57 protein-coding genes, 1 pseudogene and 1 riboswitch (1 of these 59 running past the window's edge) are annotated in these 57,671 nt (G+C 40.3%); of the genes and pseudogenes, 44 read left to right on the forward strand and 14 right to left on the reverse strand.

What is annotated here, in order from left to right; all coding sequences use genetic code 11:
- Window positions 1-345: 345 nt before the first annotated feature.
- From HNR53_RS19330 to HNR53_RS19355, 6 genes are all read left to right on the forward strand, one after another.
- Complete coding sequence (locus tag HNR53_RS19330) at window positions 346-726, forward strand: hypothetical protein (protein WP_184529141.1); 381 nt, start codon at window positions 346-348, stop codon at window positions 724-726.
- 107 nt (window positions 727-833) lie between these two features.
- A complete protein-coding gene (locus HNR53_RS19335) occupies window positions 834-1,244 on the forward strand; it encodes an HTH domain-containing protein (protein WP_184529143.1) in 411 nt (136 codons plus the stop codon).
- A gap of 192 nt (window positions 1,245-1,436) precedes the next feature.
- A complete protein-coding gene (locus tag HNR53_RS19340) occupies window positions 1,437-2,372 on the forward strand; it encodes a dipeptidase (protein WP_184529145.1) in 936 nt (311 codons plus the stop codon).
- 238 nt (window positions 2,373-2,610) lie between these two features.
- A complete protein-coding gene (locus HNR53_RS19345; RefSeq protein ID WP_184529147.1) occupies window positions 2,611-3,975 on the forward strand; it encodes an aspartate kinase in 1,365 nt (454 codons plus the stop codon).
- A 32-nt stretch (window positions 3,976-4,007) separates the two neighbouring features.
- Window positions 4,008-4,111, forward strand: a riboswitch (SAM riboswitch).
- Window positions 4,112-4,120: 9 nt separating this feature from the next.
- Entirely contained in the window at window positions 4,121-4,267 is a 147-nt protein-coding gene (locus HNR53_RS19350) for a hypothetical protein (protein WP_184529149.1), read from the forward strand.
- 25 nt (window positions 4,268-4,292) lie between these two features.
- The gene (locus HNR53_RS19355; protein WP_246439697.1) at window positions 4,293-5,513 is read left to right on the forward strand and encodes a homoserine dehydrogenase; all 1,221 of its coding nucleotides are present in this window, start codon (window positions 4,293-4,295) and stop codon (window positions 5,511-5,513) included.
- Window positions 5,514-5,567: 54 nt separating this feature from the next.
- On the opposite strand, the gene HNR53_RS19360 is transcribed toward HNR53_RS19355, so the two are convergent.
- From HNR53_RS19360 to HNR53_RS19370, 3 genes are all read right to left on the reverse strand, one after another.
- Window positions 5,568-6,923 carry an alanine/glycine:cation symporter family protein gene (locus tag HNR53_RS19360; protein ID WP_184529151.1) on the reverse strand — a complete coding sequence of 452 codons (1,356 nt, stop codon included), beginning with the start codon at window positions 6,921-6,923 and terminating at the stop codon, window positions 5,568-5,570.
- Between the two features lie 335 nt (window positions 6,924-7,258).
- On the reverse strand, window positions 7,259-8,548 hold the full coding sequence (locus tag HNR53_RS19365) for a dicarboxylate/amino acid:cation symporter (protein WP_184529251.1): 1,290 nt from the start codon (window positions 8,546-8,548) through the stop codon (window positions 7,259-7,261).
- A gap of 260 nt (window positions 8,549-8,808) precedes the next feature.
- Window positions 8,809-9,870 carry a TRAP transporter substrate-binding protein gene (locus HNR53_RS19370; protein ID WP_184529153.1) on the reverse strand — a complete coding sequence of 354 codons (1,062 nt, stop codon included), beginning with the start codon at window positions 9,868-9,870 and terminating at the stop codon, window positions 8,809-8,811.
- 185 nt (window positions 9,871-10,055) lie between these two features.
- On the opposite strand from HNR53_RS19370, the gene HNR53_RS19375 reads away from it, so the two are divergent.
- The 5 genes and pseudogenes from HNR53_RS19375 (at window position 10,056) to HNR53_RS23525 (ending at window position 14,375) form a co-directional block, all read left to right on the forward strand.
- Entirely contained in the window at window positions 10,056-11,675 is a 1,620-nt protein-coding gene (locus HNR53_RS19375; protein ID WP_184529155.1) for an ATP-binding protein, read from the forward strand.
- Window positions 11,647-12,321: a response regulator gene (locus tag HNR53_RS19380; RefSeq protein WP_343065362.1), complete on the forward strand. Its 675-nt coding sequence runs from the start codon at window positions 11,647-11,649 to the stop codon at window positions 12,319-12,321. The genes HNR53_RS19375 and HNR53_RS19380 overlap by 29 nt, the downstream gene beginning before the upstream one ends.
- A gap of 36 nt (window positions 12,322-12,357) precedes the next feature.
- Window positions 12,358-12,774 (forward strand): annotated as a pseudogene (locus HNR53_RS19385) (alkaline phosphatase PhoX); the annotation flags it as partial.
- Between the two features lie 140 nt (window positions 12,775-12,914).
- Window positions 12,915-14,066, forward strand: a complete 1,152-nt coding sequence (locus HNR53_RS19390) for a DEAD/DEAH box helicase (protein ID WP_184529159.1) — start codon at window positions 12,915-12,917, stop codon at window positions 14,064-14,066.
- A gap of 174 nt (window positions 14,067-14,240) precedes the next feature.
- Window positions 14,241-14,375, forward strand: coding sequence for a hypothetical protein (locus HNR53_RS23525; protein ID WP_281391861.1), 135 nt, complete (start codon window positions 14,241-14,243; stop codon window positions 14,373-14,375).
- A 122-nt stretch (window positions 14,376-14,497) separates the two neighbouring features.
- Here the strand turns inward: HNR53_RS23525 and HNR53_RS19395 are convergent, their stop codons facing one another.
- Both HNR53_RS19395 and HNR53_RS19400 read right to left on the reverse strand, forming a co-directional pair.
- The gene (locus HNR53_RS19395) at window positions 14,498-14,983 is read right to left on the reverse strand and encodes a DUF3920 family protein (protein ID WP_184529161.1); all 486 of its coding nucleotides are present in this window, start codon (window positions 14,981-14,983) and stop codon (window positions 14,498-14,500) included.
- Between the two features lie 249 nt (window positions 14,984-15,232).
- Complete coding sequence (locus HNR53_RS19400) at window positions 15,233-16,762, reverse strand: FAD-dependent oxidoreductase (protein WP_184529163.1); 1,530 nt, start codon at window positions 16,760-16,762, stop codon at window positions 15,233-15,235.
- Window positions 16,763-16,975: 213 nt separating this feature from the next.
- Between HNR53_RS19400 and HNR53_RS19405 the strand changes: the two genes are divergently transcribed.
- The 18 genes from HNR53_RS19405 to HNR53_RS19490 all read left to right on the forward strand — a co-directional run bounded on the left by HNR53_RS19405 (window position 16,976) and on the right by HNR53_RS19490 (window position 34,308).
- Complete coding sequence (locus HNR53_RS19405; RefSeq protein WP_184529165.1) at window positions 16,976-18,100, forward strand: GerAB/ArcD/ProY family transporter; 1,125 nt, start codon at window positions 16,976-16,978, stop codon at window positions 18,098-18,100.
- A 51-nt stretch (window positions 18,101-18,151) separates the two neighbouring features.
- Window positions 18,152-18,382 carry a hypothetical protein gene (locus HNR53_RS19410; protein WP_184529167.1) on the forward strand — a complete coding sequence of 77 codons (231 nt, stop codon included), beginning with the start codon at window positions 18,152-18,154 and terminating at the stop codon, window positions 18,380-18,382.
- A gap of 83 nt (window positions 18,383-18,465) precedes the next feature.
- A complete protein-coding gene (locus tag HNR53_RS19415; protein ID WP_184529169.1) occupies window positions 18,466-19,587 on the forward strand; it encodes a GerAB/ArcD/ProY family transporter in 1,122 nt (373 codons plus the stop codon).
- 76 nt (window positions 19,588-19,663) lie between these two features.
- Window positions 19,664-21,262 carry a spore germination protein gene (locus HNR53_RS19420; protein WP_246439698.1) on the forward strand — a complete coding sequence of 533 codons (1,599 nt, stop codon included), beginning with the start codon at window positions 19,664-19,666 and terminating at the stop codon, window positions 21,260-21,262.
- A complete protein-coding gene (locus HNR53_RS19425; protein WP_184529171.1) occupies window positions 21,259-22,446 on the forward strand; it encodes a Ger(x)C family spore germination protein in 1,188 nt (395 codons plus the stop codon). The genes HNR53_RS19420 and HNR53_RS19425 overlap by 4 nt, the downstream gene beginning before the upstream one ends.
- Before the next feature lie 258 nt (window positions 22,447-22,704).
- On the forward strand, window positions 22,705-23,841 hold the full coding sequence (locus tag HNR53_RS19430) for a trans-sulfuration enzyme family protein (RefSeq protein WP_184529173.1): 1,137 nt from the start codon (window positions 22,705-22,707) through the stop codon (window positions 23,839-23,841).
- 326 nt (window positions 23,842-24,167) lie between these two features.
- A complete protein-coding gene (locus HNR53_RS19435; RefSeq protein WP_184529175.1) occupies window positions 24,168-24,512 on the forward strand; it encodes a lmo0954 family membrane protein in 345 nt (114 codons plus the stop codon).
- A 48-nt stretch (window positions 24,513-24,560) separates the two neighbouring features.
- Entirely contained in the window at window positions 24,561-25,223 is a 663-nt protein-coding gene (locus HNR53_RS19440) for a PspA/IM30 family protein (protein WP_184529177.1), read from the forward strand.
- Window positions 25,224-25,501: 278 nt separating this feature from the next.
- Complete coding sequence (liaF, locus tag HNR53_RS19445; RefSeq protein WP_184529179.1) at window positions 25,502-26,230, forward strand: cell wall-active antibiotics response protein LiaF; 729 nt, start codon at window positions 25,502-25,504, stop codon at window positions 26,228-26,230.
- Window positions 26,227-27,258: a sensor histidine kinase gene (locus HNR53_RS19450; protein ID WP_184529181.1), complete on the forward strand. Its 1,032-nt coding sequence runs from the start codon at window positions 26,227-26,229 to the stop codon at window positions 27,256-27,258. The genes liaF and HNR53_RS19450 overlap by 4 nt, the downstream gene beginning before the upstream one ends.
- Window position 27,259: 1 nt before the next feature.
- A complete protein-coding gene (locus tag HNR53_RS19455; RefSeq protein ID WP_184529183.1) occupies window positions 27,260-27,892 on the forward strand; it encodes a response regulator transcription factor in 633 nt (210 codons plus the stop codon).
- A gap of 26 nt (window positions 27,893-27,918) precedes the next feature.
- The gene (locus HNR53_RS19460) at window positions 27,919-28,542 is read left to right on the forward strand and encodes a precorrin-2 dehydrogenase/sirohydrochlorin ferrochelatase family protein (RefSeq protein ID WP_184529184.1); all 624 of its coding nucleotides are present in this window, start codon (window positions 27,919-27,921) and stop codon (window positions 28,540-28,542) included.
- Window positions 28,543-28,737: 195 nt separating this feature from the next.
- The gene (locus tag HNR53_RS19465) at window positions 28,738-30,021 is read left to right on the forward strand and encodes a right-handed parallel beta-helix repeat-containing protein (RefSeq protein WP_184529186.1); all 1,284 of its coding nucleotides are present in this window, start codon (window positions 28,738-28,740) and stop codon (window positions 30,019-30,021) included.
- On the forward strand, window positions 30,018-30,503 hold the full coding sequence (locus HNR53_RS19470) for a nitrous oxide reductase accessory protein NosL (RefSeq protein WP_246439699.1): 486 nt from the start codon (window positions 30,018-30,020) through the stop codon (window positions 30,501-30,503). Before HNR53_RS19465 ends, HNR53_RS19470 begins: the two co-directional genes overlap by 4 nt.
- Before the next feature lie 53 nt (window positions 30,504-30,556).
- Entirely contained in the window at window positions 30,557-31,369 is an 813-nt protein-coding gene (locus tag HNR53_RS19475; protein ID WP_184529188.1) for an ABC transporter permease, read from the forward strand.
- Window positions 31,366-32,064, forward strand: coding sequence for an ATP-binding cassette domain-containing protein (locus HNR53_RS19480; RefSeq protein WP_184529190.1), 699 nt, complete (start codon window positions 31,366-31,368; stop codon window positions 32,062-32,064). Before HNR53_RS19475 ends, HNR53_RS19480 begins: the two co-directional genes overlap by 4 nt.
- Window positions 32,065-32,277: 213 nt before the next feature.
- Complete coding sequence (locus HNR53_RS19485; RefSeq protein WP_184529192.1) at window positions 32,278-33,612, forward strand: oligosaccharide flippase family protein; 1,335 nt, start codon at window positions 32,278-32,280, stop codon at window positions 33,610-33,612.
- A gap of 183 nt (window positions 33,613-33,795) precedes the next feature.
- Window positions 33,796-34,308 carry an acyl-CoA thioesterase gene (locus HNR53_RS19490; RefSeq protein ID WP_184529194.1) on the forward strand — a complete coding sequence of 171 codons (513 nt, stop codon included), beginning with the start codon at window positions 33,796-33,798 and terminating at the stop codon, window positions 34,306-34,308.
- A gap of 45 nt (window positions 34,309-34,353) precedes the next feature.
- Here the strand turns inward: HNR53_RS19490 and mscL are convergent, their stop codons facing one another.
- The 3 genes from mscL to HNR53_RS19505 all read right to left on the reverse strand — a co-directional run bounded on the left by mscL (window position 34,354) and on the right by HNR53_RS19505 (window position 36,379).
- Window positions 34,354-34,737: a large conductance mechanosensitive channel protein MscL gene (gene mscL, locus HNR53_RS19495; RefSeq protein WP_184529196.1), complete on the reverse strand. Its 384-nt coding sequence runs from the start codon at window positions 34,735-34,737 to the stop codon at window positions 34,354-34,356.
- 48 nt (window positions 34,738-34,785) lie between these two features.
- Window positions 34,786-35,058: an acylphosphatase gene (locus tag HNR53_RS19500; RefSeq protein ID WP_184529198.1), complete on the reverse strand. Its 273-nt coding sequence runs from the start codon at window positions 35,056-35,058 to the stop codon at window positions 34,786-34,788.
- A gap of 88 nt (window positions 35,059-35,146) precedes the next feature.
- Entirely contained in the window at window positions 35,147-36,379 is a 1,233-nt protein-coding gene (locus HNR53_RS19505; RefSeq protein WP_184529200.1) for an aminopeptidase, read from the reverse strand.
- Between the two features lie 222 nt (window positions 36,380-36,601).
- Between HNR53_RS19505 and HNR53_RS19510 the strand changes: the two genes are divergently transcribed.
- Entirely contained in the window at window positions 36,602-38,791 is a 2,190-nt protein-coding gene (locus HNR53_RS19510; RefSeq protein WP_184529202.1) for a DNA topoisomerase III, read from the forward strand.
- Between the two features lie 58 nt (window positions 38,792-38,849).
- Here HNR53_RS19510 and HNR53_RS19515 read toward each other — a convergent pair whose 3' ends face one another.
- The gene (locus HNR53_RS19515) at window positions 38,850-39,014 is read right to left on the reverse strand and encodes a hypothetical protein (RefSeq protein ID WP_184529265.1); all 165 of its coding nucleotides are present in this window, start codon (window positions 39,012-39,014) and stop codon (window positions 38,850-38,852) included.
- Window positions 39,015-39,463: 449 nt separating this feature from the next.
- Here HNR53_RS19515 and motA point away from each other — a divergent pair, with 449 nt between their 5' ends.
- The 3 genes from motA (at window position 39,464) to HNR53_RS19530 (ending at window position 41,486) form a co-directional block, all read left to right on the forward strand.
- Window positions 39,464-40,264, forward strand: a complete 801-nt coding sequence (gene motA / locus HNR53_RS19520; RefSeq protein ID WP_184529204.1) for a flagellar motor stator protein MotA — start codon at window positions 39,464-39,466, stop codon at window positions 40,262-40,264.
- Window positions 40,251-41,039, forward strand: a complete 789-nt coding sequence (gene motB / locus HNR53_RS19525) for a flagellar motor protein MotB (protein WP_184529206.1) — start codon at window positions 40,251-40,253, stop codon at window positions 41,037-41,039. Before motA ends, motB begins: the two co-directional genes overlap by 14 nt.
- A gap of 300 nt (window positions 41,040-41,339) precedes the next feature.
- Window positions 41,340-41,486, forward strand: coding sequence for an anti-repressor SinI family protein (locus tag HNR53_RS19530; RefSeq protein WP_343065363.1), 147 nt, complete (start codon window positions 41,340-41,342; stop codon window positions 41,484-41,486).
- Between the two features lie 226 nt (window positions 41,487-41,712).
- Here HNR53_RS19530 and HNR53_RS19535 read toward each other — a convergent pair whose 3' ends face one another.
- Window positions 41,713-42,036 (reverse strand): helix-turn-helix domain-containing protein, encoded by a 324-nt coding sequence (locus tag HNR53_RS19535; RefSeq protein WP_184529208.1) that lies wholly within the window; start codon window positions 42,034-42,036, stop codon window positions 41,713-41,715.
- A gap of 375 nt (window positions 42,037-42,411) precedes the next feature.
- On the opposite strand from HNR53_RS19535, the gene map reads away from it, so the two are divergent.
- On the forward strand, window positions 42,412-43,167 hold the full coding sequence (gene map, locus HNR53_RS19540) for a type I methionyl aminopeptidase (RefSeq protein WP_184529210.1): 756 nt from the start codon (window positions 42,412-42,414) through the stop codon (window positions 43,165-43,167).
- Between the two features lie 59 nt (window positions 43,168-43,226).
- Here the strand turns inward: map and HNR53_RS19545 are convergent, their stop codons facing one another.
- Entirely contained in the window at window positions 43,227-43,451 is a 225-nt protein-coding gene (locus HNR53_RS19545) for a DUF1128 domain-containing protein (RefSeq protein WP_184529212.1), read from the reverse strand.
- An 81-nt stretch (window positions 43,452-43,532) separates the two neighbouring features.
- Here HNR53_RS19545 and HNR53_RS19550 point away from each other — a divergent pair, with 81 nt between their 5' ends.
- From HNR53_RS19550 to HNR53_RS19560, 3 genes are read left to right on the forward strand one after another with little or no spacing between them, the layout of a single operon-like run.
- A complete protein-coding gene (locus HNR53_RS19550; RefSeq protein WP_184529214.1) occupies window positions 43,533-44,018 on the forward strand; it encodes a low molecular weight protein-tyrosine-phosphatase in 486 nt (161 codons plus the stop codon).
- Window positions 44,015-44,359, forward strand: a complete 345-nt coding sequence (locus HNR53_RS19555) for a YtxH domain-containing protein (RefSeq protein WP_184529216.1) — start codon at window positions 44,015-44,017, stop codon at window positions 44,357-44,359. The genes HNR53_RS19550 and HNR53_RS19555 overlap by 4 nt, the downstream gene beginning before the upstream one ends.
- A gap of 38 nt (window positions 44,360-44,397) precedes the next feature.
- A complete protein-coding gene (locus tag HNR53_RS19560; protein ID WP_246439702.1) occupies window positions 44,398-45,207 on the forward strand; it encodes a YihY/virulence factor BrkB family protein in 810 nt (269 codons plus the stop codon).
- A 270-nt stretch (window positions 45,208-45,477) separates the two neighbouring features.
- Here HNR53_RS19560 and HNR53_RS19565 read toward each other — a convergent pair whose 3' ends face one another.
- Window positions 45,478-47,391: a heavy metal translocating P-type ATPase gene (locus HNR53_RS19565; RefSeq protein WP_281391862.1), complete on the reverse strand. Its 1,914-nt coding sequence runs from the start codon at window positions 47,389-47,391 to the stop codon at window positions 45,478-45,480.
- A gap of 378 nt (window positions 47,392-47,769) precedes the next feature.
- On the opposite strand from HNR53_RS19565, the gene cax reads away from it, so the two are divergent.
- From cax to HNR53_RS19580, 3 genes are all read left to right on the forward strand, one after another.
- A complete protein-coding gene (cax, locus tag HNR53_RS19570; RefSeq protein ID WP_184529220.1) occupies window positions 47,770-48,828 on the forward strand; it encodes a calcium/proton exchanger in 1,059 nt (352 codons plus the stop codon).
- Window positions 48,829-48,972: 144 nt separating this feature from the next.
- Window positions 48,973-49,791: a YfkD famly protein gene (locus tag HNR53_RS19575; protein WP_184529222.1), complete on the forward strand. Its 819-nt coding sequence runs from the start codon at window positions 48,973-48,975 to the stop codon at window positions 49,789-49,791.
- A gap of 172 nt (window positions 49,792-49,963) precedes the next feature.
- Window positions 49,964-51,373 (forward strand): IS110 family RNA-guided transposase, encoded by a 1,410-nt coding sequence (locus HNR53_RS19580; protein ID WP_184529261.1) that lies wholly within the window; start codon window positions 49,964-49,966, stop codon window positions 51,371-51,373.
- A 479-nt stretch (window positions 51,374-51,852) separates the two neighbouring features.
- Here the strand turns inward: HNR53_RS19580 and yfkAB are convergent, their stop codons facing one another.
- Window positions 51,853-52,980 carry a radical SAM/CxCxxxxC motif protein YfkAB gene (yfkAB, locus tag HNR53_RS19585; RefSeq protein ID WP_184529224.1) on the reverse strand — a complete coding sequence of 376 codons (1,128 nt, stop codon included), beginning with the start codon at window positions 52,978-52,980 and terminating at the stop codon, window positions 51,853-51,855.
- A 209-nt stretch (window positions 52,981-53,189) separates the two neighbouring features.
- Between yfkAB and HNR53_RS19590 the strand changes: the two genes are divergently transcribed.
- The 3 genes from HNR53_RS19590 to pdaA all read left to right on the forward strand — a co-directional run bounded on the left by HNR53_RS19590 (window position 53,190) and on the right by pdaA (window position 56,004).
- Window positions 53,190-53,375, forward strand: a complete 186-nt coding sequence (locus HNR53_RS19590; protein ID WP_184529226.1) for an SE1561 family protein — start codon at window positions 53,190-53,192, stop codon at window positions 53,373-53,375.
- 140 nt (window positions 53,376-53,515) lie between these two features.
- On the forward strand, window positions 53,516-55,063 hold the full coding sequence (locus HNR53_RS19595) for a fumarate hydratase (RefSeq protein ID WP_184529228.1): 1,548 nt from the start codon (window positions 53,516-53,518) through the stop codon (window positions 55,061-55,063).
- A 155-nt stretch (window positions 55,064-55,218) separates the two neighbouring features.
- The gene (gene pdaA, locus HNR53_RS19600; protein ID WP_343065364.1) at window positions 55,219-56,004 is read left to right on the forward strand and encodes a delta-lactam-biosynthetic de-N-acetylase; all 786 of its coding nucleotides are present in this window, start codon (window positions 55,219-55,221) and stop codon (window positions 56,002-56,004) included.
- Window positions 56,005-56,098: 94 nt separating this feature from the next.
- Here the strand turns inward: pdaA and HNR53_RS19605 are convergent, their stop codons facing one another.
- Entirely contained in the window at window positions 56,099-57,268 is a 1,170-nt protein-coding gene (locus tag HNR53_RS19605; protein WP_184529232.1) for an MFS transporter, read from the reverse strand.
- A gap of 271 nt (window positions 57,269-57,539) precedes the next feature.
- On the opposite strand from HNR53_RS19605, the gene rlmD reads away from it, so the two are divergent.
- Window positions 57,540-57,671 carry the 5' portion of a 23S rRNA (uracil(1939)-C(5))-methyltransferase RlmD gene (gene rlmD / locus HNR53_RS19610; protein WP_184529235.1) on the forward strand. The gene runs 1,254 nt beyond the window's last position, so the window shows 132 of its 1,386 coding nt (coding positions 1-132); the start codon lies at window positions 57,540-57,542; the stop codon falls past the right edge of the window.

The raw sequence follows: 57,671 nt of genomic DNA on the forward strand, positions 1-57,671 counted from the left end.
ATCAAAATATTGTTAGAGGCCGTGTCGAAAAATATTTTTTTGACACCCCACCAACGGCTTAAACCGTTGATAAATCAGCATTTATAGAGGGAGGTTAATAAATGAAAGATTGAAAATTAGCGTTAGTAGAGTGAGTCTGTGAAGTTCCTAGTTTTTACAAAAAAATATTTTTAATAAAATTCATTCAAAATTATGGGGGAGATAAAAATGAGAAACATAAAAAGAATCATCAGTTGCATATTAACAGTTATTTTGATTATGACAATATCTTCAACAGCTTTTGCAAGGGAAGATATAAAAAATCCTAACACGTTTCCTAACTAAACTAATACAATTGAAGTGGAGTTGAAACAAGGGGAAACCGTTGATGTTCCTATCTTATTAAATTCCACTAATAATGAAATAAAAACAGAGAATACAGTTCAACCGTTGGTGGACTTCCCAGGACCTGCAGGAATGTTGAGTTTAACAGCTGTAGGAAATAGGGTTGAATATAAAATATCTATGTCTACACCAGCTGATAGTTTTGTAGGTATATTGTCAATAACGAACGTTACATCAGGATTCAGTCAGGGAAGGTATGATATAACTAAATTTAGTGGTTCTGTAACATATAATGGATATTATAATAATAGATATGGAGCTTCATTAAATGGAATAGCCTATCTTTCAGGAAAACCTGTTGCAAAAACCGTGACTAATTATATAACATGGGTTTATAAATAAGATTGCCGACTTGAGGGTAAGTTGTTTTATGAGTAGAAATATATAATATATTTTCTACTCAATATAATAAATATATATCGGATCATACGGGGAGAAGGTATTATAATATGCTTGATAATAATGATCCAAGAGAGTTATTAAAAATACTTTTTGAAAAATACAAATTCCCATTAAATTCTTTGAGTAAGATTACTGGTATTAAAGACGAGCTAATTTTAAATTATGCAAATGGCGAAGATGCTCTGTCTTCTTTATCTCTAGAAAAGCAACTGGATTTAATTGATTTAATTATGTTGCTTACATTAGGAATGAATTCAATTGAAGAGGATGAAAGAGTTCGTTCTATCATAGAAACCCTAGAAACGGAATTTGGGATATCAACGGAAACATTGGCCTTATATGCTAACCTCGATCGTGAAGAAATAACTAATTTTCTTAACGATTATACTTCTATTCCTATCGAAAAGAAATATAGGCTAGGTATTACGGTGCTCTTCTTGCATTATATTTGTAAATAAGCAAAAACCACTTCATAGCTTAAATCAAAAGTGGTTTTTACTCTGCTTCAAGTAGACAGTTGAATTAATAATACTCTAACCAACTTTAGTTGAGGGACAAGAACTAAATAAATGGAATAAAAGGTTTTTAGGGGAATTTGTCCAATTATTACAGGCACAATACTTGAATACCTATAGAAGGGAGTTCTGCCCATGAATATTATTGATCTCCATTGTGATGCTTTGCTAAAGCTTTGGGAGGCAAAGGGAAAATTATCATTTGCTGATGGAGCAGAGTTGAACACGAATAAAGTCAATTTACAAAAAGGGAAGATTAAAGTACAGTGTTTTGCTGTTTTTCTCGAACCTGATATTCCTTCAGATCATAAATTTCAGGCTGCGTTGGAGCAAATAGATTACTTTTACAGCGAAGTGCTGGGAAAAAATCCTGAAATGAAGCAAATCACCAAATGGTCAGATTTTGAACGGCTGCAGGACGGGGAAATCGGTGCGATGCTGACCCTTGAAGGGGTTGACGCCATTGGTAATGATTTAACCAAGCTGAATATTCTCTACCAGCTTGGAGTCCGTTCTATTGGGCTAACATGGAATCATGCCAATCTTGCTGCAGATGGCGCCGGGGAACCCCGCGGCGGCGGTCTGACATTATTCGGAAAAGAGATTGTCCGCTGGAATAATGAGCACCATGTATTAACGGATGTTTCTCATTTATGTGAACGTGCTTTTTGGGACGCCATCGAGATAGCCCGTTTCCCGATAGCCAGCCATTCTAATGCCAAAAGGATTTGCAATCACCCGCGTAATTTAACCGATGAACAGGCAAGGGCCATGTTTAAAGCGGACGCAATGGTGCATGTTGTTTATTATCCGGAGTTCATTCGAGATGGAGGAGAGTCGGCAGCCATTGATGATTTGATTGCCCATATTGATCATTTTTGTTCCCTTGGCGGCAAAAAGCATATTGGACTGGGATCTGACTTTGACGGAATCTCTGCCTTCGTACAGGGACTGGAGGATGCTTCAAAAACCCAGAATTTAATCGAAAAACTGCTGCAATATTTTAAAGAGGATGATGTGAAAGGATTTGCCTACAGGAACTTCCTCGAGCATCGGCCGGAGGATCTGTGATCATAGAACAGTCGATAGAGAATCTACTTGTCAGCAGTGTCTAATATGGTAAAATAAACGAAAATCCGGGCTTGAAAAAACTCGGATTTTCTATTTATTTGTCAATCTTTTGTATTTTGTTCGCCTGGAAAATACAATTGTCTTTATATAAGAGAAATAGTTATTGCTTTTTTTTACAAAAGAGCGGATAATAAAAAAATACAATTTTACTGAAATTTATAATGTAGGGGTTGTAAAAATGAAGGTCGTAAAGTTTGGCGGAAGTTCTTTAGCGAACGGAACTCAATTAGAAAAAGTCTATAATATTGTAATGGCAGAACCAGAACGTAAGGTTGTCGTTGTTTCCGCACCGGGAAAACGATATAGTGATGATATAAAAGTAACGGATCTATTAATTTTATTAGGTGAAAAGTGTCTTGCAGAGCAGGATACAACTGAAGAGTTTAATACGATTGTAAATCGATATGCAAGTATTGCGGAAGAATTAAATATCCCGGAAACGGTGATTGAACAAATTAAAAATGATTTATCGTCTATTATGAAACAGGAGAAACAAGACTCTGTTCTTTTCATAGAAGCGATGAAAGCTGCTGGCGAAGATAATAATGCAAAGCTTGTTGCCGCCTATTTTCAATCAAAGGGTGTTGAAGCCCATTATGTAAATCCAAAAGATGCTGGCATTTTTGTAACAAATGAACCGGGGAGCGCCCAAGTATTACCTGAATCTTATGATTTAATTTATAAATTACGCGACCGTTCAGGTATTTTAATTGTCCCTGGATTTTTTGGATACAGCAAAGAGGGAGATGTATTAACCTTCTCACGCAGCGGATCTGATATTACCGGCTCAATTTTAGCAAATGGAGTTAAAGCAGATTTGTATGAGAACTTTACTGACGTTGATGCGGTCTATACCGTTAATCCATCTATTGTAAAAAATCCAAAGGAAATCCGCGAATTAACTTATCGTGAAATGCGTGAGCTTTCCTATGCAGGTTTCTCTGTTTTCCATGATGAGGCATTAATTCCTGCTTTCCGTGCCGGTATTCCGGTAAAAGTGAAAAATACAAATAATCCAGCTGCTCCTGGAACAAAAATTGTCAATACTCGTGAAAATACGAATGGACCAGTAGTTGGAATTGCCAGTGATGACGGCTTCTGCAGCATTTATATCGGTAAATATTTAATGAACAGGGAAGTGGGCTTCGGTCGCCGTCTGCTGCAAATTCTTGAGGATTTCCATTTAAGCTATGAGCATGTTCCATCAGGAATTGATGATATTACGGTAATTTTGCGTGAAGACCAATTAAATGAAGAAACGAAAAAGGCTGTTATTGACCGAATTAAAGAAGAACTTCATGCGGATGAAGTGAAAATCGCGCATCACCTTGCTTTAATTATGGTGGTAGGAGAAGGAATGCGCCGCAGTGTCGGTACAACGGCAAGAGCAGCTAAAGCTTTGGCAGAGGCTGGGATCAATATCGACATGATTAATCAAGGGTCATCTGAAGTAAGTATGATGTTCGGTGTGAAAGAAGAAGATGAGAAAAAAGCTGTACAAGCGCTGTATAATGAATTTTTTGCTAATGTACTAGTGGGTTAAGAAATTTATATAGATAACAATGAAATAGTAATCTCTTATCCAGAGTGGCGGAGGGACAGACCCTATGAAGCCCGGCAACCTTCAAGATACTTGAAAAGGTGCTAATTTCTGCAGAATGTTTTCTGGCAGATAAGAGGAGGAATCGATGAAAGGCCTCTTCTTATTTATATTTGAAGGGGTCTTTTTATATAGAAAATTAGTTGTATCAGGGGAAAATACAACAACTTGGCGGGCTGTCTGTGAAATTTCGGCTGGGAGTCATGCAAAAGTGAATGAAGACTTTAAGGATTAGGATTAGAATTTGAAAGGGATGAGGCATGATGACAGCAATTAATGTTGCGTTATTAGGATTTGGAACGGTTGGGCAGGGAGTATATGAAATTATTCAAACGTCACAGGAGCGGCTGCAGTTTTTCTTGAAAAAGCCTGTAAAGATTGCAGCTGTACTGGTAAACAATAAAGAGAAGCATAAGGCAATTGAAAAGGAAGTCCTGTTAACAGACAACTTTGAAGAAATCTTGGGGCTGCCGCAATTAGATATTGTCATAGATGCGATTGTAGGGAATGCCAGCTTTCCTTACTTGAAGCGTTCTATCGAGAGAGGTTGTCACATTGTGACGGCTAATAAAGAAATGTTTGCCAGCCATGGTGAAGAACTGTTATCATTGGCCGCACGTTATCAAACAGCCGCCGGCTTTGAAGCGACTGTTGGAGGCGGTATACCGGTCATTCAAACCTTGAGAAAATTACTAAATATCAACAGAGTAACAAAGGTGGAAGGTATCATTAACGGTACTTCGAACTTTATTCTAACTTCGATGAGGGAGGAGGACCAGCCTTTCGCAGATACATTAAAGATTGCTCAGGAAAAGGGCTATGCTGAGGCTGATCCAACCAACGATATCGAAGGCTTCGATGCCTATTATAAGGCATTGGTTCTCAGCCAAGTTGTCTATGGCGAGCTTCCGCAAGAGGAACATGTTTATCGTAAGGGAATCACCTCCATTACGCAAAATGAAATCCAGCAGGCGGAAGCACTGGGGTTGAAATTTAAACATGTTGCTAAAATAGAAAAATATGAAAATGCCATTCAATGCAGGGTTCAGCCTGTTCTTGTATCTGCCAGCCATTCATTCTATGGAGTAGAAGGGGTGCAAAATGCCGTTTCGATAGATGCGGATATCGTTGGAAATATTACCTTGACAGGTGCTGGTGCAGGTAAATATCCAACAGCAAGTGCTGTGATTGAAGATCTTCTTCATTTGTATCAGGAGCCAGTACCTGTTTATACAGAAAAGGAGCAGGAAGCAAGTGAACAGGTGAGGTCAAGCAAAGGAAAATGGCTGATTTTTAATAACTCTATCGATGCTTCCCGATTACCGCAGGAATTTACCGGCGTTGATCGATTAAATGAACAGACGCTATATTTTGAAGCGGTGGAGAAGGATGTCAGAGCTTTTGAAAAGCAGAGCCCGGAAATAGCTGTTTACCCTGTTGAAGGGGAATTCTTCTTTGCAGGAAAAACATTAAGATTATAATGTGAAAAAGGAAGAGGCTGACTCTAAATTTAGAGCCAGCCTCTTCCTTTTGGGTTAAGCCTTTAACGTCGTTTGGTCTTTTGCTGCTAGTTTTTCCCGGGATCTAATTTGCTTGAATTCCCTTGTTTCTGCTACGACCACACCGGAAAGGAATAGAAGACCGATTAAGTTAGGGATGGCCATAAGGGCATTAAAGATATCGGCAATGGTCCAAACCAATCCCAGATTCATTCCTGCACCAAGTAACACTGTTGCTGTGTAAATCACTCGGTAAATCGTAAAGGACTGATTGCCAAATAAGTAGGCAAAACACTTTTCGCCGTAATAGGCCCAGCCTATTACGGTTGAATAGGCAAAAAGGATAATCCCGATTGTTACAATCCAGCCTCCCCCCGGAAGCAGAGCATCAAAAGTTTCTGTCGTCAGCGCTGCACCTGTCAAACCATCCGTATACATACCGCCCATTACAAGAGTAATACCGGTGATAGAGCAGACAACAATTGTATCCAGGAAAGTACCTGTCATTGATATCAGTGCCTGACGCCCAGGGTGATCCGTTTTGGCAGCTGCTGCTGCAATTGGAGCTGAACCCATACCTGCTTCATTGGAGAAGACACCTCTGGCAACTCCATAACGGATAACAGCACCAATCGCACCGCCAGCTATTGCCTGTCCTGTAAAGGCATCTGAAAAAATAAGACCTAGAGCGTTAGGAAGCAAATCAAGATTCATCATAATAATCACGAGACCGCCAAGGACATAAAAAATGGCCATTATCGGAACGAAAAAGGCAGAAACTCGTCCAATACTTTTAATCCCGCCTAATATAACCAGTGCTGTAAAGATAGTAAGAATAATACCAGTAATCCATGGATTGACACCAAAGCTGTTTTCTACAGCAGCGGCAACGGAATTAGATTGTACGGAGCTGCCGATACCGAATGCGGCAATCGAACCGAAGAGAGCAAAAAGAATGGCGAGCCATTTCCAGCCTAATCCTTTTTCGATGTAATACATAGGACCGCCAGACATTAAGCCGTCTTTTCCTACTATTCTGTATTTAACAGCTAAAAGGGCTTCAGCGTATTTAGTCGCCATCCCAACAAGTGCGGTGATCCACATCCAGAATACTGCACCCGGTCCGCCTAATACAACAGCGGTAGCAACACCGGCAATATTTCCTGTACCGATGGTAGCAGATAATGCCGTCATTAAGGATTGAAAGTGTGAAATGTCCCCTTCAGAGGTTTTGTCTTGATTTTTAGAGAAAGCAAGCTTAAGAGCATAGGGCAAACTGCTGAACTGATAAAGGCCAAGCTTTAATGTTAAAAAAAGTCCAGTACCGACGATGAGGATGAGTGTGGGCGGTCCCCAAACAAAATTGCTAATCTTGCCTAATAGTTCTTCCATTTTACACCAGCCTTTCTTATTTCATTATTAAATAGAAGGGAATTTGCGTAAACATATACGTAATGGAAGATTACGTATATGTAATATTATTATGATAATATTAAATAGCAAGGAAATCTATCTAAATTTTAAAAAAATACAGAATATATTTGCTGTATAACAGTTTAATATTACTGATGTAAATTGTAACAGATGATGGTGAATAATCAATACGGAAAGTAAGAGGTCTGTTTAATAAGTAAAGGAGCCGGACTCCTTTATACGATATTCAATTTTAACAAAAGCTGAATATCGTATAATCGGGAGTCAGACCCCTTAATAGTTAGCGCTTGATTTTATATCATTTGTTCCTGAGTAGATGTCTGCAATTGCGGCTGTACTTCCATTTCCGGTTCAACTGCACCACCAGGATGGAACTCATCTTCCATTTTAGCAACAACTACCGTTGCTACGCCATTACCGATTAAGTTTGTAATTGCCCTTGCTTCAGACATGAAGCGGTCTACACCCAGTAAAAGGGCAATTCCTTCAACAGGAATCATCGGGAATGCAGCGAGTGTTGCAGCCAGGGTGATAAATCCGGAGCCTGTAACGCCTGCAGCTCCTTTAGAAGTAATCATTAAGATCCCCATTAACGTCAGCATTTGAATGATAGAAAGATCTACACCGTACGCCTGTGCGATAAACATAGCTGCCATAGACAGATAGATGGCAGTTCCATCTAGATTAAAGGAATATCCTGTCGGAACAACTAATCCAACAACTGATTTAGAACAGCCATAACGCTCAAGTCTGTCCATCATCTTTGGCAGTGCGGATTCTGATGAAGAGGTTCCTAACACGAGCAGGATTTCTTCTTTAATATAGGCAAGAAATTTAAAGATATTGAATTTATAGAATTTTGCAATGGTACCAATAACAAAAACGATGAATATGAACATGGTAATGTATACAGAGCCCATTAATTTGCCGAGTAAGGCGAGTGAGCCAAGACCGAATTTTCCAATTGTGTAGGCCATTGCCCCTGATGCAGCAATAGGTGAAAATTTCATAATCATGTTAACGATTCCAAAGAATACATCGGCAAGTTTTTCGAATAAAGAAACAATCGGCTTTCCTTTTTCCCCCAGGTGAGCCAATGCGAATCCGAATAATACGGCAAAGAATAGTATTGGCAGCAAATCGCCCCCAGCAAGTGCTGCAACAGCATTATCTGGAATGATATTGAGAATAAAAGCCATAGCTCCATGCTCTGATTCAGCGGCTTGTGTCGTATACTGGGATATATCCCCGCCTTCTACAGCATTAATATTGAAGCCAACCCCAGGTTTAATAATATTTACAACGATTAATCCGATCGCAAGTGCAAAGGTCGTAACGATTTCGAAATAGATAAGCGCTTTTCCCCCGATGCGGCCTACCTTTTTCATGTCCCCCATACCGCCAATTCCAATTACAACTGTAAAGAAGATAATCGGCGCGATCACCATCTTGATCATTTTGATAAAAATATCAGCTAAAACTTTTAGTTTTGCGCCGAATTCCGGGAACGTAAATCCAATAATGATACCGATGATAATACCGATGACCACTCGGACAGTTAAATTGTTGAGAATTTTTTTCATGTTCATGCTATCCCCCCTATTTATAAAACGGTTTTCATTTCGTGTTTTTATATTAACAAACAATTTTCACAATGTGTTTTTATGGTGATATTGTTCTTTTTGGTCTTTTTGGTCGTATTTTGTTGTATAACAGATATAAAATGTCTATAAATCAATGTTATTGCCTAATAAGGTTAATTTATTGCACATCATTTATATGAATAAATGGGTGCTGATGTATAACAAGGGACTTCTGTAAGCCAGAAGTCCCTTGTGAATCCTTAATTTTGCGAATTTTGCGCCGCCTTTTCTTTGATCGCTGTAATGAGTTCAGGGTCAGTTTCTTGTTCTACTTCACGGTACAGTGGTTTAAATCGCTCCATCCACCTTGCTTTTGCATCAGCAGGAAGTTTATATATATGAAGGTTTTCCATTTTCCGCAATTCCTCAAGCTGAGTTTTGTTCATTTGGACGGACATTTCCATATTCCACAGGGTTGATTCCTTCATCGCATCCTCGATCTGCGGCCTGATATCCTGCGGGAGGCTGTTCCAAAATTCCTGGTTTACAATGACCGCATAACCCAAAACCCCATGGTTGCTTAACGTCAGATAGGGCTGATATTGATACAGTCCTTTTGAATAAATATTCGATATCGTATTTTCCTGTCCGTCCACCACCTGTTTTTCTAATGAGCTGAAAACTTCCGTGAAGGCGGTGGAAATCGGTTTAGCACCGAGGACATAGAACTGTCTTTTTAATACATGACCAGGCATGATGCGGAATGTCTCTCCTGCAAAATCCTCCGGTTCAATGAGCGGATGGCTGTTGCTTGTCATTTGTTTAAAACCGTTACTCCAAAATGCCAGCCCTTTCATTTCCCTTTCATTTAAATATCCAAGAAGCTGTTCCCCTGTTTCACCGGTAAAAACTCTTTTGATATGATCATCATCCTGAAACAGGAAGGGCAGGTCTAATACCTTCCATTGAGGTACGATATTGGTCATATTGGTAAAGCTTGGGGCAATCATCTGGACATCCCCTGCCTTTAAGGCTTCCAGCTCATCATTATCTGAATATAAAATTCCGTTTGGATATACCTGTACTTTTACACGTCCGTTTGTTTTTTCATAGACGAGCTCTGAGAACTTTTGTGCCGCTAGACCCTTTGGTGTATTTTCTGCAACAACATGGCTGAAATGAATGATGATTTGATCCTTCAGCCCGTTCTGTTCCTCATCTGCTGTGATTTTTTGCTCATGAAAAAGATAGCCGTTGTCATAGAAAATGAATAAAATTAATCCAACAATGGTCAAGATACTGGCAGTGATGAAATGTTTCATACAAATACGCCCCGTTTTTAGAAGATAGATTATTTTTATTTAACTATATCATTTTTTTTATAAAATGAATCCGATTGCATGGTAATATAAAAGTAGAAAATAAAAAATATTAAGTTTTATTTAGAAAAAAATGACAATTTAGTGACAAAGTTTAAATAAACCTCTCTGAAAGGGGTTATGCATCAATGAGGGTACGACGGCTGCCGATTCAATGGAAGATGACGGGGATGATTATTTATATTGTCTGGTTTTCCTTACTGCTCCTCGGAATCATTTTAATTGGCCAGTTTTTTCATGAAGAGGAAAACCGGTTAAAGGAAAAGGCGATGTTAACGGCTAGAACTGTTGCAGAACTGCCAAATTTAACAATGGACACCAAGGTAAACCCTGCAGCCGTTGACAGCCTATCGAAAACAGTGGAAAGAATGCGGATGATTAACGATGCTGATTACATTGTGGTTCTTGATATGGATCGTATTCGTTTAACACATCCAAATAAGGATTTGGTTGGAACCCCTTCGAGCAGTGCTGATGAAGGACCGGCTTTTACCGAGCATTCCTACACTTCTAAGGCTAAAGGGGAGATTGGCACCGTCATACGTGCATTTGTACCGATTATGAATGCTGATCATCAGCAAATTGGCGTGGCCATTGCCGGTTATAAACTTCCGGGATTTATCGATATGATTTCTTCTCTGAGAAGCCAGCTGTTTCTAACTGCCGGCATTGCCTTAGCCTTTAGTGCCTGGGGAGCTTGGCTGTTGGCACGGCATATTAAAAGGCAGATGTTTAAGCTGGAACCGGATGAAATTGCCCAATTATTAGTGGAGCGGACCGAAACGTTTAATGCGATGCATGAAGCGATTATTGCGATTGATAATAATGGGGTCATTACGATTTTTAACCGTAAGGCGAAGGAGATTCTCGGGATTGAAGAAGATGTCATCGGCAGAAGAATTGTCGATGTGCTGCCTGATACGCATTTGCTGGAGATATTAGAGATTGACAAACCGATTTATAATAAAGATTTGCATATTCGAAATTTGGCTATTCTCAGCAACCGCATTCCAATTAAAGTCGAAGGAAAAACAGTAGGGGCCATTGCTATTTTTCAGGATCGGACAGAAGTAAATAAATTAGCTGAAGAGCTGACAGGTGTTAAAGCGTTTGTCAGCGCACTCAGGGTTCAGAATCATGAACATATGAATAAACTCCATACGATTGCCGGCTTGATTCAACTTGGAAATAAAGAGGCGGCGCTAAAATATGTTTTTGATATTACGGAAGAACAAGGAGAACTGACCCGCTTTTTAAGTGAGCATATAAAGAATGACAGTCTCACAGGACTGCTGCTGAGTAAAGTAAGCCGGGGAAAAGAACTGGGAATCCATGTCGAGATAGACCGTCATAGTTTTATGAAAAGTTTTCCGCAGAGGATGGATCACCATGATTTTGTTCTGATACTCGGTAATTTAATTGAGAATGCTTTTGATTCTTTTAAAAATCAGCTAGAAAAAGAAAAGGAAATCTATATCAGCATTCAGCAAACGGAAAAAGTCTTTGCTATTTTGGTAGAGGATAACGGCTGCGGAATTCCGAATGACGCGGTTCAGTTCATATTTAATGAAGGTTATTCATCAAAATCTTCATCGGGAAGAGGGATTGGGCTTTATATGGTTAAACAGATTGTGGAGAAAGGGAATGGCGCCATTCAGGTAGATTCCACAGTCGATATCGGAACATCTTTCTCGATCACGTTTGAAATGGGGGATGAAAGTGATCAAGGTAGTGTTAATAGAGGATGATTTAATGGTTCAGGAGGTAAACCGGCAGTTTGTCGATAATGTTCCGGGATTTCATGTCATCGGCCTGGCGGGAACCGGTACAGAAGGGCTTAATCTGATTCGGGAATTAAAACCAGACCTTGCCCTCATTGACGTGTATATGCCGGATCAGGACGGGCTGGAGACGCTATATAAAATTAGAAGAGAAGCACATAAGGTGGATATTATTGCGATTACCGCCGCTAGCGATATCGAGACGATTCGTGGGTTTATTCAGCAGGGAGCCTTTGATTACATCGTAAAACCGTTTAAATTTGACCGGATAAAAAAGTCACTCGAGAAATACCGATTATTCCGCAGCCAATTGCAAGAGAAGGCTACGATGTCCCAGCAGGAATTAGATGAGATCTTCTTCCAAAAGGATGAGACGGAAGAAATAACGCTGCCAAAAGGGCTGAATCAGCATACGCTGGAGAAAGTGACAGCCTTTTTAGCCAAATGCACGGAGCCGCTTTCTGCTGACAGTGTTGCAGAAGGAATCGGACTGGCACGGGTGACAGTCCGCAGATATCTAGATTATCTTGAAAAATGCGGGCTTGTTGAAATGGACATCCATTACGGCGGCATCGGCCGCCCGATCAACCAGTACTTATTGAGAAAAAGATAAAACTGGAAAACTGGTGCCTGGCACCAAAAATGGACATTAACATTTGATTACGAAATTTTTGCAGCCGGCGGAAAACAAAGCGGATTCAGTGCGCCTGATAACTTAACATTCGATACTCAGGGGAATCTTTGGACAGTTACGGATATTTCTTCTAGCAAGCTGAATGGCGGCATTTATAAGCACTTTAAAAACAATGGGATGTTTGTCATTCCGACAATGCCAAACAAAAATATTAAAGAAGACGAAGTAGGCGCAGCATACCAATTTGCTTCTGCACCTAAAGAAGCAGAGATGACCGGACCATGCTTTACACCGGATGAGACGACCCTATTCTTATCTGTTTAGCATCCTGGTGAAGAAACAGAGGATATCAACAAACCGACAAGCATGTGGCCGCATCGTAAAGGCGACAACATCCCAAGACCGGCAGTATTAGCCATTACTGGATTCTAAAAAAAGTTCATCTCCTTGATGAGCTTCTTTTTTGTCCTCAATTGTTTGTTCATATGAGAAGAATATAGCTTTTAATGGCAAAATTTTGATACTATAATAAGCATATATCAAAACAATCAAATTTGTTTAAGGAGAAATTAATGACAGAACAACTTATCACGCAATTAAAGCCCTCAATCCAACAGGTATGGGAAGAGGCAGGTTTTGCCCGTCCAACATCGATTCAGTCATTCGCGATTCCGGCTATTCTTGATAAAAAAGACATTATTGCCCAGTCACCGACAGGCACAGGAAAAACATTGGCCTATTTGCTTCCTGTATTAAATGCCATTGACCCAGAAAAACTAAATGTTCAAGCGGTTATCCTAGCCTCTTCACAGGAGCTTGTGATGCAAATTCTCTCTGAAATTCAAAAATGGGCAGAAGGCAGCGGGATTCGCAGTGCATCGTTTATCGGCGGGGCAAACGTGAAACGGCAATTGGAAAAATTAAAAAAGCATCCGCATATCGCGGCCGGTACCCCAGGCAGGATTAATGAACTGATTAAACAAAAGAAATTAAAAATGCATGAAGTCAAAACCGTTGTTCTCGATGAAGGAGATCAATTATTAGTCCCTGAGCACACAGATACGATTAAACAAATTATCAAATCAACATTAAGCGATCGCCAGGTTGTCCTCTTTTCGGCGACTCTGCCGGAGCATACAGTCAAGCTTGCAGAAGAACTGACGAACGGCGCTGAGATTATTTCTGTGCAAAAGGATGAAACCATTGAAGCAGCAAAGGTTGAGCATATTTATTTTCAAAGCGAGGCGCGGGACAAAATAAAGCTTCTTGAAAAAGTATCCCGCCTGCCTTCCGTAAAAGCACTTGTTTTTGTCAAAGATATCGGGAATTTAACCGTTATATTTGAAAAGCTGCAATATAAACAAATTAAAACCAGTCTGCTGCACAGCGATTTAAATAAAATGGAGCGGCAAAAATCGCTGCGCCTATTCCGACAGGGAAAAACACCGATGCTGCTGGCAACCGATGTAGCGGCACGCGGGCTTGATATACAAGGGATTACCCATGTTGTCCACTTTGATTTTCCGAAGGACCTGAATCAATATGTTCATCGTTCAGGACGTACTGGTCGTTTTGGTGCAGCCGGCAGCGTTATTTCGCTCGTGACGGAAAGAGAAGAACGCGAATTAAAAAAATATGCCCGGGAACTGGGAATTGAGGTTGAACTCAAAAGGTTCCATTCAGGCGATATAGTTGATGCCGCACAAAATACATCAGCAAACTGACAGACTAAAGCGCTGGGTGCCGTTCCCCAGCGCTTTTTCATACTGTAAGCCGAGTCAGTCTGTTAAGGGCATAATGGGTATAAGAAAGGCGGATTTACTTATACTATCACTGTAAGAAGTGAGCGCATCGGGAAAAACTGATGGCTCTAATGATAAAAGGGAGCAGTGATATCAATGGGCAGAACAAAAAGAGGAAATGCAAATGCACAGCGTAATAAAAATAAAAAGCGGGGACAGCGTGTAAGCGAAGAGTTGGTTGAATTTACAACCGGGGCTAAGGAAAGAAAGGACCAGCCGATTATTGAGTAAAAGGCTGGTCCTATTACGCTCCAATATTCACATACAAATAGCTTCTTCTACTTGGGCACACCATTTACATAAGGTGTGTCTTTTTTATCGAGATTGAGCTGTGTGCCACAAAATCAGAAACACTAAGATACTAGATAAGATGGAATACCGGCTGCTAAATATTCTTTTATTTTTACCTTTGCAAATTGAAAGGCGTCGATTTCGGTTAATCGTTCTTTATAGGGGAGTTTTTTATCTGTTTCAAAGTGATGTCTGAATCCAGGGTCAAGGTCCTGCATCACATGGCGGAGTTCATGAAACAGTGTCTCCATTAACGGAATAAATTCCTCAAATTTAAAGATAAAAACAATCCCTAATTCTCTCCAATAAATCCCGGAAGCAAAGCGCAAATACTCATCTTCATCTTCTCCTAAATCAGAGATAATTTTGTTTGCTTCAAGAATGGAACAAAAAACAACTGGAATATCGATCTTAGTCCCTAAATGTTTAAAAGTAGAATGGTAAACAGATTTTAGATTCCAAGAAAAGTCCTTATCTAAGGCGTACCATTGCTTATGCTGCTGGACAATTACGCGTTTCTCGAGAACGTGCTGCAAAGTGATTGACAATTCATGATCCCCCGTTCTTGTTAGAAATGTAATTTCTATAGGATATGAGCAAAGAATGCTTATTTATACCATTGACATATTTCGCCAAAATTCGTCATTGTGAACCCATTTTAGTAAAAAAAATTTAAAGAGTAAAATGATAGTTTATTACCTAAATTCTTTATTTTCTGTTATCCGCACAATTTGGTTTATTGTAAGTGAAAAGGAGCAAACTCGGTGTTGTTCGTAACCGATTTTGCTCCTTTCTTATTAAAAGTCTATTTTTTTCAAAGGTTTGTGGGTCGGTCCGTCCAACACTTCGCCGTCAATGGAATAACGTGAACCATGGCACGGGCAGTCCCATGTTCTCTCACCGTGATTCCATTCGCATTCACAGCCAAGATGGGTGCAAGTCGTATCCACAATATGGAGAATGCCTTCGGTATCCTTATAAGCCCCGGCCCGCTTACCGTTCACCATCACAACGGCACCTTCATCATGGTGTAAATCATTTGGATCCTTCCCTACATATTCCAATTTCCCTTTAAGAAGATGACCGGCAACATCTGCATTAATCGTAATCAGTTTTTTGATGCTTGGGTCTGCTTTGAAGTGCCGTGTGGGTGAAAATAACTTCTGATACGGATTTTCTTTTTCCAGAATCATATCAGACAAGAGTCTTGCTGCCGTCGTTCCGTTTGTCATGCCCCATTTTCTGAAGCCGGTCGCAGTGAGAATCCGGGGATTATCGGCGGTAATTTCGCCGATATAGGGAAGCTTATCGATCGTGATTAAGTCCTGAGTGCTCCAGCGGTATTTGTATTCCTCGATCCCGAAATGAACATCAGCGAATGATTCAAGGGCTAAATAATGCAGCAATGTGTCCGGTCCCTGCCCCGTCTTATGGCTTTCCCCGCCAACGATCATTAACGGTTCCCCGTTAACAGGTGTATATCTTAAAGAACGGCTTGGTTCATCAACGCTCAAATACATGCCGCCCGGATAATCCTTCTTTGCCTTTATTCCAATCGCATAGGAACGTTCCGCATACATTCGTGTAAAATACATACCTTTTTTATCGAAAAAAGGAAAATGAGAAGCCATGATTAAATATTTGCAGGATACTCGATGCCCGTCCCGGGTCATAACCGTCGGTGTGTCGCCTTCTTCAATATCAATCGCAGTCGTGTTTTCAAAAATAAGACCACCGGCAGCAATAAAGTCCTTTGCTAGCGTTTTTAGGTATTTTAACGGGTGAAACTGTGCCTGCTCCTTCATCACAAGAGCACCTGTGATCGGAATATCAAAAGGAATGGATGACACATGATTACCATTGATATGTAATCTTTGATAGGCTTCATTCTCTTTCTCTATTTTGTCGGCATATTCATCTGTGATCGCGTAAAGATAAGCATCTTCTTTACTAAAATCACAATCAATTCCCTTTTCCTGAATCATTTTTATGATGAATTGCAGTGAATCGTCAGCAGACTGATAATACAATCTTGCTTGCTCCTCACCAAAATGATGAATGAGTTCATCATAAATCAAGTTGTGCTGAGCCGTTATTTTTGCTGTTGTATGCCCGGTCGTTCCATTTAGGATATTTCCTGCTTCAAGAATAGCAACATGTAAACCTTCCTGCTTTAATAAAAAACCAGCGGTAATCCCTGTAATGCCGCCTCCGACAATCGCAACATCGACGGCCAGGTTTTGTGTCAGTTTTTCAAACGAAGGGAAGGTTATCTCCCGCCAATATGGTTCAGGAAATTGCGGCATTTGATTTGCAGAAGCTGCCATGGTTGTACCTCCTCTGTAGTTTTAAATCATGCATAATTTTTCCAACCCCTATAGTAACTATACAAGTTTATTTCAATGGATAGTTTTTGGATAAAATTTCATATACATGACAAACTAAAGGAAGAACTTTGATTTTCTTTGAAGTTAGCAGGATGGGGAAAAGATGAGCAAATTCAGGTGCATCCATCCATGCTTTAAAGGGAGAATGCGTTTATGTTAAAAGAAAATATTTCTGCTTCACAATTATTTGCATTAGTTGTTTGCTATATACTTGGCACTGCAATTGTTACTGGTACTGGAAAAGAAGCGATGCAAGATACGTGGATTGCAGTCATGATCGCAACTGTTATTGGAATAGGGCTTATGTATTTTTATTATGCATTGAATCAATTACTTCCGAATAAGAATCTGTTCGAGATAATGGAGTTTTGTTTTTCCAGATTTGGAGCGGTCTCTTTAAGCTATATTTATATCACCTATTTTCTCTATATCTTCACCCGCGTTGTCAGGATTTTTACCGATATGATTACTTCAGCCATTCTACTCAGGACTCCTAGTGAGATAATTATTTTAACGATGATCCTGGTGTTTATCTATATTGTTTTTCTTGGTTTGGAAGTAATAGCCAGAGTCACAGAAATCTTTTTCCCATATATACTTGGATTTCTTATTATGTTATTTCTTCTTCTGTTTGTCAGCGGTGCTGTCGAGCTGCATCACCTGCAGCCAATATTGGGTGAAGGCTTGCGGCCGGTATTAAAAGCACTGTATCCTTCTTTGGCTGCGGTACCCTTCGGTGAATTAATGGTTCTTACGGTAATTTTATCCAACGTTTCTCAATTGAAGAAGGGAAAAAAAGTAATGCTCCTTGGTGTGTTGACTGGAGGATTTTTTTTGGCTGTTGGAACGTTCTTAATGCTGACCACGTTAGGAGTGGAAATGTTCCAGTATACGTATTTTCCAATGCTGAGTGTAGCAAGAAGAGTGGCTGTCGGCAATTTTATCGAAAGAATAGAAGTTATTGTTGTTTTTATTATTATGTTAGGGGTGATAGTGAAAGGGACACTGTACCTTTATGCTGCCTTAAAAGGGCTTGAATATGTTTTTCGGATTCCTTACCGCTATTTTACAATCCCTGTTTCAATCATAGGAGTTGTCTTTACTAAATTAAATACGATGAATCCGGGAGAGTTTTCATCTGAATGGGTAAACTCCACTTTGCCATATATTCATCCCTCCATGCAGTTCGCTATCCCTTCTGTAATCATGACTGTTTTGCTTTGTAAGAAACATTCCTCCCAAAATGCTGCAAAGAAAACGGAAGGGGAGGGTTTTTAAGTGAAAAATAAATTTCCTAACAATTGGAAGTGAAAAGGAGAGAGTAAGAGAATGGTTACACTTGCTACCATTTTAGTATTCATTTTTCTTAATGGAGTCATCTTCACCATCGATATAATGATGTTTCATTATTCATTTTTTGAGGAGTTGGGCAAGCTTTATTATTTCAATCCATTATTCGGAAGAATTATGCTCTACTTTATGATCTTTCTCGGCTTCGGGTCAGCGATTGCGATTGATATAAGAATAAAAAAGAATAAAAACAAGAAGCAGGCAACATAAAAGATCAATTAGAAGGATCTCCACCAGTTTTCATTTGAGCACAGTGTGAATAGCAGTTGCTGTAAGGGGGTCAAAAGTTCATTATGTTAAAAGAAAATATTTCTTTAACACAATTATTTACTTTCATCGTCAATTTACTGCTGGGCAGTTCCATCGTCGTCGGCATCGGGAAAGATGCACAGCAAAATGGGTGGATTGCCATTCTAATCGCTACGCTTATCGGGGTTGGATTGATGTTTTTTTATTTCAGTTTGATTCATCTGCAGCCCAACAAAAATTTATATGAAATCATGGAATACTGTTTTACAAGAAAAGTAACAATCATACTGAGTTCCATTTATGTTTCGTACTTTCTTTACATTAGCGCGAGGGTCCTTCGTACTTTTGGAGAAATGATAACTGCCGCCATTATGCCGCAGACCCCTTTGGAAGTCATCGTCTTATCTTTATTATTTATATTAGCTTATATCCTTTATCTTGGCATAGAGGTGCTTGGGAGAGTTTCAGAAATTCTTTCTCCCTATATCTACTTTTCCCTCTTGTTCTTATTGCTCTTTTTACCATTGAGCGGCAATATACAGCTAAATCGTTTATTACCTGTTATGGGAGATGGCTTTAAACCGGTTTTAAAGGCGGTCTTCCCTTCATTACTTTCTTTTCCCTTTGGAGAATTAATCGTGTTTACGATTATTCTATCCAGTATAAATGATTTGAAAAAGGTCGGAAAAATTTCTCTCATCGCGGTTTTGACTGCGGGTCTGCAGCTTATAATTGGAGCTGTTCTCATGATTATTACGCTCGGCGCGGATGTCAATCAATTCTCCAACTTCCCTCTATTAAGCACGGCAAGATTGGTTGCGGTTGGTGAATTCGCAGAACGATTGGATCCGCTTGTTGTTTTTATTATGATACTGGGGGTCATTATCAAAAGTGCCCTTTTTCTCTATTGCTGTTTAAAGGGGCTTGAATACATCTTTCGCCTGTCATACCACTACTTCGCCTTTCCTATTTCCATATTGACGGCTGTTTTCACGCTGCTAATTGCAGCGAATTATGGAGAACACCTCGCAAAGGGGCATTATATGCTTATTAATTATTTTCATATGGCGATGCAATTATTGATTCCAGGAATAACCTTTATTTTTCTCATAACAAAGGTTAGAAAACAAAAAAGTGAATGGAAAACAGATGCGGGAAAATGTTAATTCATAACAAAAATTACATGAGTTGGAGGATGGGAGACCATATTAATAACATCATTATTCACTAAGAGGGGGTGTGATGATGGATTCTGACAAACCGCTTGTAAAAATTAGACGTAGAAAAAAGCTCTTTGAGGAACAAAAGGGAAACGAGTTTCATGATGAAGCAAAGAATCATAAAGGCAGCCTGGATCATCTAAAGGAAAGAATGCTTTATGTTTTTGGGAATACGGCTGATTTAATATTTGAAGACATGAAAATAGCAGAAACAGATGGCCTTTTGTTTTATCTTGAAAGTTCCATTGATACGCAGCAATTGCAAAATAGCCTTTTAAACAAGCATACTTTTCAGGAAACTCATGCCTTCGATTTGCATTCAGAACAGGGATTAAAGGATTATTGCCGGCAGCAATTTGGCGGTGCTGCTTACGGCATTTTTAATAACGACGAAGAAATCATAAACGCATTGTTAAATGGGTCTGTTGTGATTGCTATTAGCACATTTCCGATATTTATTTCTCTTAGTATGGCGAATAATAATTTTCGCCAGGTAGCCGAGCCAACCTCACAGACCGTAACGAGAGGACCAAAGGACAGCTTCGTAGAAGGTTTAACGACGAATATGTCACTAATTAGAAGAAGAATTAGGAATGCAAATCTTTGTTTTGAACAGTTTTTAATCGGAAGTGATACGAAGACAAGAGTATTGATTGGCTATATTAATGGAATTGCCAATGCTGAAATTGTCGCTGAAGTAAGAAAGCGAATTTTGGACATTGATGTTTCGGCTGTATTTGAGTCCGCCAATATTGAGGAATTAATCGCGGATAAAACATTTACCCTATTTCCGCTGGCGCTGAATACGGAACGGCCTGATACCGCTTGCGGTAATCTAATCGAAGGGAAAATCGTTATTATTGTCGATGGCACACCCTTTGTCTTAATCGTGCCGGCTGTATTTCCTGATTTCTTTGTCTCGGCGGAAGATTATTATCAAGATATTTATATAGCGAGTTTCACGAGGCTCCTTCGTTACATATCTTTTTTAATCGTGATTATCACGCCGGCAGCTTATGTAGCTATTCTGACATTCCATCAGGAAATGCTGCCGACCAATTTATTAATCAGCATTATTGCCCAGAGACAGAGGGTTCCCTTCCCGGCCTTTATTGAAGTATTAATTATGGAAATCACGTTTGAAATATTACGTGAAGCCGGGATCAGGCTGCCACGGGCCGTTGGACAAACTGTATCCATTGTAGGTGCTCTCGTCGTCGGTCAGGCAGCTGCGCTGGCAGGCCTTATTTCTAATATTATGGTGATCATTGTGGCGATTACCGCTACCGCCAATTTCGTGGCACCGGTAGCCAGCCTTTCGGCGGCATCAAGAATGCTGCGATTTCTTCTTCTTCTTGTGGCATCTTTCCTTGGACTGTATGGAGTACTCTTGGGAATCGTTTATATGGTGGCCCATTTAGCCTCGCTCCGCTCCTTCGGAGTACCATATCTCGCTCCGGTAGCTCCTTTTACGAAAGAGAATTTAAAGGATATCTTTGTCCGCTTTCCTTATTGGGCTATGAATAAGAGACCCAGCTATTTACGCTCTCCAAATCAGAAAAAGTTTCCGAAACAAGGCTCTCCAAGCCCTCCGGATCTATCTGGAGGGAGTAAAGGATGAGGCGGAATTTGCTTATGTGTATGGCACTGGGTATTTTTTTGACCGGGTGCTGGGATCAAAGAGAACTGTCAACAGTGGCCATTGTTACCGGGATGGCAGTAGATAAAGGGGAATCTGGAAGGTTTCAATTATCCGTATTAGGGATTAATGCTGCTGAATTGAACGAGCAGACAGCACAAGGTAATTCCCCGACGGCCATGTATACTTTGGAAGGGAGTACCCTGGCCGAGTTAAGTCAGAAAATGAATGTCGCTTTTTCTAAAAACTTAGTTTATTCACATATGAAGGTATTTGTTATCAGCAAAGAAATTGCCCAAGAGGGGCTGCTCCACTTTCTTGATTACCTGGAGAGAAATAGAGAGATTCGCGATGATGTCAACATTGTAGTAGCAAAAGAAGGCAAAGCAAAGGACATCTTAAAAGTTACTTCGATTCTGCAAAAGGATTCAGCATTAAAATTGGATATGCAATTGCAACAGGCGCGTAAGGTCTGGGGATTACATCCAGATGTGCGATTAAATGATTTAATTGATGCGATTACATCACCAGGCCGCCAGCCGGTATTGGCTGTAGTAAAAGCTAAAGGAGATGTTAAAAAGGGAGAATCGGTCGATAATATGAAAAAGCCTGAGCCGGATGCTGTTATCGTCATTGATTCAATGGCTGTGTTTAAGGATAAAAAAATGCTGGGATTTCTTTCTGAAGAGGACGCACGAATGTATTTATGGACACAAAATGAGATTGAGAATACAACGCTGTCTGTCCCGTGCGAAGGGAAAAAGTTTTCAACGGTAAAGATTACGGATTCCAAAACGAAACTAAAGGGGAAGCTGGTAAACGGGACCCCTGAAATTCACATAGATTTATCCATGCTGGGATACCTTATGGGAAGTGATTGCGGCTATCCGCTTGATAAGCCTGACTCTTATACAAAAATTGAAAAACTGACGGAAAAGTATGTAGAAGAACATATAGCTGAGACAATCAAGAAAGTGCAACAAGATTATGGAGTGGATATATTCGGATTTGGTGAGGTAATACAGCGCCAAGACTATCAGCAGTTTAAAAAAGTCAAAGACCATTGGGACGAAGCCTTTCGTAATGCCAAAGTAACCATAACAACTGACGTCTTAATAACTGATGCAGGCATCCGCACCAGAGGCGTATTTGACAGAATCAAATAATGGTGCCAATAATGGTGCCTGGCACCAAAAAAAGACAAATGTCCATATGGGTGGGACGAAAATAGGTAATTCCTATAAGCTTTGTCGAATTTGTGTATGGCATATGGCGGAATTTTGCGTTAAAATAAAACCAATATAGTCTGACCATGATAAAGGTCAGACTTCTATTATTTTTTCAGACTTCGGAACACGGTACCGGATCGACCTGTCATCATGATTTATTCCTTGGGTACGGTGCCGGGAAAGGCAGATATAAAAATGAAATTTGAGACTATGCTTGTTCACACAGAGAAAAAACAGGATCTGGTTATTAAAAGTAAAGTAACACCTATTTATCAATCATCCGCTTTTACGTTTGATGATTTAGATGAAGTAGAAGGATTTTATGAAGGCAATGGAAGTTATCTGTACAGCCGCGTAGGAAATCCGAATACAGATGAGTTAGGGCTTGCAGTTGCCAAATTGGAAGGGGCGCCAGCCGGGGTTACGGCATCTTCTGGTTTAGCAGCTATTTTAGCCGGAGTACTGGCGGTTGTGAAGGCTGGTGATCATATTGTTGCCGCGGAAGATCTTTACGGCGGCAGTTTCCACTTGATTAAAGAAGAATTAGCAGATTTCGGCATTGAAGTATCTGTTGTCTCATTTGCGGATTTGCAAAAGATAGAAGAAGCGATTAAGGATAATACTAAACTGCTTTACACTGAATCGATTACAAATCCAATGCTGCGTGTTGAAAATATTGAAGCAATTATTGAGATTGCTAAAAAACATCAGCTGGTCACGCTGGTTGATAATACTTTTGCCTCTCCGTATCACTGCCAGCCATACACGAAAGGCGTAGATTTAGTCGTCCATAGTGCAACGAAATACATTGGCGGACATAGTCACATTACAGCCGGTGTTGTCGTGGGGAAGGAAGAATTAATTGCGAAAGCAGCCGCAAAAATAACGAATCTTGGAACGATCTTGAGTCCGTTTGAAGCATGGTTAACATGCATCGGACTGAAAACATTAGCACTTCGTATGAGGGAACAATCAGCTAATGCCAGAAAGCTGGCTCATGCACTACGTGAGAACCATTTAGTGAAAAAAGTCTATTACCCATTTGAAAACGGGGAAGAAGGATTTGGAGCCATTGTGACAATTGAAGTCGATGATACAATAGATGTCTTCGAATTTTTCCGCCAGCTGTCCTGGGTGAAATTTGCCCCGACACTGGCTGGTGTTGAAACAACCGTGTCCCATCCATTGAAAACATCCCATCGCGCTCTACCTCCTGAAGCACAGGAAGAACTCGGCATCACCATGGGTCTTGTTCGCATTTCAGTCGGAATCGAAGCTGCTGAAGACATCATCGAAGTATTCACAAACGCACTGGAAAAATCAAAAAAATAATCGGTGCCACACGGAAAAGCGGGAAGCGCCTTGCCCAGTGACGTATGACTTGCACAGGATGTGCTGACTTCGACGTTCGCCATAGGACGTGGCGGTTTTTAGTCGAAGTACACTAGTAATGGTTCAGAAACTTTACATCTTAATCTACTGATAGAACTAGGGAAATCTCCTTAGTTCTTTTTTTATGGAATCAAACAGGTTTCGTTGACCTCATTTAAAGTCCTACATCCGCTAAGCCTTAAGTCTGAGAGGAAAATACATTTCCGGTTCGTTATAGGAAGTTCATGAAAAAGGTAAGATGTAATCAAGAAAGGAGGCAGCAAAAAATGAAAAAATTTGGTTTGCTTTTAATAGGAGGGGTCGCAGCGATTGTCCTGCTGCACAATCTGGCTCCAATAGTTGCAATGGCAATCAGCTTGGCCATCCTGTACTTTGTCGTCAAACAATTCTTAAAGACTGATTCCATCTTAATGAAAATCGGCTGGGGAATCCTTGGTTTTATGGCATTAATGGCCTCTGCATCAAATATTCCGGCTGTATTAGGCATTGCCGCTGCTTACGTCCTCTATGTCGTGTATAAAAACTGGAATAAGCCTAAAACCGTTATAAAGGAAGAAAATGATCCATTCGTTAATTTTGAAAAACAATGGTCACAATTAAACAAACATTAATTTCAGTCACTGGCTTCGAAATAATCATAAACAAAGGAGAGAAATAGAATGACAAATTTATTCATCCGGATTAAAAATACCATTTTGGCAGATTTGCACAGTGTACTCGATGAAAAGGAGCAAAAAAATCCCATTGCCCTCTTGAATCAATACTTACGTGAATGTGAACAAGAAACGGAGAAGGTACGCCGACTATTAGAAAGACAATACAGATTAAAGGATGAATTCACCCGTGAATATCAGCATGCTGCCGCGTTATCGGCAAAACGCAAATCACAGGCTGCAATTGCATCATCCGCAAATGAAACAGAGCTGTATCAATTTGCCTTGAATGAACAGCAGCAGTATGAAGAACGTGCGATCCGTCTAAAGGAAGCAATGGATGCGGCAGGCAGCCAGTTGATAGAATTAGAACAAAAATATGAAGAAATGAAACATAAGCTGAAGGATATGAATATCCGCCGCTTGGAATTAATGGGCCGTGAAAATGTCAGCCGTGCCCAGCATAAAATGAATACCGTACTGGATAATCATGTCTATTCAAACAAATCCTACTCACGTTTTCAGGAAATTGAGACCTACCTGGACCGTTTAGAGCAGCAGGTGAACAGTTCCTATTATCGCAGCACTATTGATGCGAGAATTGCCCAATTGGAAAAGCAAACATCATTTCCTGATTTAAAAAAGGATGAAACAAGTTCAATTTCGTAAGATAAACTGTTATTCTAGAAGGGCATAGGAAGCTATGCTCTTTTAGTAAACTTTAACTTCATTCAGCAGAAGTTCTCACATCTAAAATAAAGAGATGAAGTGATAAAGTTAAGTTATTCAATGGGGGATACAAACCCCAGCTGAATGAAGTTAAGCCTCCGGCGGATGCCTCGGATTTTTAAAGGAAATTTATCGAGCGAGCTCAGGTATTATCCGGGCGCAAATTCGCCGAGCCGAATTTGATCAATCCTGCTATAACAAGAAGGGAGGAAAGACGGTTGTTTCAGAAGCTTAAAAGCGATTATCTCAGCTGGATTATGTTAATCGGGGCATTTTTTCTTTTATTAGATATATTCTTTTTTAACCGTGGTTCCATTTTCTCTCTTATTGTTGCAGCAGGAATGATTTATTTAGGCAGAAAGTGGCTGCCAAAGATGAGAGGAAAGCTACTGTTTGCGGCAGGGATCATTTTCTTAGCGGTCAATGCGCTCAATATGCTTGTCATCAAATTCCTTTTTCTTGCCCTTTTAGGTGTATATATTTATCAGTACGCGCAAAGGAAAAAGCATCCTGATAAAATCACTCCGATCATTCATCAAGCACAGAAGCGTTCTGCCAACATAGTGGCAGCCAAACCATTGTTTCAAAACCGTTTATTCGGAGGGCAAAAGACGCCGGATCACGTATATGAATGGAACGATATCAATATTTATAACGGCTTTGGTGATTCAGTCATCGATCTAAGTTATACCGTTCTGCCAAAGGGCGAATCAGTTATTTTTATCCGCAGCGTGATGGGAAAAGTAACGATCCTTGTTCCGTATGATATTGAAATTAGTGTTCATCATTCTGTTTTATTCGGCAGTGTCAGAATTTTTGATTATGAGGAATGTGCTTTATTCAACAAATTACTCACGATTCATACGGAAGATTATGAGCATGCGAAGCAAAAGGTCAAAATCTTCACCTCGACCATGATTGGGGATATTGAGGTGAAACGGGTATGAATATCATAACACGCCAAATTATAGTTGGAACAGGGTTGGCCTTAGCCTTATTTCTTCTCGTGTGCGGTTCCGTCTTTTTTGTTTTTCCCCTTCGGGACTTGCGCGAGCTATGGGAAAGAAATGTATTGGATATTCCGTTTATCCTTTTTGTTCCAAGCGTCAGTATTGCCGCAGGGATCCTGTTTGGGATGATGTCAGGGGTCTATTGGAAAAAGCAATTCCAATCCGTCGATGATTTGCTGCATCAATTAGAAGAAAGCCGTCCGCTTGAATTGGACAGAGCCCTCCCGGAAGAATTAACCGTCATTACGAAAAGAGTGGCAAACATCCAAAGACAAATCACCGAGCAGACGAAGCTTTCGCAGCGAATCGTCAAGGAAGCGGCAGAAGATCACGAAAATCGAATGCAGGAAATTATCTTCGAAGAGCGCAACCGGCTGGCACGCGAGCTTCATGATTCGGTCAGCCAGCAGTTATTTGCGGCCTCGATGCTGATGTCTGCGATCACTGAGGCAAAGCCAGCATCTGATGACAGGGAAACGAATCAGTTAAAAATGGTCGAATCTATGATCCATCAGTCACAGCTGGAGATGAGGGCGCTGCTCCTGCATTTGCGTCCTGTCGCATTAAAAGGAAAAACATTGCAGGAGGGCGTGAAAGAACTGCTGCTTGAACTGAAACAAAAGGTTACCATGGATATTGAATGGAAGATGGAGGATTTCCCTGTTGATAAAGGGATCGAAGACCATTTGTTCCGCATCCTGCAGGAGTCCGTCTCCAATACACTGCGTCATGCTAAAGCCAGCCAGCTGGAGGTTTTTCTCGTCAAGCGGGATGGATATATTATCTTAAGAGTCTCCGATGATGGGGTTGGATTTAATCAGGATGAGAATAAAGCCGGTTCTTACGGGCTGCAAAATATGTATGAACGGGCAAGGGAAATTGGCGGTAATTTAAAAATAATCTCGCTCCCTAATCAAGGAACACGCCTTGAGGTAAAAATACCGAACTTAATGGATGGTGAATGATTTGATAAAAGTGCTTTTTGTAGATGATCATGAGATGGTCCGCATTGGTGTTTCCTCCTATTTATCAGCTCAGCCTGATATTGAAGTCGTTGCTGAGGCTGATAATGGAAAAACCGCCATCGATTTGGCCCTGTCTTTAAGACCGGATATCATCTTAATGGATCTGGTCATGAAGGAAATGGATGGGATTGAAGCAACAAGAAACATTATCGCCAAATGGCCTAATGCCAAAATTATTATTGTGACGAGTTTCTTGGACGATGAAAAGGTATATCCTGCGCTGGAGGCTGGTGCCACCAGCTATATGCTGAAAACCTCAAAAGCAAGTGAAATCGCCGATGCTGTGCGGCAAACCTATCAAGGGCAGTCCGTTTTAGAGCCGGAAGTGACGGGGAAAATGATGCTGAAAATGAGACAAAAGCAAAACACGGAGCTTCATGAGGAATTAACAGGCAGGGAAATGGAAATTCTTTTGCAAATGGCTGAAGGAAAAAGTAATCAGGAAATAGCAGACGAGCTGTACATTGCCTTAAAAACAGTGAAAACCCATGTCAGCAATATCCTTAGCAAGCTGCAGGTACAGGACCGCACCCAAGCCGTGATTTATGCCTTCAAGCATTCGCTGGTAAAATAAATATAGATGAAGAAAGGGAGATGAGAATGGAGTATTATCCGGTTCATCTTCAATTGCAAGGCAAAAAAACTGTTATGATCGGCGGTGGGAAGATTGCTGAACGGAAAACAGCCGGGCTTCTATCAGCGGGGGCTGAGGTAACGGTGATCAGTCCGGATCTGACAGAGAGAATGCAGTCTTTTTTACAAGAAGGAAAAATGAAGTGGAAGAAAAAGCGGTTCTCCCCGGAGGATATTCATGATGCCTTCCTCATTATTGCGGCAGCGAATGATCCGGACGTGAATTTGGCTGTAAAAAAAGCAGCCTCCGGGAATCAGTTGTTGTCCCTGTGTGACAATCCGGAGGAATCGAACTTTATTTTACCATCTGTCATCAGGCAGGGAAGACTAACGATCACCATATCAACCTCTGGTGCCAGTCCCATGCTGGCCAAAAAGATTAAAACAGAGATTTCAGCTCAGTATGGTTCTGAATACAAAGATTATGTTGATTTTTTATTTAAAACGCGTAAATGGATCCTGGAAGAAATAAAAGAACCGGGGTTAAAGCGGCAGTTACTTTCGGCAATTACCGAGGAAGACTTTTTACATAGCAGCAATAGAGAAAAAGATTTTGCCGATCTAATGATTCAATGGAGGAACGAAATATAAATGACAGGGGCTGCTCATAAAAATAGGCAGCTCTTTTTTTATACCAGAATGGTTCTGTCAAAAAACAGACAAAAATAAGCATCTCAGTCCTTGAATTTGTGAAGAAAAAATAGATTTTTGTATGTTCATTTCACAAATTTCACATAAGTAATTGTTATACTGAACATAGGCTAATTGATTTAGGAGGATGAATAAATGAACAGATGGGGCCTATTATTAGGAATTCTGTTTCTCATCTTGTATGCGGTTCCAAGTAATTCACATGCTGAAGGAACATTGCAGCAGCAGATAGATGCTGTACCGAGCGGCGGAACAATCCTGTTAAAGGATCAAGTATATGAAGAAACCATTGTTTTGTCCAAACCGATAACGGTCGAAGGGACTGCCGGAACTAAAATAAAAGCCTGTTCAAAGGAACCGGTTATTGCCATCACTGGTCAGAATGTCACGCTGAAAAACCTTCAGGTTGAAAACTGCAGTACAGTGAAAGCAACAACGGCGATAGCTGTAAGCGGTGAAAAGCATCAATTGGAAGATTTGCAAATCACAGCAAATGAATTTGGTATTAAGTTAAACGGTGTGAGTCTTTCGACCATTACCAATATTATATTGACGGGAAAAGGCAAGGAAAATGGCATCGATCTATGGGAATCATCTGATAATATGATTTCAAAGGCAAAGATCCATCGTGTACAGGACGGTGTTTACCTGGAAAAGAGCCACCGTAATAAAATCATAGAAAATGATATACAGGATTCTCGATATGGTATCCACTTGATGTTTTGCGATCAAACCGAAGTGTTAGGTAACCTTTCGAAGAATAATTCTACCGGGATCATGATTATGGGCACGAAAGATACCATTGTAGAAAATAACAAACTGTTGGAAAACAATAAGAATGTCCATGCACAAGGGATTTTATTATACGATGGGATCAATACCAGGATAATAAACAATCAAGTCAGCACGAATCGCGTTGGAATCTTTGTCGATCATGCCAATGGGAATTTTATTGAACAGAATCTATGGTCTGAGAATTTTATCGGGATGCAAATGAATCAATCACATGAAAATACTGTCCGCCATAACAGCTTTATCGGCAATGTCAATGACTCCCAGGCTGTCAACAGTAAGGGTAATACGATTGAACAGAATTACTGGGATCAATCATTGAAATTGGATCAGGAAGGGAATGGCATAAGTATCATTCCATTTGCATCCGATCCTTACTTTTTAGCATTAAGCAGCTATAACCCGGAATATCAGCTATTTTTTCATTCTCCGGGAATGATCGTGCTGCAAAAATTAATGAAAAGTGATGAAAAGGCTCTGCTCAGGGATGAAAGCCCGAGAATGACTCCGTACGTAGGAATTGAACAGGAGGAGAACGCCGATACCCTGTTGTGGATTTTGAGCTTCACGATGATTATGGTTGGTGCGCTATTTTTTATTAGGGGAAGGAGACGTGTTTTATCATGAAAAAATGGTTCTTAACATCTTTTACCTTTGCGGTAATGCTCTTCATCATTTCCGGATGTGGCAATAAAGAAATTGAACCGCGGGCCATTGATGAAAAAAACGATAAATGTGTCCAATGTAATATGGCAGTGGCTGATGATCAATTTGCCACTCAATTAGTAACAGAAAAGGGACAGATTTTTACGTTCGATGATATCGGTTGTATGTTCCAATGGAAGGAACAGAATCAAAATGAAAAAATCGCTGCCGAATTTGTTCGTGACTATGAAACTTTAGAATGGATTAAGCTTGATGAAGCGTTTTATGTCTATCATAAAGAAATTTATACTCCGATGGCCTACAATGTTGTTTCTTTCGCAACAGAAGAAAATGCTAAGAAATTTGCCGCTGAATACGGTGCTGAGATGATGAAAGGCACTGAAATTAATGAACATAGCTGGGGAATGAGTGAGGAAGGAATGGAAGGACATTCTCATGAATAGTACCTGGGAGAGATGGGATTGCTCTCAATTTTTTTGAAACGGGGCATGTGAAAATGGGGACAATTTGTCAATTTGAATGGAGAAAGATGCTGCGCCAGAAATCGTCCTATTTATTCCTCGTCTTATGGACGTTTGTGCTATTGCTTATTTTTCTTTTAGTGAAAGGTTCACCGGTAACGGCTGATTATACGAATATCACAGGGACGGCAGTGAACTTACTGCTTTATTTACTGCCGCTGTTTATGCTGATTACTGGTTCATTTGCCATTGCTGCCGAAATGGAGAATGGACAGTGGAAGCTTTTGAACACATATCCTGTTACCGCTCTTTCTTATTTAAGCGGAAAGCTTATCGGGCAGTTGATCGCCCAGACGGTTGTATTCACGTTAAGCTTTGGGATTAGTCTGTTAGCAGGATTAGTATTTCAAGTCAGTGTCAGCATGAAATGGGTGCTGGCGATCTATTTATTTTCTATTCTGCTTCAGTCTGTTTTTCTTGTCATCGGTGTAACAGCAGGGGCATTTGCCAAAACCAGGTGGCAGGCTTTATCGGTTTCGGTAGTGATCTGGTTTGTCTTCATTATGATTTGGCCGACACTGTTAATCAGTGTTTTAAATCTAGTGCCTTATCAGCTGCTTTCGCCAGTTATCCATGTGGCAACGGTCTTGAATCCTGCTGAATTGCTGCGGGTTGTTTTTGTCGTTCAGATGGGCGGCGGTGCTGTGTTCGGACAGGCCTACGATGTACTTGTTACATTTATCAAAAAAGATTATGCCTTATATATTTTATTGTTTTATATGATTTTCATTTCAACTCTCTTTATTTGGCTGGCATCATGGAGATTAGAAAGGAGAAGAGCGGCGTGAGTTTATTAGAAGTAAAAGACATATCCAAAATCTATAAAAGCAAAACAGCCCTTTCTCCGCTTTCTTTAGAAGCAGCAGAAGGAGAATGCCTTGTTTTAGCCGGAGGGAACGGAGCCGGGAAAAGCACGCTTCTTTATTTGCTTTCAGGAATTTTGTCACCTTCAAGTGGAAGGATTATGTTAAATCATATCGATTTACACAAAAATCGGAAACAGTATGTGAAGGAAATTGGGTATATGCCGGATGACTTTCAGGCGGAGCAAACGCTAAGCGTAGAAGAATTTCTCTCTTTTTATGCGTCACTCCGTCATGTCGGAAAGGACAGAGTACGGGCAGTAATTGACCGTATTGGTTTAGAAGAACAAGCACGGACCCGCATCAGCAAGCTGTCAAAGGGGATGCGTCAGCGCCTGATTTTCGGGCAGGCTATTCTCTCAAAGCCGGCTTTATTATTGCTGGATGAGCCGACGAACGGGTTGGATCCGTATTGGGTAAATGTTTTTGTTAAACTTATCAAAGAGATTCAAAAGGACGGAACGATTGTCATTTTTTCTACCCATATGATGGATGTTGCCGCAGATGCCGCCGATCGGATTTTTTTTATGAAGGACGGACAGGTAATAGATGAATTATCAGGAGAAGAACAAAAGGATAAACTGACGATGAAGCTTCTCAAGCTGCATCGTCAATCATAGATTGAAGAGGCTGACTTTGGACTAGGAGTCAGTCTTCTTTTTTTACATGAATCACAAATATTCCGAAGACTTGTCTCATATGTTGTATAGAGTTAGTTTACAAGGACTAAAGCTGCCTGCCTCAGCTTGAAAGAGGTTTGCTTTCCATGCCGTTTGAAATGAAAGAAGGGGTCTCGGACTTCTCTTTCTTAGCATTTGTAAAGGGAGAGGTATATGAATTCATTTTTAAAAGGGACATTGATGCTCATTGGCGCAGCATTTATTGGGGAATGTGTAGAATTTCTCATAAATATGGTTTTGGCAAGGGAGCTGGGGGAAAAGGGATTGGGAATGTATATGTCGATCATGCCGACCGTTTTTCTTATTGTCCTTCTCGCCAGCTTCGAAATGCCTGTCTCAATTTCGAAATTTATTGCGGAAAAGGATACTAGAATCCATCAAAGTATGCTGAGTCATGTTTTGAAGTGGACCATTATCTTGACCGCGATCCTCATGCTGATCACATCAATTGTGCTGCCGTTTATCCCTGCGTTTGATGAGTACCATCCAATCTTTAGATGGCTGATACTGGTGTTAATTCCGATTGTTTCATTTACTTCCATTGCCCGGGGTTATTTTATGGGCCGCTCGCAAATGAGCAAAATTGCCATTGCGAATTTCCTCCGTAAACTTGTACAGCTGGCATTGCTTGTTTATTTATTCCGTCTCTTTGATTTTGAGTTAAATGCCGCTGTTTTAATTTCCTTCTGTACCCTGATCGGCAGTGATTTAGTTGTGTTTCTCTATCTATTTCATGTGTTTATGATTCAATATCAATATATGAAGAAGCAGCCTTCCCGGAGATTACACGGGAAAGTGGTCATGAAAAATTTAATGCAGGTCTCGATTCCCACTACGGCATTAAGGGTGTTTCATGCTTTTACCTCGGCATTCCAGCCCTTTTTGATTACAGGCGCCTTGTTTTATGCCGGTGTTAGCAAGGACCTGGCCACAGAACAGTTTGGAATGGTTGCCGGTGTAGCGATGACGATTGGCATGTTTCCGGCATTCATCTCCCATTCCTTTATGATTATGCTCATTCCGACGATTTCGAAGGCGAATGCAGAAAGAAATGTCGCACAATTACAAAAGTTACTGCGTCAAGTGATGATATTAACCTTGCTTTATGGGATTCCAACCGTGCTGGTTTGCTATTTTTTTGCTGAACCATTGACGACCACCTTTTTTCACTCGACAGGTGCAGCCCGTTACCTGCAGCTGCTTTGTCCCTGCTTTTTGTTTCACTTTTTTGTTATGCCGCTGCAGGCCTATTTAATCGGTCTGGGGCTGATGAAGGAAGCGTTTATTCATGGAGTATGGTCAACGATTATTGCCTTTGCCATCATTTATCTGCTTGGCTCGAATAGTCAATTTCAAATGGATGGAGTAATCATTGGCATTAATGCAGAGGTAATCCTGCTCTCTCTGCTTCATTATGTAACAGTTTGTAAAAAAATCGGCGTCTCAGTCTGGATGCTTCCTCCGAATAGCCTTAAATCCCAGCCATGACTATTGTTAAACTACTGCTTGGAAAAAGGTATTGTTCCTTATCTTTTTAACTGTATTTATCGTGTAAACAGTAATTAAATAAGACGTAAGGAGGATTTTGCCAATGGTCTTTTGGGATATCGCAGAAAGTTTGATATGATTAGAATAAAATGGATACATTGTTATCTGAAAGAGGAGTTTATAATGGTAAAATCTAGATTGTGCAGAGAAACATTAGCGGTTAAAACAAGTCTTGTATCACCACCAGACACGAATGTAAATGGGACCATGTTTGGCGGAAAATTGATGGCCTATATTGATGATATAGCGGCCATTGCAGCGATGCGCCATGCACGGAGAACAGTTGTGACGGCCTCAAATGACTCTGTAGACTTTCTCCATCCTATTTTTCAAGGGAATTCCGTTTGTCTCGAGGCATTTGTTACGTATACCGGCACATCTTCAATGGAAGTGTTTGTCAGGGTGATTTCTGAAAATATGCTGTCAGGGGAACGCAATGTATGTGCCATATCATTTCTTACCTTTGTTGCCCTTGATGAAAATGGAAAACCAACTCCTGTTCCGAAAATTATTCCTGAATCAGAGGAGGAAAAGCATTTATACGAAACCGCTAAAGAAAGATTAGAAATTCGAAAAAAACGCAGGAAAGACAGTGAAGAAAGAGCAAAAGAATTTGGGGCCGGATTACCCTGGTAAGAAAAAAGGCTAAAAAGGAAGACATTTTTCCTTTCTAGCCTTTTTTTAATTATCTTGCTGTCTTTCTTTTAACAGGTCACGAATTTCTGCCAGCAATTCTTCTGAAGTCGGACCTGCAGGCGCTGGTGCAGTTTCCTCTTCTTTTTTCTTAAACCGGCTTAAAAGACGGATGACGAAGAAGATAGAGAAAGCAATAATAAAGAAATCAACAACTGACTGAATAAATATCCCATATTTAATTTCAGCATCCAGAAAGGTATAAGATAGCTTTGAGAAACTGATACCGCCAAGCAGCAGCCCTACAAGGGGCATAATCAAATCCTGAACAAGGGATGTCACAATTTTCCCAAACGCAGTTCCAATGACAACACCGACAGCTAAATCGATAACATTGCCTTTCATAGCAAATTTCTTAAACTCAGACCACATATTTATGCTCCTAGATGTAAATTATTATTTTTAGAATGTGAAGCATTATCAATACTTAATCGTGAATGAATGAAAATGTTCAATCTGATCCATTTCCGTAATCTCCATGTTATTGATCTTAGAAAAAGGATTGCCTTTGCGCAGTTCCTCCGTAAAAGGCTCAAGCTGGTCATTGGTCCCCAGTGCAATGATTTCCACTGACCCATCCGGCAGGTTCTTTGCCCAGCCTTTTACCCCATATTGGACAGCTTTCATTTGTGAAAAGTAACGATAGCCCACGCCCTGTACTTTTCCAAAAACAATGATGTGCAACTGGATCATTTCTACCCCTCCGCTTTAATTACAAATAAGCTTTGCTTCTCTAATCTTTCCACAAATGGAAGGATGTTGCAAGCCTTCAGGAATAAAGTTAAAATGCCCAGTCCCCGTTTCGGAAAACAGGTTCCGCTGTTCCCTCCGCTGTAATCCCATCAATATTCATTTCTGCAGAACCGATCATAAAGTCAACATGGGTAATACTTTCATTTAGACCATTTGCTTTCAGTTCATCTTGTGACATAGACTTTCCGCCTTCAATACAGAACGCATAGGCACTGCCGATAGCTAGGTGATTAGAAGCATTCTCATCAAATAGCGTATTAAAGAAAAGAATATTCGATTGCGAAATAGGAGAGTTATACGGAACAAGTGCTACTTCTCCTAAATAATGTGATCCCTCGTCTGTAGCGACCAGTTGTTTCAATATTTCTTCACCTTGCTTCGCTTTGACATCAATAATTTTGCCTGCTTCAAAGGTCAGGGTGAATTCATCAATGATATTACCGCCATAGCTTAAAGGCTTAGTGCTGGATACAGTTCCGTTGACTCCAGTTTTATTCGGAACAGTAAAGACTTCTTCTGTCGGCATATTGGCCATGAACTCAAAGCCCTTTTCATTAATACTGCCGGCACCGCACCATATATGCTTTTCCGGAAGTTCAATTGTTAAATCTGTTCCAGGTGCCGTATAATGAAGCTTTTTATATTTTTTACTGTTTAAATAGTTCACTTTTTCATGCAGTGTCTCATCGTGCTGCTTCCACGCAGCAATTGGGTTTTCTTGATCCACTCTGGTTGTCGTGAAGATGGCTTCCCATAGCTTGGCCATTCTTTTTTCTGCCGCCTCATTTGGAAATACCATATCCGCCCAGCCTTGTGACGGTGCTGCAATAACGGTCCAACTGACCTTATCGGATTGGATATATTGCCGGTATTGTTTCAGGGCTGTGCCGGCTGCCTTTTGATAATTGGCGATTCTTTGAGAACTGACCCCTTTTAACAGAGCAGGGCTTGAGGAAACGACAGACATAAAGGCTGCGCCTTCTTCTGCGAGAGCGATCATTTCTTTGGCACGCCACTCTGGATATTCCTGAAAACTTTCATCTGGTGCTAAATCATATTTTAAACGGGTAACCACATCATCGTTCCAGTTGACAATAACATTCTTGGCGCCAACTTCATAGGCATTTTTGACAATGACCCGAATAAGTTCTTGAGCATCGAGTGCCGCATTTATCACAAGTGTTTGTCCTTTTTGCAAATTGACCCCAACTTTAACGGCTAGTTCCCCATACTTTTCTATTTTTTGTTGCAATTCGTTCATTGTTAACAGCTCCTTTGTCAAGATCTTCTTTACTATTGTAGCTTTTTCTGGGATAAAAGGAAAATTTGGAGCAGGGAAGAAGTAAAAGGAATACATCTTATTTCTGTTTGATTCCGGCTCATTAGCGGGCAGGTTTATCATTTCGTGCCATCTTGTTATTTTTTCAGGCTGACCGCTCTGTGCTATTATTACATTATGGATGTAAGAAAGGATGTTTAGTAAATGGCAAAAAGCTTAGTTTTAGCAGAAAAACCATCGGTAGCCCGTGACATTGCAAATGTTTTGAAGTGTACGAAAAAGGGAAACGGCTGGCTTGAAGGTGACAAATATATTGTCACATGGGCGTTAGGACACTTAGTCACACTTGCTGATCCGGAGAGCTATGATGTGAAATATAAAAGTTGGAAACTGGAAGACCTGCCAATGCTTCCGGAGCGTTTAAAATTAACAGTTATTAAACAAACAGGGAAGCAGTTTAATACCGTGAAATCCCAGATGGTACGCGGCGATGTATCAGAGATTATTATTGCCACAGATGCCGGACGCGAAGGGGAATTAGTGGCCCGTTGGATCATCGATAAAGCGAAAGTGAATAAACCAGTGAAACGTCTGTGGATTTCATCTGTTACAGATAAGGCGATTAAAGAAGGTTTTCAAAAATTGAAACCAGGCAAAGCCTATGAAGACTTATATGCCTCTGCTGTAGCACGTTCTGAAGCAGACTGGTATATCGGATTAAATGCGACACGGGCGCTGACAACAAAGCATAATGCGCAATTGAATTGCGGTCGTGTACAAACACCGACGATAGCGATGATTGCTGCTAGAGAAGATGAAATTAAAAACTTCAAGCCTCTGGACTACTATGGAATTGAAGCACAAACAGAATCGATTAAACTTACATGGCAAGATGTAAATGGCAATAGTCGAAGCTTTAATAAAGAAAAAATTGATAGCATCGTAAACTCTTTTGGAAAACAAGATGCAAAGGTTATCTCCATAGATCGTAAGCCTAAAAAATCTTTTGCACCAGGGCTTTATGATTTGACAGAATTACAAAGAGATGCGAATAAATCATTTGGTTTCTCAGCAAAAGAAACGTTAAATATCATGCAAAAATTATATGAACAGTATAAAGTTTTAACGTATCCACGAACAGATTCCAGATACATTTCAAACGATATCGTTTCCACTCTTCCAGAGCGCTTGAAGGCTTGTAGTGTTGGTGAGTATCGTTCTATTGCTAACAAGATTTTAACGAAACCGATTAAGACAAATAAATCATTTGTCGATGATTCGAAATTAAGCGATCATCACGCCATAATTCCTACTGAAGGTTTTGTGAATTTGTCATCTTTTAATGACAAAGAGCGTAAAATCTATGATTTAGTTATTAAACGTTTCCTAGCAGTCCTTTCGCCAGCACATGAATATGAACAATTAACAGTTCAAGCAGCGATCGGTAATGAAAAATTCATTGCTAAAGGTAAAACAGTGATTACTGCAGGTTGGAAAGAAGTATACTCAAATAAATACGATGATGAAGAATCAACAGATGATGTGAAGGAGCAATTATTACCTCATATTGAGAAAGGCGATTTATTAAAGACCAAGTTAATCGCTCAAACTTCAGGGCAAACAAAGCCTCCTGCACGCTTTACAGAAGCGACTTTACTATCAGCAATGGAAAACCCTACAAAGTATCTTGAAACCGGTGATAAGAAACTCGCAGACACCTTAAAATCGACTGGTGGGCTAGGGACAGTTGCAACACGTGCTGATATCATTGAAAAGCTATTTAACTCTTTCATGATTGAAAAGCGTGGTGGCAAGGAAATCTATATCACGTCTAAAGGTCGTCAACTTCTGAATTTAGTACCAAAAGAACTACGTTCCCCAGCGACAACAGCTGAATGGGAGCAAAAACTTGAATTGATTGCTAAAGGTAAATTGAAAAAAGATGTGTTCATCAATGAAATGAAAGAACACACAAGAGAAATAGTTGCAGAAATAAAAGGCAGCGACAAAAAATATAAGCATGACAATATCTCAACGAAATCATGTCCTGATTGTGGTAAGCCGATGCTTGAAGTGAATGGTAAAAAAGGTAAAATGCTTGTATGCCAAGATCGTGAATGTGGACATAGAAAAAATGTATCACGTGTCACAAACGCACGCTGTCCACAATGTAAAAAGAAAATGGAATTACGTGGTGAAGGAGAAGGCCAAATCTTCGCATGTAAATGCGGCTATCGTGAGAAGTTATCTGCTTTTGAAGCAAGACGCAAAAAAGAAGGTAACGGTAAATTGGATAAACGTAGTGTGCAAAAGTATTTAAAACAACAAGAAAAAGAAGCAGAACCGATTAATAATCCTTTTGCTGATGCATTAAAAAATCTTAAGCTGGATTGAAAATATAGGGACCGGACCTGCAGCGTTTTACTGCGGTCCTGGTCCCTTATTAGCGGTATCATACTTCATCTTCTTCGATGCGGTTTTTAAAAGCTTCTTGGGTGACCAATAGCTCCTCGTCCTCTTGCGCTTCTGTTGTATGGCGTTCAACTAATGTATGAGCAGGAAATTCACCAGGGTGATTTTTCTTTTTGTGATCAAAATATTTGCCGCGTCCCATCATTTTTCACTTCCTTTCCTCATTCTTTCACTATGTTTTGCATGGCGAAGGTTCTTTATGTAAGAAAAATGGTTGCTGTTTCGACATTTTTATGAAGGCGTTATCAACGTGTGAAATGATTCACAATTTGTTCATAGTAAAATAAAAGCAAACATACTATAATAGCATTATGAAACTCAGACATTCCAAGAGAATGTTGAGCCCTTCCCCTAATTTATGATATACGGATTTCGTTAAAAATAATGCTCTTCCCCCAAAGAGCATTATTTTTATTTTCTGCTATTTTTCATCTGATTCGTTTACATTTCCAGATTTTCTCCCATTTTTGTTCCGAACGAGAAATTGGCTCTTAATAATATTTGGTTTTTGTCGAAATAAATAATGATGATAAATAAAAATGATCATCGTGTTGGATGATACTGACATAGTTTGAAATAAGATGGGTGATGGACATGGATATAGCTACAATCATAGGATTACTTTTGGGCATTATTGCCATTGGAGTTGGGATGGTTTTAAAAGGGGCCAGCATATCTGTCTTAATAAATCCGGCGGCATTCTTAATTATTATTGCTGGAACCATCGCAGCGGTGGTGGTTGCTTTTCCAATTGCTGAATTGAAAAGGATACCGATGCTATTCCGGATTATTTTTAAAGAAGTAAAAACGACTGATACAGTGGAATTGATTAGATTGTTCACCGATCTAGCGCAGCTGGCCAGGAAAGAAGGTCTGCTCGCATTAGAAGTAAGGATCAATGAATTGGAGGATCCTTTTCTGCGTAATGGATTGTCATTGGCTGTTGATGGACAAAGTGCGGACTATATCCGAGATGTATTAACGGAAGAAATTGAGGCAATGGAAGAGAGACACAGGAGCGGTGCATTAATCTTTTCGCAGGCAGGTACATATGCTCCGACTTTAGGGGTTTTAGGAGCTGTCATCGGTTTGATCGCTGCTTTAAGTGATATGTCTAATTCGGATGCACTTGGACATGCGATCAGCTCGGCTTTCGTCGCCACGATGCTGGGTATTTTCACCGGATATGTCCTTTGGCATCCTTTTGCAAACAAGCTGAAAAGGAAATCAATGATTGAGTCTAATACAAAATATTTGATGATTGAAGGAATATTATCGATTCTTGAAGGAGAAGCACCGCGAGTCATTGAGCAAAAATTAGTCTCCTACCTTCCTTCACGTCAAAGAAACAAATTTTTTGCAGAAGGCAGTGTGACGAAGGATGAGAGAGCGTAGGAAAAAGAAGGCGGATGATCACATTGATGAAACATGGCTGCTCCCGTACTCCGATTTATTAACCTTATTGGTTGCTCTATTTATTGTGCTTTTTGCGATGAGTTCTGTCGATAATGATAAATTTCAATCTTTGTCCCATGCATTCAATGAAGAACTTAAGGGCGGGACAGGTCTATTAGAATATCCAAGTCCTCTGCCGGAGGGCAGTTTAGAATCCAGTGATAAGAATAGTGAAAAAAGACCGGAACAAACATCCGGGCAGTATGAAGAACAGCAGAAACTTGGCGTGATTCAAAATCGTGTAAATGCGTATATTGCTGAAAACGGACTGCAAAATTCATTGGAAACTTCTTTAACGAACGAGGGTTTATCCGTAACCATCCGTGACAATATCCTTTTTGATTCCGGCAGTGCCGATATCCGGCAAGAAAATTTAACGACGGCCAAGGAAATTTCCAATCTCTTAGTCATGGATGTTCCGAGAAATATTATTGTGAGCGGTCATACAGATAACGTTCCAATAAAAAACGCCCATTACCGATCCAATTGGGAGCTTAGTGTTATGCGGGCGATTAACTTCATGAGGCTATTATTGGAAAATGAGCGGCTGAATCCTGAATTATTCAGTGCAAATGGTCATGGAGAATTCGATCCGATCGCATCAAATGATACTGCTGCAGGGCGTGCGCAGAATCGAAGGGTTGAAATATTAATTCAACCGATTACTACAGACAGCAATAACACAGAAAATAATCAAACGGAAGTGAGAAACTGAGTCTTTTTTTGGCTCAGTTTTTTTGATCTGTCAGAAAAAAGAATAATTGTCGAATAAAGTCGGAAAAAACAGCAGAAAGACTTATGAAATCAGACAAATTCCAACAATCTAACAAATTAGAATCATTTATAATACTATAGATGGTAGTGGAAAAATCGTTTATAATAATATAGATGATGATGAAAAAAGAGATGAAAAAGCTAACCAGATTATGTTTGGACTTTATTTAAAATTAAAGAAAAAACAATTCATGGTAGCGAGTCTGCCTGGAATGCGAATTGTATTTTAGGAGGATATAAGGTGGAAAAGATAGAAAGCAAAGAAAACGAATTAGATTTGGAATGGATCCAGCTGATTCAAGAAGCAAGAAACTTAGGTATAGAGATAGAAGAAATTCGTGAATTTTTGAGCAGCCAAAAAGAAACAGAAACAGAAAGACTGCTTTAATTCGTACTTTAGTCTTATAAAAATATATAATAGACTAATTGATTCGACGAAGTATTTCTCCATGAGAGAGATGCTTTTTCTTTTTTTTGTATAAAAAATGAATAGACAGCAGATACTGGGCGATAAAGATGGAGTACTTTCACCATTCATGCTGTCTATTAAGGCTGATGATTTCACTATAGATCATTTGACCGGCGAATTACATGATTTGAATGCATCCAAGGGTCTATTTCTTTTGACTCCCTTTCCATTTATTAAACTCAAGAAATTCACGGAATTGGTCCTTAGATACGCCGGACTCCATTGCTTCCTGAACAATTTTTATCCATTCAGAGTCTAAATCTTCTTTATTAGGTTGATCAAGGATTAGACTGTCAACAGGTACTCCAAGGACAACAGCAATTTTTTCTAGGAATTGGATAGAAGGATTTGTTTGTAAATTTCTTTCAAGGGAGCTTAAATAGGACTTTGCTACCCCTGCCTGATGGGCGAGTTCAGATAATGACATTTTCTTTTCTTGTCGGAGTATTTTTACACGTTCACCAATCATCTCATTCACTCACTTCTTTTTGAATAGCACTCATAAACTACGGTTATAGATTCATTTTTCCTGTTCTCCATAAAGAAGTATCAGGAACACAAAACGGGATTACTTTAGTAAAATAATGAAAAAAGTTCCGTATTAAGAACGTAAGGCTTTAATCATTTTACCACAGAATGCAGTTGATATACACTTTCTATAGTATAAAATAATTTTCCTCTAAATTGAACTGTTTTTCTTTTTGTAACATTTATTTAAAGAACGATAATGTTTTGCAAGAGTTATCATAACCATTTAGAATGGTATGTGGCGCTTTGAAGCGTGATAAAATTTGGGCGCAAATACGCCAAGGCGCATTTGATATATGGAAGAGGGGCTTATACAATGATTGTGTTAAAATCAGCAAGGGAAATTGAAAAAATGAAGAAAGCGGGCGAAATCCTCGCTTCTGTTCATCGGCAGCTGTCTTCTCTGATTAAGCCAGGGATTACGACTTGGGAAATAGACCAGTTTGTCGAAAATTATTTGAAAAAATCAGGTGCAACTCCTGAACAAAAGGGGTATAAAGGATATCAGTATGCAACATGTGCCAGTATTAATGATGAAATTTGTCATGGATTCCCTCGAAAAGAACCATTGAAAAACGGGGATATTGTCACAATTGATATGGTTGTAAATTATCAGGGGGGCTTGGCAGATTCCGCTTGGTCTTATGGTGTCGGCGATGTTTCTGATACGGCGAAGACATTACTCGATGTTACCAAGAAGGCACTTTATATTGGAATTGAGCAGGCACAACCCGGCAATCGAATTGGTGATATCGGCCATGCTATCCAAACATATGTGGAAGGGGAAGGTTTTTCGGTTGTCCGTGAATTTATCGGTCATGGAATTGGTGCGGTGATTCATGAAAAACCGGATGTTCCACACTATGGTCTCCCCGGAAAAGGACCGCGGATAAAAGAAGGGATGGTCTTTACGATTGAACCGATGGTAAATGTAGGTACCCACAGAATAAAAATGGATAATAACGGATGGACGTCTAGTACGGAGGACGGACAATTATCTGCTCAGTATGAACATACCCTTGCCATTACGAAGGATGGCCCGGTTATCTTGACTAACCAGGATGAGGCCTAAGGGAGAAAAGGGGTGGTCTGTCATAAGCCGACAGATCACCCCCTATACTGAACTGTGTTTTACTGTTTTCTTAAGCTTCCTAATTCTTCGACAATGGCCTGCATTTCATTGGGGCTGAAGGAATTTTTTTTCATGACTAAATCATAAATGTCTTTCAAGTCTTCATACATATTTTCATCAAAATGAGAAGGTTTAATCGCACCAAGGTTCAACACTTTTAACTTCTCTTTAATTTTTTCGATCATAAACTCAACATTTTCAACTGACTTTTCTGCTAAATTCAAGCTTTTCACCCTCTCAATTTTTAAACAATCTTACCACAGAAATACGGATGACTAAAGAAATAAAGAAAGGAACTGTTGCAAATGATTCAAGTATTATTTGTTTGTTTGGGAAATATATGCCGCTCACCGATGGCAGAAGCGATTTTCCGCGAGCTTGTTAAAAAGAAAGGTTTGCAGGGGCTGGTTCAAGTAGATTCTGCTGGAACCGGGGACTACCATGTGGGAGAAGAGCCGCATCGCGGAACGAAAAACATCTTACAAAAATACCAAATTAATGCTGAAGGTTTAATTGCCAGACAGATTCAGCAGGAAGACTTACATACATTTCAGTATATTATTGCGATGGATTCCGATAATGTAACGAACATCCGCCGCTTAGGTCAAATTTCCGAAAAGACAAAGGTGATGCGTCTGCGTGATTTTGTCCAAGACGGAGGGCAAATGGATGTTCCGGATCCTTATTTCACAGGAAATTTTGAAGAAGTGTATGAGCTGGTAAGAGAGGGCTGCGAACATCTTCTACAGCAAATCATGCAGGATCTTGAGCTAAGGGGGAAGAAAGGATGAGTGGTTCAAAGTTTTGGAAAGGTGTCCTATTGGGAGCTGTTGTTGGAGGAGCGCTAAGTTTATTTGACCGCCAGACGAGAACAACGGTAGTAGGAAATTGCCTGAAAACAAAGGAAAAGATTACCTATTATGCGAAACATCCGGATGAAGCTGCACAATGTATGACGGAATCTGCAAGAAAAATACGTTCGACGATTGAGGAAGTGGGAGAAGATATCTCTTTTATTACGGAAAAAGTAGAAGAATTAAGAGAATTAACACCGCAAATGGTGGATATCGTAAAAGATACAAAAGACGTTTTACTAGATCCTGATGAAGGCAGCGATAAGACGTTCATGTAAGATGAATGACGAGAAAGAGGGGGACAAACTTGAAAAAGATGTGGTCATTTTTTCAATATTTATGGAGGAGATTAGAGATAGATGATTATTTTGGGGTTGCGGCCCAATTATCCTATTATTTCATCCTTTCATTGTTTCCGCTCCTCATCTTTCTCGTATCCTTATTTCCCTATTTACCTTTAACCCAGGCTGACGTGCTTGGACTGGTCAGGGATTTTGTTCCTCAGGAATCGATGAAATTAATTGAAACCAATCTGTCGGAGCTATCGCAGAAAAACAGCACGATCTTATCTTTCGGACTTATTGGAACCATATGGTCCGCTTCAAATGGCATTAATGCCATTATGAAAACATTAAATCATGCGTATGAGGTAAAAGAGGAACGTTCCTTTCTGCGGGCGCGTTTGACAGCTGTCTTATTAACACTGGCTATGATTGTGGTGATAGCGGTGGCTTTACTGCTTCCTGTATTCGGAAAGCATATAGGTTTGTATCTTTTTTCAAAATTAGCATTATCCTCCCAGTTTCTTTCTGTATGGAGTGCACTGCGATGGTTAGTAAGCCCATTGATTATCTTTATTATTTTTATTGGGCTTTATTGGCTCGCACCCAGCAAAAGGTTTACCTGCCGGAGTGCGATTCCGGGGGCTCTTTTTGCGACGATAGGCTGGATTCTGACTTCCTACGCATTTTCCTATTACGTTGACCAATTTGGCAATTATTCCGCTGCATACGGCAGTATAGGAGCGATTATTGTTCTGATGGTCTGGTTTTATCTTTCTGGAGTGATTATTATCATCGGAGGAGAAATCAATGCCTTTTACAGTCTTAAGAACAAAAACTGCTGATTTCCTTAAGTTACCTTCATGAAAAAACTCCTCTTTGCTTAAAATAATGAAGGGATATATTCCACTTTATTTTAGGAGGAGATCATATGACAAAGCATACGAAAAAGGACGGCGGTACAAAGCAAAAGGGGAAAAATAAACCAAGCCAGAAGACGTCCGGCTCTGCTAATGGTCAAAACGGGTATCACTAAAAAAGAAGGTCCGAAGAGGACCTTTTTTTTAGTGTGAGGTGTTTTGTTAGACATCCGGTATTCGCTGATTACCCGCTTTCTATCTGAGTAATCTAAGACTATTGAGGATAACGAGGATCGTGCTGCCTTCATGACCGATAACTCCTAAAGGCAAATCCACTGCCTGCAAAAAGTTCGATGAAATCAGAAGGACAATGACACAGATAGAGAAAATCACATTTTGTTTAATGATTTTATTCATGCGCTGCGATAAGTGAATCGCTTCGGAAATGCGCGGAAGATCGTTTTTCATTAAGACAATATCAGCCGTTTCAAGTGCGACATCTGTACCGCCTCCCATAGCGATTCCAACACTGGCGGCAGCAAGTGCAGGCGCGTCATTGATCCCGTCCCCAACCATGGCCACATTTCCGTATTTTTCGCGCAGCTTTTTAAGGTACTCCACTTTGTTTTCAGGCAGACATTCGGCAACATATTCATGGACATGGCTTTCAGAAGAAATCGCTTGTGCTGTTTTCAAACTGTCCCCCGTGACCATAACCGTATAAATCCCTTGTTTCTTTAATTGATCAATGGCTGTTTTCGTTTCTTCCCGGACAATATCCTTAAGGGCAATAACCCCTGTTAATTCATCTTCTTTTTGGATAAAAACGATTGTTTTGCCTTCACTGGCAAGATGGAGAGCAGCACCATCGGCAAAATTCCTTGCCCTGTCTTTTCCGACAAATCCCGCTTTACCAATTTTCCATTCTGCCCCAGAAACAACCGCCTTCACACCCCAGCCGGGAACATCTTCTATACGATCGGGATGAAGCAAATGAACTGATAAGCTTTCTTTGGCATATTTGACAATCGCATTGGCAAGGGGATGATTGGAGTGATTTTCGATTGATGCGGCAATTAGCAAAACCTCTTCTTCGCTGAACCCATTCTCTGTGATGATATCGGTGACTACCGGTTCCCCCTTTGTTAAGGTTCCTGTTTTATCAAAAGCGATCGCTTGCAGATGGCTTAAATTTTCTAAATGAACGCCGCCTTTAAAAAGGATTCCGCGGCGGGCCCCATTTGAAATAGCGGACAAAGTGGCCGGCATAATCGATGCAACAAGGGCGCAGGGGGATGCCACAACAAGTAAAACCATTGCTCGATAGAAAGTCTCATTCCAGCTCCAGCTCAATACATAATGGGGGAGGAACAGCATGAGCGATGTGATCAAAAGGACAATTTTGACATAATGCCCTTCAAAACGTTCAATAAACAACTGTGATGGAGATTTTTCACTTTGCGCACTTTGAACCAATTCGATAATTTTTTGGAATAAGGTTTCGTTGGTTGGCTTCGTTATTTCAACGGTAACCGAGCCGTTTAAATTAACGGTCCCGGCAAATACCTCATCGCGCAAATTTTTTGTTACAGGAATCGATTCCCCGGTAATGGCGGATTCATCAATGGATGAGGACCCTTTTATGATTATACCGTCAACCGGAACCCGTTCCCCAGGCTTGATTAAGATATGGTCTCCGATGGATAGCTGAGAAACTGGAACCCGCATCTCTAAACCATTTGTTATCCTGAGTGCATCTTCAGGCTGCAATTCCATCAAGGAGGAAATTTCTTTATGGCTTTTGTTCATTGTATATGATTCTAATGCGCCGCTAAGGGCAAAAATTAAAATTAAAATCGCCCCTTCTGTCCAGTAACCGATGATGGCTGAACCAATTGCGGCAAAAATCATCAGGAGTTCCACATTTAAGTCCTTATTTTCAATGGTACTGAGAATTCCTTCCTTTGCCTTTGCAAATCCGCCTATGAGAAAGGAGAGAATATATGCCGCCGATGCCAATGTGTCCAATTCATAGCGATCAAGCAGCCAGCCGCAAAAAATGAATATACCGCACAAAACAGTAGCAATCAGTTCACCCCGAAACTTTACTTTTTCTAACCAACTCTCTTGTAATGCAGGCTTTGGATTACTCATAACTTGTGGTTCCATTTCGTGCTCCCCCTTTTACACTATATTCACAGTGTTTAAATGATAAGGATAATCAACATCAATGCCCCTAAAAAACACGAAAGCTGCCACCGACTGGTGACAGCAAAAAAACGCTTAAATCATGAATTGAACTTACGAATACTTTACCAGATAATGGTGCATTGGCAAAGAAAGATGCTTATAATAGAAATGGAAATTATTTCTCTGCCTTCTTATAGTATGCAACGGCATAGTTCATGTGTATTGATAAATGGATTTTAATGAAAAATAATCATTGGGCATACTATGAAGACTGAAAATACTTATAAATGATGTTTTGGGAGGAATGAATGAACTTTTGATTTGATTCAATTTAAGGAAAGGCGGAATTTATAGAATATGAACAGAGTTTTTATGATTTTAACCTTTGCCGGCGTGCCTTTGTCAGTCATTGGCACGTTGCTGCATTGGTCAAGTATTCTTCTATTTATCATTTACTGCTTAACCATTATAGCACTGGCAAGTTATATGGGGCGTGCTACTGAAAGTCTTGCAGTTGTTGCCGGACCGCGAATCGGCGGTTTGCTCAATGCTACCTTCGGAAATGCAGTTGAATTAATTATTTCTATTTTTTCTTTAAAGGCAGGCTTAATTGGCGTCGTTCTTGCCTCTTTAACCGGTTCTGTATTGGGGAACCTTCTCTTGGTTGCCGGGCTTTCCTTTTTTGTTGGCGGAGTGAAATATAAACGGCAGTCCTTTAATGTATACGATGCCCGGCACAACTCAGGGCTGCTTATGTTTGCTGTTATTATTGCTTTTGTTATCCCTGAAGTATTTTCCATGAAGATGGATGATGCAGACACGATTTCACTGAGTGTGGGAATTTCGATCATCCTCATCATCCTTTATCTGGCGGCACTTTTTTTCAAACTGGTTACCCACCGCGGTGTTTATATATCTGACTCGGGCAAAGGTTCCGTTCACGAAGAGGAAGAACCTGAGTGGGGAAAAGGAAAGGCCATTACGGTTCTGGCACTGGCAACAGTTGCTGTGGCCTATGTCTCTGAAAATTTAGTTCATACATTTGCAGCAGTAGGGGAATCATTCGGCTGGACAGAGCTGTTTATCGGGGTTGTTATTGTTGCCATCGTCGGTAATGCGGCTGAGCATGCATCTGCTGTTTTAATGGCGGTCAAAAATAAAATGGATATTGCCGTCGAAATCGCGATTGGTTCGACTCTGCAGGTCGCTATGTTTGTTGCACCTGTTTTAGTGCTAGTCTCGCTTTTGTTCCCAACTGTTATGCCGCTTGTATTTACGCTGCCTGAACTGATTTCGATGGCATCGGCTGTTCTCCTCATGGTTGTGATTTCAAATGACGGGGAAACAAACTGGTTTGAAGGGGCAACACTGCTGGCGGCATATACGATCATGAGCATTGGGTTTTATTTGCTATAAGAGTACTGTTTGATTGCGGGGATAGCATTGATTTACCAGTTATAGGAAAAGAAAATAATCGATGGCAGATGGATAAACTGATAGAACTCCGAAAACAATATACTGTAAGAAATTTTTGTATAAGTTGAAAGGAGTTTATCAAAAATGAGAAAAATAATCAGCTTAATTTCGATTATTTTCATGTTTACTTTCCTGCCTTTAGTCAATGCTGAAAAGCCAAAAGGCGAGAGCCCGGCAACACCGGTAAAACAGTCTTTTACTGTTCCAAATTCAGTTTTAAATATTGCTAAAGACAACACGTATCCAAACGCAACATTAGATTTACCAAGACTGGAGCCAAGTGACTTAACGAGTGAACTTATTGATTCATCTAAAGTGAAAATTGAAAACCCAGATCTTATTCGTATGCTTAATGAAACCTCTGTTAACAGCACGCCATTTGCCATTGGCTACAGGGCGATTATTTATCTTGGCCAATGGCCGCTTAATTATGAATCTATTGAGACAGCGCCAAACTGGGAATATCAAAAAGTCAATACGAATTACTTTGATAACCGCGGGGGCAAGGCGCCCTACCAAATTCATTATGTTCAAGAAGCTCAGAAAATTGTCCGCGGAGGATTAACGGCGAAAATTTCCGACACGGAAGATGTACAGAAAATGATGCTGATGAAAGCAAGTCAAAAGACCGATTTACCACTTGCCTTTGAAACCATTATCGGCGGGGGAACGAAAAAAGATCAGGTTTACAATGTTCAGCCAAAGATGCTCGGTTATCTATACGGCTTTGCCCCGGCGATAAATGAGAAGGGAAAGGTAACCTTTGGCGAAGTATATCTCATGCTGAAGGGCGGCAAAAAAATGATTCTCATTAAAAATATAACCACCCAGGGGATAGGCGCCTGGATCCCCATCCAAGACCATGTATCATTCAGCTTCGTAGCCAGCGAACTCCCGCGCTGATTTGGTTATAGATTCGGTGCCAGGCACCGCAAAAAGACAAATGTCCATATACGGTGCCTAGTATAGTAAATAGATACAAGAAAGACAAAAAAGGCCACCATTTTCATAGTAAAATGGAAGTACCTATCACAGAACTTCCAGCTACATTCCCTATCACAAGGAGATGAAAATGGTGACTTATAACTTATTCAATCATATTCAAGGCAAAAATGGAAGTCGATGGGCACAATTTATTAGGGAAACAGGTACAGAAAATCTATTACTGGTGGCGATAGATGCAGCGAAATATACACATAAGGCAATGATAGCTACATTTTATGGGGACATCATTGTGAAACCATTTGAATTTGATGCATCCTTAACAGGATTTGAAGTACTTAAAAAACAAATCCAAGCCGAGAAAGGTCTTAAGGATATGAAGGAGGTGGTTGTGGGAATTGAGACCACTGGTCATTATTATGAGGATCTAGTAAGAAGTTGTCATTCTGAAGGTTATCATGTTCGTATCTTGAATGCAGCGACCACAGCTCGGGAACGAGATGCCCTTTTAAATTGGTCAAAGACAGATAACTTGGACCTTATGGCCATCCTACAATCAATCATTCATGGTCGTGGAACATCTAATGAACTGCCCAGCGGAGGAGTTCACACGCTACAAAAATTGACACGTGCCCGCCGCGAGTTAGTTCAAGAACAGACTGCCACAAAAAATCTTATTCGCGTTTATGTGGACCATATTTTTCGCGAGTTTCAAGGGAAAAGTGTATGGATAAATGGAAAACGTGAACATGTCCAACCGTTTTCGGATATCTGGGGAAAGTCTTCATGCTATTTTATGCGTCATTGTCTCCATCCAAGTGATATTCTTTCCCTTGGACAAGAGGGATTACGGGCTCTTTCGATCCGTGAAAATCTTAAGCTGCGGGATCAAACGATCCATTGTTTACTTGATTATGCAAAAGACTCAATCTCTCAATCAAAAGAATTTTTAGAGGCAGAACAATTTCTGCTTGTTCATAGCCTGGATCGACTGGATTTATTGGATACACAGATTCAATTATTAGAAAGAAAAATCGAGGATTTATTTGTTCAAACTGAAGGGGCTATAATCCTTAGTGTTCCTGGAATCGGAGTTGTAACCGGTGCTGAATTATATGCTGAAATGGGGGATATTTCTGATTTCGACCATGCAGGGCAACTAATTAAAATGGCAGGAACCAATCCTATTGTTAAGCAGTCCGGAGGAAAAAAACCTTCTTATTATGCGATATCTAAGCAGGGAAGGCGAACCTTTCGTAATGTAACTTATCAAGTGGGAAGATCCTTATCTAAAAATAACCCTGAAATGAAACAGAAATATATGGCTCTAAAAGACCGTGGAAAGCTTCCAGGTCAGGCGTTTATAGCTCTAGGGAACCGAATGATTCGTCTAGCCTTTTCAATGATAAAGCATCAAACCTTATACCATACAGAAGAACCAGACTACGTTTTATACGATCAATTATACAAAAAATTGCATAGGGCCAATATCCATCGATTTTATGAAAAGTTCGTCCTATCAACTAGTTCTCAAATTGCATAGACTTTACGTCAATTTAAAGCATTATCGCCCTTTTGTGCCTATTTCAATATTGATATTCTGCTTATTAGTTAGTAGAACACTCTCTTAAATAAATTGTTTTCAAATGGAGCTCCTCTAGGACGTTAGATCACATTGTACTTCGTGCCTGAGGCTCTAGACCTCGTGTGTCAGCTTTATGGATCTTGTCCTGAAAGTACGAATAATACGTGAAAACTAAGTTTATATTCACTAGGCTGTATCCTCTGTAGGATGAAAACGCAAGATCCCTTCACGTTCTAGAGGAGCTCTATAATAAATTCTGTGATAGTTGGACTCATCCCAAAAAATGGAAATATGAGTTCTACTTTAAGTCGGTCTTTTTTAAATCAATTACTTCCTTGACTTATTTACCATTATACGCTGACACCGAAAAAAGACAGAAAAGGCGAAAGTGTCCATATGGAGAGAACACTTCCGCCTGAATTTGTCTTTTTTCAAATCTATTTATTGATATCAATCAATGATTGACGATGTTTAAAGTCTATATCTTGATAATAGACGTTTTTCACCAAGACATTTGGACCAAGGCATTGAACGTTTGGACAATGGCAATTCAATGATGCGGCAAGGTCTGTTTTCAGCCAATTGTCAAAGGCATCTGTAAGCCTGTCTGATTTTACGTTTCCAAGCGGCGGGGCATCGCCAAAATCAGTGACAATGATTTCACCGGTAAAAATATTTACATTTAATCGGGAGCGACCATCCGGGTCATTGCGAACAGTCACGTTTTTCTCATTTGAAAGCCGTTTTATTAGCTCTAAATCTTCTGCTTTATTCATGCAGGCATAAAAAGGCAGTGTTCCAAACAGCATCCATGTGTTTTGCTCACGGATATCGAGGAGCTGGTGAATACACTCACGAATCTCAGCTAAACTTAATGTTTCAAGCGATGAGGCGTAGTCTACGGCGTACATAGGGTGCACCTCATGCCTACTGCACTTCATTTCGTGGACAATTTGCTGATGGATTTTCTCTAAATGAGGCTTTGTCCGTTTGCTTAACATCGTTTCAGCGGAGACCATTACTCCATTTTCAGCAAGAATCCGGCTGTTTTCAATAATATTGTGAAACAGTTTCTTGCGCTGCTCGATGGTCGGTTTGCGCTCCATTCTGGCGAAAGCGCCTTCGATAAAATCTTCCTCCGTTCCCCAATTATGTGAGATATGGAGCACATCTAAATAAGGAATAATATCTGTATAGCGATCGATATCCAATGTAAGATTTGAATTCAGCTGTGTACGAATCCCGCGTTCGTGAGCATACTTCAGCAAAGGAATGACATATCCCTCGAGCGTTTTATTAGACAGAACAGGTTCCCCACCGGTAATGCTCATCGTCCGTAGATGGGGAATCTCATCTAATCGCTGAATCAATAGTTCAAGCGGGAGACCGTCCGGTTCCTGCGTTTGCAATGTATAGCCGACAGCACAATGCTCGCAGCGCATATTGCATATAACGGTAGTCGTGAATTCAACATTTGTCAGGACTAATTTACCGTGCTTTTCCATGTCCAAATAGGTTTCCCACGGGTCATAATCAGGTCCTAGCTTCTTTCTCTCGGAAATCATTATTTTCTCCCCTTGTAAGTCGTATTACATCATCTTATGATGGATTTGCTACTGTCATTATTGATTTATTAAATTGCACTGTCAATATGACTAAGAGAATAATTATTTCTTATAAAACTGAACGGCGGCTATCTTTTTTGCTGGAAAGGTTGCCATTCCGGTGATTTTTCGATAGGATGAATAACGTAGGTGAAAGGAGCGAATTTTGCTTGGGTAGTCCGATACAAGATAAGAATGGTCAAGTATCCTTTTTGAAGGAGCGTCTTAATATGTTTCTGGATGTATTAGATGCCATCGATCCAGGGGATACAGACATTGAAGATATTGATCGTTTAATTGAGATGATTGATGACCTCGAAAGTAAATGCCGTGAATTTAAACACCGCGGGATGTAAGAGCCTTAATGAAAGGGCTCTTTTTTTGCCATTAAAACGTTTTCATCCTTTATCTTTAAAAATTAAAAACATACAGTTATAATAGAAATGTCCAAATTGTTGAAAAATAGCTACGTAATATTGGGGAGGAGAATAGCGGCATGAATACAGAACAATTCCAAGAGAGTATGTACAAGCTTATTGTTGAAACATCAACAGGGCTTCCAAAGGACGTACGTCGTGCCATTAAGGCAGCGAAAGAACAGGAAAATGCCGGAACAAGCTCTGCGATGGCACTTGCAACCATCACAAATAATATCAAAATGGCAGATGATAATATTTCGCCAATCTGTCAGGACACAGGTCTGCCTACATTTAAAATCAAAACGCCTGTCGGGGCTAATCAAATTGAAATGAAGAAAGCCATTTACAACGCGATTGCTCAAGCGACGAAGGACGGAAAACTGCGCCCGAATTCAGTTGATTCTTTAACAGGCAAAAACAGCGGCGACAACCTCGGCGGCGGTACACCCGTTGTCAAATTTGAACAATGGGAAAAAGATTATATTGACGTTCGTCTGATCTTAAAAGGCGGCGGCTGTGAAAATAAAAATATTCAATACAGTCTTCCATGTGAATTAGAAGGACTTGGCCGTGCCGGACGCGACCTTGATGGTATCCGCAAATGTGTCATGCATTCTGTTTACCAAGCGCAGGGACAAGGCTGCAGCGCCGGTTTTATCGGTGTCGGCATCGGCGGCGATCGTTCTTCAGGCTACGATTTAGCTAAAGAACAGCTTTTCCGTACGGTAGATGATGTGAATCCAAATGAAGATTTACGCAAGCTTGAAGAATATGTAATGGAAAATGCCAATAAATTAGGCATTGGCACCATGGGCTTTGGTGGTGAAACAACGCTTCTTGGCTGTAAAGTCGGTGTGATGAACCGTATTCCGGCCAGCTTCTATGTATCTGTAGCGTATAACTGTTGGGCTTTCCGCCGTTTAGGTGTTGCAATCAATCCTGAAACAGGGGAAATCAATGAGTGGATGTACCAAGAAGGCGAAAAAATTGACTTCGGTGCAGAGGCAGAAAAAGAAACGGCTGCAGCTTCAGCATCCAACGTCAATGTCGTTGAATTACAGGCTCCAATCACCGAAGAACAAATTCGTCAGCTGAAAGTCGGTGACGTTGTCCGCATTAACGGCAGAATGTACACTGGCCGTGACGCGATCCATAAATATTTATCCGATCATGATGCGCCGGTAGACTTAAATGGACAAGTGATCTATCACTGCGGTCCAGTTATGCTGAAGGATGAAAATGGTACATGGCATGTAAAAGCAGCAGGTCCGACAACAAGTATTCGTGAGGAGCCATACCAAGGTGATATCATGAAAAAATTCGGTATCCGCGCTGTTATCGGTAAAGGCGGTATGGGACCGAAAACATTAGCGGCTCTTCAAGAACATGGCGGTGTCTACTTAAATGCGATCGGCGGTGCTGCGCAATATTATGCAGATTGTATTAAATCTGTCGACGGTGTTGACTTAACAGAATTCGGTATTCCGGAAGCAATGTGGCATTTAACAGTTGAAGGATTTACAGCGGTTGTGACAATGGATTCACACGGGAACAGCCTTCACAAAGATGTTGACCAATCTTCACTTGAAAAATTAGCGCAATTTAAAGATAAAGTATTTAATTAACTATCACTGTAAGGGATGGACATGATTGTTCATCCCTTTTGTATTTTATTGGCAAAATAGACCACGCATGATTCTAATTCAGGCACAAACAATAAAATGAACAAGAAATAGTGAAAGGGGAAATATTATTGAAGTTCAATTTTAAACTATTCACCATCTTGATCCTGCTATTGTTTGTGTCGGCAGCAAATGCCGCAGCAGAGAATTTCTCCAATCAGCCGATCCATTGGGGTTTTAAAAGAGCGACAGAAGGCCAGCCGGCTGAGGCAGGAAAGCAGTTAGATGATCTTACTGCAAAATATGGTGCTTTTTACAAGGCAGATCCTGCTAAAAAAGAACTCTACCTAACCTTTGATAACGGCTATGAAAATGGCTACACAGCAAAGGTCTTAGACGTATTGAAAAAAGAAAAGGTACCGGCAACCTTTTTTGTTACCGGGCATTACTTAGAATCAGAGCCTGAGCTTGTGAAAAGAATGGTAAAGGAAGGGCATATTGTCGGCAACCACTCATGGAGCCACCCTGATATGACGCAGATTAGCAATGAGCGTATCCGGGAGGAACTTGAAAAAGTAAGGGCCAAAACAGAAGAACTGACCGGTAAAAAAGAAATGACCTATCTGCGCCCGCCGCGCGGCATCTTAAGTGAGAGGACAATGACCATCGCCAAAGGGCAGGGCTATACACATGTCCTCTGGTCGTTAGCCTATGTCGATTGGAAAACCGACCAGCAAAAAGGCGCCCAATATGCCTACGACAACATCATGAAACAAATCCATCCAGGGGCAGTGCTTTTGCTCCATACAGTTTCGAAAGATAATGCTGATGCATTAGAAAGAGTTCTTCAAGACTTGAAGAAACAAGGGTATGCCTTTAAAAGTCTGGATGATTTGACAAAGAAAGGGAAAGTGAAAAAGATAACTGAAGAACAAAAGGAATAGAACAAAAGCTGACTCCAAAATGACGTGATATCGGCATTTAGGGTCAGCTTTAATACATAAGTCAGCCTATTAGAAAATAGAAAGAATAGTTTTTTCACTGCCCACTTTCCTTCTTTTTAAAGAAAAACAGCGCCGTAAACACACATAGCAGGATAAGACTAATGGTATAGAAGAAATTAATTCCGTCAATATATTGCAGGGAAAATCCTTCAATGAACGGCCCGCTGATACTGCCGACGGAAAAGAGCAGGCTGCATAGCATATTTCCGGTCGGAAGCAGCGTTTTCGGCGTCAGGTCGACCATATAGGATACACCGAGGGAATACGTCGAACCAACAAACATCCCGGCAGCGAAAAAGCAGACAATCAAGCCGATAACAGATTCCTGAATGATGCCGGCTAAAGTAAAGCAGGCGAAACCGGAAAACATCACGCTCATCAGCACCTTTCTGCGCTCAAAGCGGTCGCTCATCAAACCGAGAGGCAATTGAAAGACGATACTGCCAATGGCGAATGCTGGTAAAATGATCGCTACGGAACTTACATCAATTCCAATATTTAAAGCATAGACAGGAAAATTCCCGTTCAGAGAGGCCTCAAGAAATCCGTAAGTGAAGGGAAACAGAAATGCCACCCAGGCATATTTCCATGCCTGACCCAATCGTTTAAAGGTACTGAAAAAGGAACCCCTTTGTGCCGCTTGTTCAGGCTGCTCATTTTTTAGCAAAAAAATAGTAAGACAAGCTAATAAGCCAATTCCTGCGGTAAGAAAAAACGGCAGGGTCTCATTTACCTCTAAAAACCTTGTCATCATCGGCCCTATTCCAAAACCTAATCCAAAGCTCAATCCAAACAGGGCAATGTTTCTGCCTCTTTTATTTGCCGGAGAGATCGAAGTGATCCATGTTTGTGCACCGAATTGCAGCATGCAAATGCCAACTCCAATGAATAAGCGCAAAATAAACCAAAAGATTAATGACTTCCATAGAGGAAAAAAGGCAAGCGGTAGAACAATAAAGAGACTTCCTTGGAGGAGAATATTGCGATAGCCGAATTTCCGCAGCAGACCTTCCATAAAGGGAGTGGCAAATAAGATTCCTATGTATACTCCTGTAGCGTGAAGTCCGTTAATAGATGAGGGAATGCCTGCCTGCTCAAACAGAATCGCTGTTACAGGCAGCAGCATTCCCTGAGAAAAGCCGGCAATCAGACTGATTTCCATCAGAATCCAAAATCGGAGACGCGGATAAATATTATCGTACATTATTTTTACACCTCGTATGATTGAACCGTTCTAAATGAGTGCAACTAAATAATTTTAACATACGCCTACAAGGTTGCTTAAATTTATATTTTTCCAAATAGTTAATGGAAAAGGGAGCTTCATCGATCTATTGGACGATACTTGAAGGGAATGACCAGGCATTTTTGCAATGGACAAGATTTGCATGATAGCTTATGCTATACTACGGAAATGGACTAAGAACTTAATTGACATAGATTGAATAGTGTTTTATAAATTGGAGTGAATAATCTTGAAAAAAGAAGAAACGGCAAAAATAGAGCCGAAGCAGCAATTTCCTTTAACCATCAAGCGGCTCGGGATCAATGGCGAAGGTGTAGGATATTTTAAAAAGCAGGTTGTATTCGTACCGGGTGCTATTCCG

Source organism: Bacillus benzoevorans (genome assembly GCF_014207535.1).
GTDB classification, from domain to species: domain Bacteria; phylum Bacillota; class Bacilli; order Bacillales; family Cytobacillaceae; genus Bacillus_BD; species Bacillus_BD benzoevorans.

Bases quoted from the DNA above. Each gene is read 5' to 3' on its own strand.
- HNR53_RS19425 (WP_184529171.1), top strand. From the start codon at position 21,259: ATGAGGCGGAATTTGCTTATGTGTATGGCACTGGGTATTTTTTTGACC.
- HNR53_RS19555 (WP_184529216.1), top strand. From the start codon at position 44,015: ATGAGTGGTTCAAAGTTTTGGAAAGGTGTCCTATTGGGAGCTGTTGTT.
- HNR53_RS19565 (WP_281391862.1), bottom strand. From the start codon at position 47,391: ATGGAACCACAAGTTATGAGTAATCCAAAGCCTGCATTACAAGAGAGT.
- HNR53_RS19465 (WP_184529186.1), top strand. From the start codon at position 28,738: ATGAACAGATGGGGCCTATTATTAGGAATTCTGTTTCTCATCTTGTAT.
- HNR53_RS19485 (WP_184529192.1), top strand. From the start codon at position 32,278: ATGAATTCATTTTTAAAAGGGACATTGATGCTCATTGGCGCAGCATTT.
- HNR53_RS19605 (WP_184529232.1), bottom strand. From the start codon at position 57,268: ATGTACGATAATATTTATCCGCGTCTCCGATTTTGGATTCTGATGGAA.
- HNR53_RS23525 (WP_281391861.1), top strand. From the start codon at position 14,241: ATGGGCAGAACAAAAAGAGGAAATGCAAATGCACAGCGTAATAAAAAT.
- HNR53_RS19365 (WP_184529251.1), bottom strand. From the start codon at position 8,548: ATGAAAAAAATTCTCAACAATTTAACTGTCCGAGTGGTCATCGGTATT.
- HNR53_RS19435 (WP_184529175.1), top strand. From the start codon at position 24,168: ATGAAAAAATTTGGTTTGCTTTTAATAGGAGGGGTCGCAGCGATTGTC.
- HNR53_RS19550 (WP_184529214.1), top strand. From the start codon at position 43,533: ATGATTCAAGTATTATTTGTTTGTTTGGGAAATATATGCCGCTCACCG.
- HNR53_RS19355 (WP_246439697.1), top strand. From the start codon at position 4,293: ATGATGACAGCAATTAATGTTGCGTTATTAGGATTTGGAACGGTTGGG.
- HNR53_RS19390 (WP_184529159.1), top strand. From the start codon at position 12,915: ATGACAGAACAACTTATCACGCAATTAAAGCCCTCAATCCAACAGGTA.
- motB (WP_184529206.1), top strand. From the start codon at position 40,251: ATGAGAGAGCGTAGGAAAAAGAAGGCGGATGATCACATTGATGAAACA.
- HNR53_RS19575 (WP_184529222.1), top strand. From the start codon at position 48,973: ATGAGAAAAATAATCAGCTTAATTTCGATTATTTTCATGTTTACTTTC.
- HNR53_RS19490 (WP_184529194.1), top strand. From the start codon at position 33,796: ATGGTAAAATCTAGATTGTGCAGAGAAACATTAGCGGTTAAAACAAGT.
- map (WP_184529210.1), top strand. From the start codon at position 42,412: ATGATTGTGTTAAAATCAGCAAGGGAAATTGAAAAAATGAAGAAAGCG.
- HNR53_RS19335 (WP_184529143.1), top strand. From the start codon at position 834: ATGCTTGATAATAATGATCCAAGAGAGTTATTAAAAATACTTTTTGAA.
- HNR53_RS19450 (WP_184529181.1), top strand. From the start codon at position 26,227: ATGAATATCATAACACGCCAAATTATAGTTGGAACAGGGTTGGCCTTA.
- cax (WP_184529220.1), top strand. From the start codon at position 47,770: ATGAACAGAGTTTTTATGATTTTAACCTTTGCCGGCGTGCCTTTGTCA.
- HNR53_RS19560 (WP_246439702.1), top strand. From the start codon at position 44,398: ATGTGGTCATTTTTTCAATATTTATGGAGGAGATTAGAGATAGATGAT.
- motA (WP_184529204.1), top strand. From the start codon at position 39,464: ATGGATATAGCTACAATCATAGGATTACTTTTGGGCATTATTGCCATT.
- HNR53_RS19400 (WP_184529163.1), bottom strand. From the start codon at position 16,762: ATGGCAGCTTCTGCAAATCAAATGCCGCAATTTCCTGAACCATATTGG.
- HNR53_RS19510 (WP_184529202.1), top strand. From the start codon at position 36,602: ATGGCAAAAAGCTTAGTTTTAGCAGAAAAACCATCGGTAGCCCGTGAC.
- HNR53_RS19515 (WP_184529265.1), bottom strand. From the start codon at position 39,014: ATGATGGGACGCGGCAAATATTTTGATCACAAAAAGAAAAATCACCCT.
- HNR53_RS19475 (WP_184529188.1), top strand. From the start codon at position 30,557: ATGGGGACAATTTGTCAATTTGAATGGAGAAAGATGCTGCGCCAGAAA.
- HNR53_RS19500 (WP_184529198.1), bottom strand. From the start codon at position 35,058: ATGATCCAGTTGCACATCATTGTTTTTGGAAAAGTACAGGGCGTGGGC.
- HNR53_RS19350 (WP_184529149.1), top strand. From the start codon at position 4,121: ATGAAAGGCCTCTTCTTATTTATATTTGAAGGGGTCTTTTTATATAGA.
- HNR53_RS19430 (WP_184529173.1), top strand. From the start codon at position 22,705: ATGAAATTTGAGACTATGCTTGTTCACACAGAGAAAAAACAGGATCTG.
- HNR53_RS19460 (WP_184529184.1), top strand. From the start codon at position 27,919: ATGGAGTATTATCCGGTTCATCTTCAATTGCAAGGCAAAAAAACTGTT.
- mscL (WP_184529196.1), bottom strand. From the start codon at position 34,737: ATGTGGTCTGAGTTTAAGAAATTTGCTATGAAAGGCAATGTTATCGAT.
- yfkAB (WP_184529224.1), bottom strand. From the start codon at position 52,980: ATGATTTCCGAGAGAAAGAAGCTAGGACCTGATTATGACCCGTGGGAA.
- HNR53_RS19595 (WP_184529228.1), top strand. From the start codon at position 53,516: ATGAATACAGAACAATTCCAAGAGAGTATGTACAAGCTTATTGTTGAA.
- HNR53_RS19345 (WP_184529147.1), top strand. From the start codon at position 2,611: ATGAAGGTCGTAAAGTTTGGCGGAAGTTCTTTAGCGAACGGAACTCAA.
- HNR53_RS19375 (WP_184529155.1), top strand. From the start codon at position 10,056: ATGAGGGTACGACGGCTGCCGATTCAATGGAAGATGACGGGGATGATT.
- HNR53_RS19420 (WP_246439698.1), top strand. From the start codon at position 19,664: ATGATGGATTCTGACAAACCGCTTGTAAAAATTAGACGTAGAAAAAAG.
- HNR53_RS19535 (WP_184529208.1), bottom strand. From the start codon at position 42,036: ATGATTGGTGAACGTGTAAAAATACTCCGACAAGAAAAGAAAATGTCA.
- HNR53_RS19415 (WP_184529169.1), top strand. From the start codon at position 18,466: ATGTTAAAAGAAAATATTTCTTTAACACAATTATTTACTTTCATCGTC.
- HNR53_RS19505 (WP_184529200.1), bottom strand. From the start codon at position 36,379: ATGAACGAATTGCAACAAAAAATAGAAAAGTATGGGGAACTAGCCGTT.
- HNR53_RS19470 (WP_246439699.1), top strand. From the start codon at position 30,018: ATGAAAAAATGGTTCTTAACATCTTTTACCTTTGCGGTAATGCTCTTC.
- HNR53_RS19410 (WP_184529167.1), top strand. From the start codon at position 18,152: ATGGTTACACTTGCTACCATTTTAGTATTCATTTTTCTTAATGGAGTC.
- HNR53_RS19340 (WP_184529145.1), top strand. From the start codon at position 1,437: ATGAATATTATTGATCTCCATTGTGATGCTTTGCTAAAGCTTTGGGAG.
- HNR53_RS19370 (WP_184529153.1), bottom strand. From the start codon at position 9,870: ATGAAACATTTCATCACTGCCAGTATCTTGACCATTGTTGGATTAATT.
- HNR53_RS19405 (WP_184529165.1), top strand. From the start codon at position 16,976: ATGTTAAAAGAAAATATTTCTGCTTCACAATTATTTGCATTAGTTGTT.
- HNR53_RS19360 (WP_184529151.1), bottom strand. From the start codon at position 6,923: ATGGAAGAACTATTAGGCAAGATTAGCAATTTTGTTTGGGGACCGCCC.
- HNR53_RS19440 (WP_184529177.1), top strand. From the start codon at position 24,561: ATGACAAATTTATTCATCCGGATTAAAAATACCATTTTGGCAGATTTG.